The organism is Thalassospira profundimaris, assembly GCF_003326675.1.
GTDB classification, from domain to species: Bacteria; Pseudomonadota; Alphaproteobacteria; order Rhodospirillales; family Thalassospiraceae; genus Thalassospira; species Thalassospira aquimaris.
On sequence record NZ_JPWF01000003.1, the window covers coordinates 115,344 to 173,014 of the forward strand.

47 protein-coding genes and 1 other RNA gene (2 of these 48 cut by a window edge) are annotated in these 57,671 nt (G+C 54.4%); 17 read left to right on the forward strand and 31 right to left on the reverse strand.

Features of this window, described 5'->3' with window-relative positions:
• From TH19_RS05430 to TH19_RS05450, 4 genes are all read left to right on the forward strand, one after another.
• A protein-coding gene (locus tag TH19_RS05430) for an ATP-dependent helicase (RefSeq protein WP_114101329.1) crosses the window boundary here: on the forward strand, positions 1–1,505 show its 3' portion. Its footprint begins 850 nt before the window's first position; only the last 1,505 of its 2,355 coding nucleotides appear in the window; the start codon falls outside the window, past its left edge; the stop codon is at positions 1,503–1,505.
• Between the two features lie 77 nt (positions 1,506–1,582).
• A complete protein-coding gene (locus tag TH19_RS05435) occupies positions 1,583–2,464 on the forward strand; it encodes a 50S ribosomal protein L11 methyltransferase (protein ID WP_114101330.1) in 882 nt (293 codons plus the stop codon).
• 365 nt (positions 2,465–2,829) lie between these two features.
• Positions 2,830–3,915 carry an HD domain-containing phosphohydrolase gene (locus TH19_RS05445; RefSeq protein WP_114101332.1) on the forward strand — a complete coding sequence of 362 codons (1,086 nt, stop codon included), beginning with the start codon at positions 2,830–2,832 and terminating at the stop codon, positions 3,913–3,915.
• A 19-nt stretch (positions 3,916–3,934) separates the two neighbouring features.
• The gene (locus tag TH19_RS05450; protein ID WP_114101333.1) at positions 3,935–7,522 is read left to right on the forward strand and encodes a PAS domain S-box protein; all 3,588 of its coding nucleotides are present in this window, start codon (positions 3,935–3,937) and stop codon (positions 7,520–7,522) included.
• Between the two features lie 9 nt (positions 7,523–7,531).
• Here TH19_RS05450 and TH19_RS05455 read toward each other — a convergent pair whose 3' ends face one another.
• Both TH19_RS05455 and TH19_RS05460 read right to left on the reverse strand, forming a co-directional pair.
• A complete protein-coding gene (locus tag TH19_RS05455) occupies positions 7,532–8,269 on the reverse strand; it encodes an SDR family oxidoreductase (RefSeq protein WP_114101334.1) in 738 nt (245 codons plus the stop codon).
• 194 nt (positions 8,270–8,463) lie between these two features.
• A complete protein-coding gene (locus TH19_RS05460) occupies positions 8,464–8,655 on the reverse strand; it encodes a hypothetical protein (RefSeq protein ID WP_114101335.1) in 192 nt (63 codons plus the stop codon).
• A gap of 248 nt (positions 8,656–8,903) precedes the next feature.
• On the opposite strand from TH19_RS05460, the gene TH19_RS05465 reads away from it, so the two are divergent.
• Both TH19_RS05465 and mgrA read left to right on the forward strand, forming a co-directional pair.
• The gene (locus TH19_RS05465; RefSeq protein WP_114101336.1) at positions 8,904–10,928 is read left to right on the forward strand and encodes an aminopeptidase P family protein; all 2,025 of its coding nucleotides are present in this window, start codon (positions 8,904–8,906) and stop codon (positions 10,926–10,928) included.
• Positions 10,929–11,094: 166 nt separating this feature from the next.
• A complete protein-coding gene (mgrA, locus tag TH19_RS05470) occupies positions 11,095–12,147 on the forward strand; it encodes an L-glyceraldehyde 3-phosphate reductase (RefSeq protein ID WP_114101337.1) in 1,053 nt (350 codons plus the stop codon).
• 75 nt (positions 12,148–12,222) lie between these two features.
• On the opposite strand, the gene TH19_RS05475 is transcribed toward mgrA, so the two are convergent.
• A complete protein-coding gene (locus tag TH19_RS05475) occupies positions 12,223–13,128 on the reverse strand; it encodes a LysR family transcriptional regulator (protein ID WP_114101338.1) in 906 nt (301 codons plus the stop codon).
• Positions 13,129–13,268: 140 nt separating this feature from the next.
• Here TH19_RS05475 and TH19_RS05480 point away from each other — a divergent pair, with 140 nt between their 5' ends.
• Positions 13,269–14,276: a DMT family transporter gene (locus TH19_RS05480; protein WP_258547836.1), complete on the forward strand. Its 1,008-nt coding sequence runs from the start codon at positions 13,269–13,271 to the stop codon at positions 14,274–14,276.
• Between the two features lie 26 nt (positions 14,277–14,302).
• Here the strand turns inward: TH19_RS05480 and TH19_RS05485 are convergent, their stop codons facing one another.
• From TH19_RS05485 to ftsA, 8 genes are all read right to left on the reverse strand, one after another.
• Complete coding sequence (locus tag TH19_RS05485) at positions 14,303–14,854, reverse strand: thermonuclease family protein (protein ID WP_114101339.1); 552 nt, start codon at positions 14,852–14,854, stop codon at positions 14,303–14,305.
• Positions 14,855–14,862: 8 nt separating this feature from the next.
• A complete protein-coding gene (locus TH19_RS05490) occupies positions 14,863–15,255 on the reverse strand; it encodes a hypothetical protein (protein WP_114101340.1) in 393 nt (130 codons plus the stop codon).
• Positions 15,256–15,286: 31 nt separating this feature from the next.
• Positions 15,287–17,386, reverse strand: a complete 2,100-nt coding sequence (gene ligA, locus TH19_RS05495) for an NAD-dependent DNA ligase LigA (RefSeq protein WP_114101341.1) — start codon at positions 17,384–17,386, stop codon at positions 15,287–15,289.
• Between the two features lie 47 nt (positions 17,387–17,433).
• The gene (recN, locus tag TH19_RS05500) at positions 17,434–19,104 is read right to left on the reverse strand and encodes a DNA repair protein RecN (protein ID WP_114101342.1); all 1,671 of its coding nucleotides are present in this window, start codon (positions 19,102–19,104) and stop codon (positions 17,434–17,436) included.
• A 260-nt stretch (positions 19,105–19,364) separates the two neighbouring features.
• The gene (locus TH19_RS05505) at positions 19,365–20,189 is read right to left on the reverse strand and encodes an outer membrane protein assembly factor BamD (protein WP_114101343.1); all 825 of its coding nucleotides are present in this window, start codon (positions 20,187–20,189) and stop codon (positions 19,365–19,367) included.
• Between the two features lie 223 nt (positions 20,190–20,412).
• Positions 20,413–21,381, reverse strand: coding sequence for a UDP-3-O-acyl-N-acetylglucosamine deacetylase (gene lpxC, locus TH19_RS05510; RefSeq protein WP_114101344.1), 969 nt, complete (start codon positions 21,379–21,381; stop codon positions 20,413–20,415).
• A gap of 323 nt (positions 21,382–21,704) precedes the next feature.
• Positions 21,705–23,366, reverse strand: a complete 1,662-nt coding sequence (gene ftsZ / locus TH19_RS05515; protein WP_114101345.1) for a cell division protein FtsZ — start codon at positions 23,364–23,366, stop codon at positions 21,705–21,707.
• Between the two features lie 232 nt (positions 23,367–23,598).
• Positions 23,599–24,849, reverse strand: a complete 1,251-nt coding sequence (ftsA, locus tag TH19_RS05520; RefSeq protein WP_114101346.1) for a cell division protein FtsA — start codon at positions 24,847–24,849, stop codon at positions 23,599–23,601.
• Between the two features lie 301 nt (positions 24,850–25,150).
• Here ftsA and TH19_RS05525 point away from each other — a divergent pair, with 301 nt between their 5' ends.
• The 5 genes from TH19_RS05525 to TH19_RS05545 all read left to right on the forward strand — a co-directional run bounded on the left by TH19_RS05525 (position 25,151) and on the right by TH19_RS05545 (position 30,460).
• On the forward strand, positions 25,151–26,410 hold the full coding sequence (locus tag TH19_RS05525; protein ID WP_114101347.1) for an ABC transporter substrate-binding protein: 1,260 nt from the start codon (positions 25,151–25,153) through the stop codon (positions 26,408–26,410).
• A gap of 71 nt (positions 26,411–26,481) precedes the next feature.
• On the forward strand, positions 26,482–27,375 hold the full coding sequence (locus TH19_RS05530; protein WP_114101348.1) for a carbohydrate ABC transporter permease: 894 nt from the start codon (positions 26,482–26,484) through the stop codon (positions 27,373–27,375).
• Complete coding sequence (locus tag TH19_RS05535) at positions 27,375–28,253, forward strand: carbohydrate ABC transporter permease (RefSeq protein ID WP_114101349.1); 879 nt, start codon at positions 27,375–27,377, stop codon at positions 28,251–28,253. The genes TH19_RS05530 and TH19_RS05535 overlap by 1 nt, the downstream gene beginning before the upstream one ends.
• A 30-nt stretch (positions 28,254–28,283) precedes the next feature.
• A complete protein-coding gene (locus TH19_RS05540; protein WP_114101350.1) occupies positions 28,284–29,381 on the forward strand; it encodes an ABC transporter ATP-binding protein in 1,098 nt (365 codons plus the stop codon).
• A 20-nt stretch (positions 29,382–29,401) separates the two neighbouring features.
• Positions 29,402–30,460: a LacI family transcriptional regulator gene (locus TH19_RS05545; protein ID WP_220151694.1), complete on the forward strand. Its 1,059-nt coding sequence runs from the start codon at positions 29,402–29,404 to the stop codon at positions 30,458–30,460.
• A gap of 22 nt (positions 30,461–30,482) precedes the next feature.
• Here TH19_RS05545 and TH19_RS05550 read toward each other — a convergent pair whose 3' ends face one another.
• From TH19_RS05550 to TH19_RS05620, 15 genes are all read right to left on the reverse strand, one after another.
• The gene (locus tag TH19_RS05550) at positions 30,483–31,364 is read right to left on the reverse strand and encodes a cell division protein FtsQ/DivIB (RefSeq protein ID WP_258547837.1); all 882 of its coding nucleotides are present in this window, start codon (positions 31,362–31,364) and stop codon (positions 30,483–30,485) included.
• Entirely contained in the window at positions 31,352–32,266 is a 915-nt protein-coding gene (locus tag TH19_RS05555) for a D-alanine--D-alanine ligase (RefSeq protein ID WP_114101351.1), read from the reverse strand. Before TH19_RS05555 ends, TH19_RS05550 begins: the two co-directional genes overlap by 13 nt.
• Positions 32,263–33,207: a UDP-N-acetylmuramate dehydrogenase gene (gene murB, locus TH19_RS05560; protein WP_114101352.1), complete on the reverse strand. Its 945-nt coding sequence runs from the start codon at positions 33,205–33,207 to the stop codon at positions 32,263–32,265. The genes TH19_RS05555 and murB overlap by 4 nt, the downstream gene beginning before the upstream one ends.
• An 8-nt stretch (positions 33,208–33,215) precedes the next feature.
• Complete coding sequence (murC, locus tag TH19_RS05565; RefSeq protein WP_114101353.1) at positions 33,216–34,625, reverse strand: UDP-N-acetylmuramate--L-alanine ligase; 1,410 nt, start codon at positions 34,623–34,625, stop codon at positions 33,216–33,218.
• A gap of 11 nt (positions 34,626–34,636) precedes the next feature.
• Entirely contained in the window at positions 34,637–35,833 is a 1,197-nt protein-coding gene (murG, locus tag TH19_RS05570; protein ID WP_114101354.1) for an undecaprenyldiphospho-muramoylpentapeptide beta-N-acetylglucosaminyltransferase, read from the reverse strand.
• Positions 35,834–36,015: 182 nt separating this feature from the next.
• The gene (locus TH19_RS05575; protein WP_114101355.1) at positions 36,016–36,480 is read right to left on the reverse strand and encodes a GNAT family N-acetyltransferase; all 465 of its coding nucleotides are present in this window, start codon (positions 36,478–36,480) and stop codon (positions 36,016–36,018) included.
• Between the two features lie 26 nt (positions 36,481–36,506).
• Positions 36,507–37,646, reverse strand: coding sequence for a putative lipid II flippase FtsW (gene ftsW / locus TH19_RS05580; RefSeq protein WP_114101356.1), 1,140 nt, complete (start codon positions 37,644–37,646; stop codon positions 36,507–36,509).
• Complete coding sequence (gene murD, locus TH19_RS05585; protein WP_114101357.1) at positions 37,643–39,049, reverse strand: UDP-N-acetylmuramoyl-L-alanine--D-glutamate ligase; 1,407 nt, start codon at positions 39,047–39,049, stop codon at positions 37,643–37,645. Before murD ends, ftsW begins: the two co-directional genes overlap by 4 nt.
• 12 nt (positions 39,050–39,061) lie before the next feature.
• Positions 39,062–40,150: a phospho-N-acetylmuramoyl-pentapeptide-transferase gene (gene mraY, locus TH19_RS05590; protein WP_114101358.1), complete on the reverse strand. Its 1,089-nt coding sequence runs from the start codon at positions 40,148–40,150 to the stop codon at positions 39,062–39,064.
• 24 nt (positions 40,151–40,174) lie between these two features.
• A complete protein-coding gene (locus TH19_RS05595) occupies positions 40,175–41,605 on the reverse strand; it encodes a UDP-N-acetylmuramoyl-tripeptide--D-alanyl-D-alanine ligase (protein ID WP_114101547.1) in 1,431 nt (476 codons plus the stop codon).
• A gap of 59 nt (positions 41,606–41,664) precedes the next feature.
• Positions 41,665–43,125, reverse strand: coding sequence for a UDP-N-acetylmuramoyl-L-alanyl-D-glutamate--2,6-diaminopimelate ligase (locus TH19_RS05600; RefSeq protein ID WP_114101359.1), 1,461 nt, complete (start codon positions 43,123–43,125; stop codon positions 41,665–41,667).
• A complete protein-coding gene (locus TH19_RS05605) occupies positions 43,112–44,830 on the reverse strand; it encodes a peptidoglycan D,D-transpeptidase FtsI family protein (RefSeq protein ID WP_114101360.1) in 1,719 nt (572 codons plus the stop codon). The genes TH19_RS05600 and TH19_RS05605 overlap by 14 nt, the downstream gene beginning before the upstream one ends.
• Positions 44,827–45,255: a cell division protein FtsL gene (gene ftsL, locus TH19_RS05610; RefSeq protein WP_114101361.1), complete on the reverse strand. Its 429-nt coding sequence runs from the start codon at positions 45,253–45,255 to the stop codon at positions 44,827–44,829. Before ftsL ends, TH19_RS05605 begins: the two co-directional genes overlap by 4 nt.
• The gene (rsmH, locus tag TH19_RS05615) at positions 45,252–46,238 is read right to left on the reverse strand and encodes a 16S rRNA (cytosine(1402)-N(4))-methyltransferase RsmH (protein WP_114101362.1); all 987 of its coding nucleotides are present in this window, start codon (positions 46,236–46,238) and stop codon (positions 45,252–45,254) included. The genes ftsL and rsmH overlap by 4 nt, the downstream gene beginning before the upstream one ends.
• On the reverse strand, positions 46,235–46,738 hold the full coding sequence (locus TH19_RS05620; RefSeq protein WP_114101363.1) for a division/cell wall cluster transcriptional repressor MraZ: 504 nt from the start codon (positions 46,736–46,738) through the stop codon (positions 46,235–46,237). Before TH19_RS05620 ends, rsmH begins: the two co-directional genes overlap by 4 nt.
• Positions 46,739–47,242: 504 nt before the next feature.
• On the opposite strand from TH19_RS05620, the gene TH19_RS05625 reads away from it, so the two are divergent.
• The 4 genes from TH19_RS05625 to TH19_RS05640 all read left to right on the forward strand — a co-directional run bounded on the left by TH19_RS05625 (position 47,243) and on the right by TH19_RS05640 (position 50,553).
• Complete coding sequence (locus tag TH19_RS05625; RefSeq protein ID WP_258547838.1) at positions 47,243–48,016, forward strand: EF-hand domain-containing protein; 774 nt, start codon at positions 47,243–47,245, stop codon at positions 48,014–48,016.
• Between the two features lie 95 nt (positions 48,017–48,111).
• Complete coding sequence (corA, locus tag TH19_RS05630) at positions 48,112–49,179, forward strand: magnesium/cobalt transporter CorA (protein ID WP_114101365.1); 1,068 nt, start codon at positions 48,112–48,114, stop codon at positions 49,177–49,179.
• Positions 49,180–49,291: 112 nt separating this feature from the next.
• The gene (locus tag TH19_RS05635; RefSeq protein WP_114101366.1) at positions 49,292–49,846 is read left to right on the forward strand and encodes a cysteine hydrolase family protein; all 555 of its coding nucleotides are present in this window, start codon (positions 49,292–49,294) and stop codon (positions 49,844–49,846) included.
• Positions 49,847–49,920: 74 nt separating this feature from the next.
• The gene (locus tag TH19_RS05640; protein ID WP_114101367.1) at positions 49,921–50,553 is read left to right on the forward strand and encodes a pyridoxamine 5'-phosphate oxidase family protein; all 633 of its coding nucleotides are present in this window, start codon (positions 49,921–49,923) and stop codon (positions 50,551–50,553) included.
• A gap of 82 nt (positions 50,554–50,635) precedes the next feature.
• Here the strand turns inward: TH19_RS05640 and rnpB are convergent.
• The 5 genes from rnpB to TH19_RS05665 form a co-directional block, all read right to left on the reverse strand.
• An RNA gene (gene rnpB / locus TH19_RS05645) (RNase P RNA component class A) lies at positions 50,636–51,032 on the reverse strand.
• A gap of 71 nt (positions 51,033–51,103) precedes the next feature.
• Positions 51,104–51,850: an N-acetylmuramoyl-L-alanine amidase gene (locus TH19_RS05650; RefSeq protein ID WP_114101368.1), complete on the reverse strand. Its 747-nt coding sequence runs from the start codon at positions 51,848–51,850 to the stop codon at positions 51,104–51,106.
• Positions 51,851–51,855: 5 nt separating this feature from the next.
• Positions 51,856–52,728 carry a DMT family transporter gene (locus tag TH19_RS05655; RefSeq protein ID WP_114101369.1) on the reverse strand — a complete coding sequence of 291 codons (873 nt, stop codon included), beginning with the start codon at positions 52,726–52,728 and terminating at the stop codon, positions 51,856–51,858.
• Between the two features lie 205 nt (positions 52,729–52,933).
• Positions 52,934–54,769 (reverse strand): ATP-binding cassette domain-containing protein, encoded by a 1,836-nt coding sequence (locus tag TH19_RS05660; RefSeq protein WP_114101370.1) that lies wholly within the window; start codon positions 54,767–54,769, stop codon positions 52,934–52,936.
• Between the two features lie 122 nt (positions 54,770–54,891).
• Entirely contained in the window at positions 54,892–55,632 is a 741-nt protein-coding gene (locus TH19_RS05665) for a TerB family tellurite resistance protein (RefSeq protein WP_114101371.1), read from the reverse strand.
• A 368-nt stretch (positions 55,633–56,000) separates the two neighbouring features.
• Here TH19_RS05665 and TH19_RS05670 point away from each other — a divergent pair, with 368 nt between their 5' ends.
• Positions 56,001–57,671 carry the 5' portion of a methyl-accepting chemotaxis protein gene (locus TH19_RS05670; RefSeq protein ID WP_114101372.1) on the forward strand. It continues 291 nt past the right edge of the window, so 1,671 of the gene's 1,962 nt are visible here — the first part of the coding sequence; it begins with the start codon at positions 56,001–56,003; its stop codon lies off the right edge, out of view.

A 57,671-nucleotide genomic window follows, 5' to 3' on the forward strand; every position in this document is an offset into this window, starting at 1 on the left:
AGGTCGGCAATATCCTGCGTTTTGAATCCGATTTCCCCGGTGCCAAGGTGGTGCGACTTGAACAGAATTATCGTTCAACGCCGCATATTCTGGCCGCCGCGTCAAAACTGATCACTTTTAACGACGGGCGTCTGGGCAAACAGCTTTGGACGGAAATCGACACTGGCGAAAAGGTCTTTGTCAAAGGTGTCTGGGATGGCGAGGCCGAGGCACGGCTGGTCGGCGAAGATATCGAAGCCCTTCAAAGCCGGGGCATTGGCGCGTCCCAAATGGCCATTCTGGTGCGTGCCGGTTTCCAGACCCGTGAATTTGAAGAACGGCTGATCACGCTGGGTATCCCGTACCGGGTTGTCGGTGGTCCACGCTTTTACGAGCGTCAGGAAATCCGTGATGCGCTGGCCTATATCCGTCTGGTCGCGCAGCCCGATGACAGTCTGGCCTTCGAGCGTATCGTCAATGTGCCCAAGCGCGGGGTTGGCAAGGCAACGCTTCAGACCTTGCATCAATATTCCCGTGATCAGGCAATTTCATTGCCATCGGCGGCGCGTGATCTGATTGATACCGAAGAACTGAAACCCAAAATGCGCCAAGCCATCGGCGGATTGCTGGGCGATTTTAAACGCTGGCGCGAGATGCTGGCAGGCAGTTCCCATGTCGAGGTGATTGAAACCGTCCTTGATGAAAGCGGCTATACCGATATGTGGCGCACATCAAAGGAAATCGATGCGCCGGGCCGCCTTGAAAACCTTAAGGAACTTGTTTCCGCCATTGGCGAGTTCGAAAATCTGACCAGCTTCCTTGAACATGTTTCACTGGTCATGGAAAACGAGCAGAATGACGCGCAGGAAAAAGTCACCATCATGACCCTGCACGCGGCCAAGGGGCTCGAATTTGACTATGTCTTCTTGCCCGGTTGGGAGGAAGGTGTTTTCCCCCATCAGCGCGCCATGGATGAAAGCGGGGTCAAGGGCCTCGAAGAAGAACGTCGTCTGGCCTATGTCGGGATTACCCGCGCGCGCAAACGTGCGACGATTTTGTATGCCGCCAACCGGCGCATCTATAATCAGTGGCAATCGGCCCTGCCGTCGCGCTTTGTTGATGAATTGCCCGATGAGCATATCGAACGGATCAGTGATACCGGACTTGGCGGGCATGGGGGCAACCATTCGCCTGGTGCCTGGGGTTCGGACGACTGGATGAAAATGCCAAGCTGGGCCAACGAGGGGTCAAGCAACCGCAATCCGGTTTCCGGTGCATCCGAGCGCAAGTTCGCCTCCAGCGGGTGGCAGGATCGCGTGCGCAAAAACGTGATTGATGTTAAGCCTGATGGTGAAACCAGTTATTCGACCAATTCGAAATCATCGAAATACAAGGTTGGCGATGCTGTACGTCACCGGAAGTTCGGGCCGGGAACGGTGCGTGCAGTCGACGGCAACAAGCTGGAAATTCATTTCGAGGGTGTCGGTACAAAGAAAGTGGTCGACAGCTTCATCTTGCCGGGGTAAGCCCCGATGCAAATATTCACGGAATACCGAACTAACCGGGCGGCGATCGCAAGCGGCCCTGACAAGCGAGAAGCGAAATGACCGAACCCGTTCTTTGCTATAACTTCCAGTTTGAAGTTGATGGCGCATATGCCGAGGCCTTTGCCGAAGCACTTTATGATTATTGCGATGCGCTGTCGCATTTTGAACGTCCCGGTGATCCGACCGCACCTTGGCGGATCGAAGGTTTTGCCGGTGCCTATTTCGACAAGGGTGCAGTTGAAACCGCCGTTTCGATCATGGCGTCTGCGGTCGGGATTGAAAGCCCGGTTGTGACTTTTGGTACTTATGAGCCAAAAGACTGGGTCGGTGAAAACCTGCGCAGCTTCAAGCCGATTTCGGTTGGCCGGTTCTTTGTCCATGGTTCGCACTGGGAAGAAGACCTTCCGGTTGCCAAGCTTGGTCTTCAGGTTGATGCTGGTCTGGCATTCGGTTCCGGTGAACACCAGACCACCAAGGGATGCCTTGCCGCGATTGACTGGGTGGCAAAACGCGGCCCGCGTTACAATGCGCTTGATATGGGTTGTGGGTCGGGCATCCTTGGTATGGCCTGTGCCAAAACCTGGCGCAGCACGGTGATGATGGCCGATATCGATGCTGCATCGGTTCGCGTCGCGCAGGAAAATGCCAAGATCAACCAGATCGCCGATTTGGTAACTGCAATCCACTCCAACGGTTTCCAAGACAAGCGCGTACGTGAAGCCGGTTATTACGACATCATCTGCGCCAATATTCTGGCCCGCCCGCTGCGTGCGATGGCGCATGAACTGACCAGCACGCTTTCCGAAGGCGGTGTTGTCATTCTGTCGGGGCTTTTGTCCCATCAGGAACAGTTCGTTCTGTCAGCTTATCGTGAAGTCGGCCTGTCGCTGATCAAGCGGTTCAAGGTCGAAAACTGGACGACGCTTCTGGTCGGTTGATTATATCCCGACCTGTGATGCAAAGGGCCGCGCAGTTGCGCCTTTTTTGTTGTCCGGTTCCTGATGGTCAATGAACGAATGAAACCTTTGCTATACTTTTGGGTCGGAAATTTTGCCGGATTCGGACCAGATCTGCTGGGTAAAACGGGTGTGATTGGTTGGCTTTGTGAAGCATATCACATTGGCGAAACGGAACCTGAAATTCAAAAAGTAAATAATTTCAGTATCTACGTGGGAGTTAATCCAAAAACCGCAAAATGATCCCTATATATACAAGTATTAGAATGTTGCGTTTACTAATACGTATGTATAGTAACCCGAAGGAGTGAGAGCCACAATGTGTTAAGTCAGTAGGGGAGAGTTCCTTGGCTGAAGCTGAACATCGAATTCTGATAGTTGATGACGAAGCGGTCATCCGTAAATTGCTTGCGCGTATCCTTGATCGCGCCGGATATCAGATTGTGGAGGCCGTTGACGGCCTTGATGCGATCGAAAAACTGCATCAGAACCCCGCATTGCGGCTTGTCGTTTCTGATCTCAGGATGCCCAATTGCGGTGGTCTTGAACTGGTCCGGCGTGCGATCAACGAGTTTCGCCGTGATTTCGAATTCATCCTGTTGACCGGGGATGGTGACAAGTCGGATGCCATCGGCGCACTGCGTTTGGGTGTCCGGGAGTTTCTTGACAAGCCGGTGGACCGTGCTGATTTTGAAACGGCTGTAACGCAGGCGCAGGAACGATTACGTGAACGGGACCTGGAAAGCGAACGTATCCGCAAGCTCGAACTTGATAATGTCAGCCAATCGAAAACCCTTGATGACATCACCCGCAAGCTGGGCGGCGCAGAACAGGAAATGGTCGACCGACTTAGCCTGATTTCCCAGTATCGCGACATTGAAACTGCGGAACATTGTGTGCGTGTCGGTCTTTATTCCCAATTGCTTGCCGAGATGTACGGGCTTGATACCCAGACCCAACGCACCATCAGGCTTGCCGGTATTTTACATGATATCGGCAAGGTTGGCGTGCCCGACGAGGTGTTGCTTAAGGAAGGCCCGCTGACCGATAGCGAGTTCGAGGTGATGAAGCGTCATACCGAAATCGGGTTTGCGATGCTGAATTCATCAAATAATCCCGTGCTGGAGCAGGCGGCAATTATTGCACGCAATCATCATGAAAAATGGGAAGGCACGGGGTATTGCGTTGGCTTGTCCGGCGAAGAAATACCGGTGATTGCCCGCATAGTATCGATTGCGGATGTCTATGACGCCTTGCGCAGTTCGAGGCGATACAAGCCACCATTTAGCCACCTTGAGGCCGTGGACATCATTACCAGAGGCGATGGCCGAACCGCGCCCGGAATGTTTGATCCGACCTTGCTTGGATTGTTTGCAGAACATCACAGCCGCTTTGAAAGCATCTTTGACGGGATGCCCGATCAACTGGTGTAAGACCGGAGACGTTTAGACGATGCGCCAAAACGTAGATGTGATTTTGCAACGGACGCGAAATCGAATTTCTGATTTCATGCTTTTGGTCATGGCGATTGGCGGGTTTCCGGCACTTGTTGCATCGGTGATGCGCGAAGCCAGTCAACAATTCTGGCTGGTGGAGCTAATCCAGATTGCGGTGTTTCTTGCGGTTGTGACCGGTTTGGCATTGCGGCGCGGATTGGAAGTCAAAACAAAGGCCCGTGTCATTATCACCGCAATGACGGCGCTTTCATTACTTTATATCGTGATGTTTTCACCGGCCAGTGGCATGGCACTGATGATCGTGTCTACGGTGACGGTTGCCGTGTTCTACCCGCTTGGTATCACGTTGCGATATGCCGTTTTCTGTTTTGCGACCATTGCAGTGATCGGGGGCATACGCGTTTACGGGCTTGATGATTTCCTGTTTCCCGATGCCGGGACTGTTCCGCATACCCTACCTGTCTGGGTGGCGACCTTGTTTGGGTATGCATGGATGAGTTCGGCCATGGTGGTTGGTGTCATCTGGATGCGACAGGCATTGTTGCAGCTAAGTGTTGATCAACTGCGTTCCCAGAACGAGCTGGTGTCGGGCAACAAGTTTCTGGAACAAATCCGGGTCAGCGCGGGGGAAGTTGCCAGTTATTTCTCCTCCCTTGACCGGATCGAAAATGTTTCCTTCCGGCCAACACTTGAACGCTTTGCCGAACTTCTGAATTGCGAACGTGCCAGCCTTTGGCTGCAAAACGAGGACGGCGATGTTGAGTGCGTGGGTCTTTATGACGCCAACGACGCAAAGGCGACGCATGATGGTCTTGTTTTGAAACGCAAGGACTTGCCACGCTATTTTGCCGCCCTCGAAACCGGACAGGCAATTGATGCCGAAAATGCGATGGAAGACCCGCGTACATCCGAATTTACCGAGCATTATCTGCGCCCACTTAACATCCGGGCAATGCTTGATGTGTCTCTAATGTCGGTTTCCGGACGTATGGGGGTTTTGTGTTTTGAAACGACCGGGCGCACACGCGCATGGCGTCCCGATGAAATCGTTTTTGCCCATATGGCCGGTGGTCTATTGGCTGCTGCTGCCGGGATAAAGTCGGTCATGGAGGTCGACGAAGAACTGAACTTCTCGCGCCGCCGGTTCGAGGCCGTGGCCAATTACACCTATGACTGGGAAAGCTGGATTTCATCGGAAGGAAAACTCGTTTGGGTTAACCCGGCGATTGAACGTGTCCTTGGCTATAGCGTGGCAGAATGCATGGAAGTGGCGGATTATCCATTGCCATTCGTTGCACCGGAAGACCGCGACCGGGTGCGCCATTACCTTGAAGAAGGTCTGACTGGCCTTTCGGGCAATGACCGCGAATTTACCGGTTTGCACAAGAATGGACGACGGGTTGGAATTGCACTGTCCTGGCAGCCGATTGCGGACAGTGACGGGACCAATATGGGGATAAGGGTCAGTTGCCGGGATGTCACCGATCGGATTCGTCAAAGACGCGATCTGGAGTTGGCAAAAAGCGACCTTGAAGCCAATCAACGCCGTCTAAGGGCACATTTCGATAATGGAAAGATCGGGGTGTTCTATTGGAAACCGGATCGAACCATCATCGAGGTGAATGAAACTGCCTGCCAGATGTTTGGTTATACGGCTGGCGAGTTGGTGGGACGGCGTCTTGAAATGCTTGTGCCGCATGACGAACGTCATCGCCTTGGATCGCTGGTCGATCAAATCATGCAAACTAAGAACAGCGTGAATAACCGTTTTACCAATATCGGACGAGATGGCAGCAAGCTTATCTGCGAATGGTATGAAAGCCCGATATTTGATGCGAATGGTGTTCTGGATTGCATTGCGAGTTTCGCACTCGATGTCACCGAACGTGAACGGTATCAGGAAACGCTTGAATCGATTTATCGCGGTGTTCGTCATCAGATCGGCGCAGGGTTCTTTGACAATCTGACCAAGGTTCTGTGCGAGACCCTTGATATGGCCTATTGCCATATTGCTGAAATCTCGGGGGGACGTGTGAAATCGGTCGCCTTTTATGCACCTGATAACAAGGTCAGTGGCCTTGATTTCGAACTGGCAGGTTCCGGTGCAGAACGGGTTATTTCGGAGGGCGTTTTTGTCTGCGAAGATCACTTCGCCGAAGCAATGCCCGGTGTGCCGCCGGTAACGCAAATAGAGGTGTCCGGTTATGTCGGTGCAGCCCTTTATGATAACTCCGGACAGCCAATTGGCGTGATTGTCACGATTTCGGACAAACCGCTAAGAGATCCGGAATTGGCGCGATCCATTGTCGAGGTCTTTGCATCACGCGCCTCGGCCGAGTTGCAGCGCATGTTGTCAGAACGCAAACGCGAAAAGCTTGAACAACAACTTCGTCATTCGCAGCGGATGGAAACCATTGGCGTTCTGGCTGGCGGGATTGCGCATGACTTCAACAATATCCTGCAACCGATCAGCGGGTATGCGGAATTGCTTTATACCGACTTGCCAGAAGATTCGCCGCTTCGTGACGATGTTATGGAAATCCGGCACGGTGCAGACAGGGCGCGGGATCTGGTTCGACAAATCCTGTCATTCTCGCGGAATTCGGAAACTGAACGTTCGCCGATTGATGTTGCATCCATGATCAAGGGGACGGTGCGCTTTGCCCGTGGTTCGTTGCCGTCAAGCGTATCCCTGACGACCAGCATTTCGGCAGAATCCGGGTCTGTCTTGGGGAATGCGACCCAGCTTGATCAGTGTCTGATGAACCTGATTACCAACGCCTATCATGCTGTTGGCGAGGCGGGCGAAATTCGGGTTGAAGCCGGACCGTTCGAGTTGACAGATGACAGTGCCGAAATGCACCCGCTTCTGACGCCGGGTTCCTATATCCGGATTTCGGTGATCGACAACGGCACCGGCATGGATGCCGAAACGGCCAAGAAGATATTTGACCCGTTCTTTACCACCAAGGAGCCGGGCAAGGGGACTGGATTGGGGCTTTCGACGGTTCACGGCATCATTGCCGGACACAAGGGTGAGGTCACGGTCTATAGCCGATTGGGCCAAGGCACGCGCTTTTCGATCCTGTTGCCGGAATTTGAACGCCTTGAAGAAGAATGCAAGCGGGTTGCGCGTGGCGAAATGACACGAGGGGTGGGGCATCTTGCCGTGGTCGATGACGAGGAAAAGAACCTTAAGCTTTGTTCTAGAATGCTCGAACGGATCGGCTATAGCGTTAAGACATTCAATAGTGCTGCCGATGCAATTGCAGCGATTAACGCACCTGATGCCTCATTTGACGGACTTTTGACGGATCAGACCATGCCGGAAATGACAGGTGTCAAACTTGTCGAAACACTGCGCAAAGGTGGCCATGATATTCCGGTGGTGGTCATGACCGGCTATGCCTCGGATGAGGTTATTGCATCATACAAGGCACTTGATGTGCATGCGATCTTGGCAAAGCCGGTTGATGTGGTCGAGTTGCACGATGCGCTGGAAGGTGCCTGCAATCGTACCAAAGCCAACAATGACAGTTCCATTCCTGCACGGGCGATGCCCGATGTCGCGCATGACAGTTAAGAGGAAAGCTTATCGTCCGCCTCCGACATCGAGGATGGCACCCGTTACATAGGATGCGTCGTCTGAAACCAGCCAATAGATGCTTTGTGCAATTTCGTCTGCTTCGCCCGGACGGCCAAGCGGGCAGTTGGGACCAAGTTCGCCAACCCGTTCAGGGCGCCCGGCACTGGCATGGATTTCAGTGTTTATGATGCCCGGACGAACGGCATTCACGCGAATGCCTTTGGGGCCAAGTTCCTTGGAAAGGCCGATGGTAAGGGTATCAATCGCGCCTTTTGATCCAGCGTAATCGACATATTCCCCCGGTGATCCAAGTTTGGCCGCAACCGAGGACACATTCACAATGGCACCACCGGATGGAAGCGCACGGGCGGCTTCGCGCGCGACCAGATAGCCACCCAGAACATTGGTATCAAACACGTTTTTCATGCGTTCGATATCCATGTCTGCAAGGGTACTTTGGGGGGCGACAATGCCGGCATTGTTCACAACACCATCAACCGAGCCAAATCTGTCACGCGTGGCGGCAAAAAAACCAACCACACTGGCTTCGTCGCGGACATCGCATTGATAGGCAAACGCATTGCCTGCGACACCGGCCTGTTCGCACAATGCACAGGTTTCATCTGCACTTTGCCGGTTGCCGACAAAGCTGATGGCAACATTCCAGCCTTTTGCTGCAAACAGCACAGCCGTCGCCCGGCCAATGCCGCGTGATCCACCGGTAATCAGGATAGTTTTGGACATGGTTCACCCGCCTGGATGTTATGTGTTTTCAATACTATGGCGCGGGTGATGGAGGCAGGTCAAAAAGAAACGGCCCTGCTGTGGAGAAGCAGGGCCGTCTCAGAGGGAAAAGACAAAAAAGACCGCAAGGATCATGAACCGTGATCCTGCGCTTCGTCACTGCATGTCTCACCATTCCGGGCGGGACTGATCCTTTAATCCTTGTCCTTGGTGTCTTCAGAACCGGCAGGGGACCGGTCTGTTTCATCGTCTGCCAGATGGGCAGGGCCAATATCAAGACCGAGCGCAGCTTTGCGACCAATGGTCAGGCGCTCAAGGCCATCATAGGCCGTCTGACGACGACGCGATTGTACGACACTCAGGGCAGTAATAGGAAAACGGATCACCGTTCATGGTCTCCTGCAAATTGACGTCCCGACGGGCCATCTTTTTGTCACGGAGATGTAATAAGTTAATCTTTGACTAATGTGCATTGCGAAGCTTGCAACGCATTCATACCTCTGACGCATGTGGGGATATTACCGAGCAGAAGAAATATTTTATAAAATATGCGAAATATCTTTGCGGCTTGCATGTATTAGGTAATAACCCTTACATAGTTCCAACTGCCCCACATATGAAAACGAGGACGTTTATGACCATTTCCGGTGATGCCCAACTCGCGACCCTTCTGGAACGCGATAATGTCGACAAGGATGTTAGCGCTGTCATCTCTTTGATTGATGGTGTGCTTGCGGCCGCCGATGGTGATACGCGGACCGACTGGATTGATCTGGTTTGTGAAGCACCAAGCGAAGAATTGGCCTCGGCCCTGCTTGCGTTGCGCGATGAACGCAAAGGGCTGTTTAAAACAGCAAAGGCCGATTTCGTCGCGTCCGACCGCGTAAGTGCGATGCGTACTTATCTTGCGGCAAAGGATTTGGACGGGTTCATCATTCCGCGTGCGGATGAACATCAGGGTGAAAATGTTCCGGCCCGTGCCGAACGTTTGGCATGGATGACCGGCTTTACCGGGTCGGCCGGTGCGGCGGTGGTTCTGGCCGACAAGGCAGCGGTGTTCGTTGATGGTCGCTATACCATTCAGGTCCGTCAGCAGGTGGACCGTGATCTGTTTGAATATCGGCATCTGGTCGATGAACCGGTGGTCGGCTGGTTGCATGATAATCTTAAGCAGGGGCAGAAGCTGGCCTATGATCCGTGGCTTCATACCGTGCAGCAGGCCAATAATTTGCGTGCGGCTTGCGAAGGTGTCGGGGCGGAACTGGTTGCCATTGATACCAACCCGATTGATGCGCTTTGGCACGATCAACCGGCCATGCCACTTGGCCCGGTACGTCCGCACCCGATGGAATATGCTGGGAAATCCAGTGCCGAAAAACGCAGCCAGATTGCGGGGCTTTTGTCGCGCCTGTCCTGTGATAGTGCCATTTTGTCCGCACCCGACAGTATTGCGTGGCTTTTGAATATTCGTGGTGCAGATGTGCCGCAAACCCCGCTTGCGCTTGGTTATGCGATCATTAATGGGGATGCGTCGGTCGAGCTGTTTATGGATGAACGCAAACTGGCTGGCGAAACTGGTGCCTGGTTGCGCGATGAAGCAACCCTGCGCGCGCCGGGTGAATTGGCCGATGCCCTGAAGGCAATGGGTAATCAGGCAGTGCGTCTTGACGAGGCAACGGCGGGTGACTGGCTGCGTATGCAATTGGACGAGGCGGGTGCAACTGTTCGTGTTGGTCGTGATCCGGTGGCCTTGCCCAAGGCCTGCAAGAACGAGGTCGAACTGGAAGGTTCGCGCAAGGCGCACAAACGAGACGGCGAAAAAATCATCCGCTATTTCAAATGGCTTGATGAAACTGCAATCAATGGCGATATCGATGAACGTGTTGCGGCGGACAAGCTGTTATCGCTGCGTGCCGAAGATCCCCTGTTCCGGGATTCCAGCTTTGAAACCATTCCGGGCAGTGGTCCGAACGGCGCGCTTTGCCATTATCGCAATACCCCTGAAAGCAACCGCAAACTGACAGCGGGTGAAATCTTCCTGATTGATTCGGGGGGGCAATATCTGGATGGCACCACCGACATCACCCGTACCACCATTGTCGGCGAACCAAGTGCTGAACATCGCGATCGCTTTACCCGTGTGCTTAAGGGGCATATCGCGCTGGCGCGTGCGGTTTTCCCGGTTGGCACCACCGGTCAACAGCTTGATACCCTTGCACGTATGCCGCTTTGGGAAGCCGGTCTTGATTTCGATCACGGTACCGGACACGGTGTTGGCAGTTATCTTGGCGTGCATGAAGGTCCGCAACGTATTTCCAAGGCGGCCAATACCATTGCCCTGAAACCGGGCATGGTTCTGTCGAATGAACCGGGTTTCTATAAGGAAGGCGAATACGGCATCCGGATCGAAAACCTGATTGCGGTTTGCGAGATTGATGCACCGGCCGGGGCAGACCGTCAGATGCTTGGTTTTGAAACTCTGACCTTCTCGCCGATTGACCGCAAACTGATTGATCCGCAAATCATGACCGCGGATGAATTGCAGTGGCTTAATGATTACCACGCGCAGGTCTATGCCATGTACGCAGATGATCTGGATGAAGACCATCTGGAATGGCTGCAGATGGCAACAGCGCCAATCAAAAAGAAAGCCGCATGACCAGGGGGGTACATTCCGCCATATGAAAAGCACGGGCCGCTTCGATCATCGAAGCGGCTTTTGCGTTATCGGGAACTGACAAGCGTGATTTTATGCCGTAATAAAGGTGCATTGGATCGATTCAAAAAGGCGGAATACAAACCGCTTCTGATAACTGGAGGAAGACATGGCTGAAGTCGAAGCGCAGTGGATGGCAAACCCCAACCGCTATGACGATGAGACCTGGAACCGCTGTGGAAATAGCGGCCTGATGTTGCCGAAAATCACCTTGGGCCTATGGCAGAACTTTGGTGGCGTTGATGTTTATGAAACCCAGCGTGCGATGATCCGCCGCGCCTTTGATCGTGGTGTGTTTCATTTTGATCTGGCCAACAACTATGGCCCGCCCCCCGGTTCGGCCGAAGAAAACTTTGGCAAGGTTCTGAGCCAGGATCTTGGTAAACATCGTGACGAGCTGATCATTTCGACCAAGGCGGGCTATCGCATGTGGCCGGGCCCGTTTGGCGAATGGGGTTCACGCAAATATCTGATTTCCAGTCTGGACCAAAGCCTTAAGCGGATGGGACTGGATTATGTCGATATCTTCTATTCCCATCGCGTTGATCCCAACACACCGCTTGCCGAAACCATGGGCGCACTTGATCAGATCGTGCGTTCGGGCAAGGCGCTTTATGTCGGTATTTCATCCTATTCGCCGGAAATGACCCGTAAGGCACATGCGATCCTTAAGGACCTTGGCACGCCCTGCGTTATTCATCAGCCATCCTATTCGATGATGAACCGCTGGGTCGAAGGCGGCTTGCTTGATACGCTTTCCGACCTTGGTATGGGCTGCATTGCGTTTTCGCCGCTGGCACAGGGACTTTTGACCAACAAGTATCTCAATGGTGTTCCGGCTGAATCCCGTGCCGCCCTTGAGGGGTCGTTCCAGAAGGGCATGTTGTCGGACGAAAACCTTGATCGCGTTCGTGCGCTGAATGAAATTGCCAAACGCCGTGGTCAGACCCTGGCGCAGATGGCAATCGCTTGGGTGCTGCGTCGTCCGGAAATTACGTCGGCCCTGATCGGTGCGCGTCACGTACAGCAGTTGGATAACAGCCTTGATGCACTTAATAACCTTGAATTCAGTGCAGAAGAGCTGGCCGAGATTGACAAATATGCTGCTGATGGTGGTTTGAACCTTTGGCAGAAGTCATCGGACAGCAACGCGCCAGCCTGATCATCCGTTGACGTTATCTGAATTTCAAAGCCCTGATCGCCGATGCGGTCGGGGCTTTGTTGTATTCGGGGTGCATTACCTTTCTGCCATCGGCATGGTGCCAGCCAGATCGCGCAAGGTATCGACAACGGCCTTTGCCCCGGTGCTGAGCGGACGGTCATGCAACCATGACAGCATGACTTTGCGCGACAGTTCGGGATTTATGATCCGCCGGGCCTTAAGCCGCCCGGTTGACAGTTCCATGACCAGCGAGCTGCGCGGTAATACCGTGTGCCCGACATTGCGATGAACAAGGTCAACAAGAACACGAAGTGCATCGGCCTCGACCACCGGGGTCAGGGGGCGACCGGCGCGAAAGGCGGCTTCCTGCATCTTGGCGCGCAGGCCATGTTTGTTGGTTGGCATGATCAGGGGCAGGGACAGAACATCTTCATAGGCAATCTCGGTTTCCTGTTCACCAACCTGTGACGGGTGCGAGATCAGAAAAAGGTCTTCACGCCAAAGCGGTTCGGCATGCAGGCTGCGCGAAATCATGCCGTCATGTAAAATCCCGATATCCAACCGCCCCGAAAGCAGACCTTCCTGAACGTCCCCGGTCAGGTCTTCGGCAACCGAGATATTCAGATCGGGATAATGATCACGCAGACGTTCGATCAAGGCACCGGTAATCACGATCCCTGCACTGGGCGGCACCCCGACATGAACATGGCCAGTGACCTTGTTGCTGCGGGCTGTCAGGTCGGCCTCGAGCCGGGCAAGATCGGACAGGATAACGCGCGCGCGTTCGGCCAGCATCTGTCCGGCTTCGGTCAGTTTGACCCCGCGGCCGGTCCGTTCAAGCAACTTGGTATCAAGCGTTTCTTCAAGCAGGTTAAGCTGGCGGCTCAAAGCCGGTTGTGACAGGTTCAACCGTTCTGCTGCCCGCGAAAGGCTTCCCAATTCGGCAATATGAACGAAACTTCTAAGCTGCTTGATATCCATGGAAGGCTGTCCTGATTGCGCCAAAGGCAGTGCATATCTCCAAGATATAGCCAAAGCTGATATCTGATAGCAATTAATTCGATTTGTATAATGACAGAGCACGGGTAACACTGAACGCCGAGAGAGGATCGGAGACCCCCATGTCATCACAGCCCCACGCTGATCGCGCGACATCATCTGTCGCGGACCAATCGTCAAATATTGCCGCCAAAAATCCTGAAAAACTGATGGGTTCTGCCCTGACGGTTGTTTTGCTGTCGACCCTTGCCTTTGCCATGAAGGGGTTGCTGGCAAAATTCGTCTATGCCACCGGAATGACCGTTGACGGGTTGTTGTTGCTGCGTTTTCTGTTTGCGATGCCGTTCTTTTGGCTGGGCGTTTATCTGTTTGGCAAAAAGCGTCCCGGCGACCGCAAGATGAAGCCGACGGATTTGTTGTGGGGTGCATTGTTCGGTGGATTGTTTTTTGCCGCAGCCCTGTTTGACTTTACCGCTGTCTCTCTGATTGATGTCACCGTTTCGCGGATTGTCCTGTTTACGTTCCCGGCAATCGTCATGATTCTTGAAATATTGCACAAACGACGCTTGCCACCGATCCGGCAGGTGGTTTGCTTTGTGATGACATATATCGGTTTGATGCTGGTTCTTGCGCCGAACGGGTTTGATATGGTGTCGGGTAATTTGTGGTATGGGGCGGCCTGGGCGTTCGGGTCTGCTTTGATTTATGCCTGCTATCTTTATTTCGGGCAGGGGATGATCAAAACCATCGGGTCGATGCATTTTGCCGCACTCATCAACACCATGGCGGGGCTTTCGATGGTTCTTTATGAACTGGTTGTTCAGAAGCCGTTGAACCTTAATCTCGATGGTGTTTTGTGGACGGCGGGGATTTCGATCTTTTGCACCGTAATCCCGTTCTTCCTGCTTTATGAAGGCATCCGGCGCATCGGGGCGACACAGGCATCTTTGATTTCGTTATCAGGTCCTGCCATGACGTTCTTTGCTGCCTGGCTGTTGCTTGGCGAAATTCTGACAATCCCGCAGTTGGTTGGGTTTGCGGTTGTGATACTTGGTGTCGCGTCCCTGAAAAACAGTTTTAGTCTGGCTGGACTGGGACGGTTATTGGCGCGCCCGTTCGCCAGATCGTAAGGTGATGGAAATCCTTGGCAGCGTGATCAGTTCTCGCGCTGCCAACGGCGGACTTCGGTTTCATGTTCGGGAAGTCGTTCGCCACGTCGCCATTTAAGCGGATCAATAAACTGACCCGCCCACACGCCTGTTCTGCTTTGTTTCGCGCGGCTCTCAACTGTGCCATATTCCGGCATCTGGTCTGTCCGGGCCACGGCCAAACCGCGCGCAATCAGGCTTTGCCCGATATCAACACCATTGGCATTGCGACATACCGCCATATTGCGGTGATAGCGGCTTTTACCGCGGACTTCGCAGGTGATTGGTGTCGCAACCAAAAGGTTGGTGGTGATTTGCCAGGCTTCAGCACCACAGGCCGTGCTTTGACCATTGATCAGACATTTCTGGAAGCGGTTCATGGCATCCGCCCCCCAAAGATCAATGCGTTTGAAGCCGAATTCAAGAGTATCGGCATCAATGGCCCGTGCCGGACCCGAAAGTCTTTCATAATCCGGATCGGCTTTGGCAAGACCCGGCGCGCTTGTCAAAAGCAGTGCCGCACAGATCATCCAGATTGGTCGAGAAAATCGGTAGGCCATCACGGACCTCAATACAGGTCGCTATATCGGATTTCATCAAGTTGGGCGAAAACGATTTTCCATTTCTCATCCTGCTTAAGCAGGGCAAAGGCATAATCGCAATCAAAGATCAGGTTGTTTTCCGAATTGCCAAAGCGGAAGGAAACGATTGCGCGCGCGCCACCCGGAAGGGATGAATGCTGTTCGACAACCATCGACTTTGCCATTGCCAGATCGGCATTCCGCAATTCTTCAAAGAATGACTGATGATATGTGTGCAGATCACCAGATTGACCAATCGCGTGGACACCAGACAGGTCGTTGATCAGACAGGGAAAGTGGAAAAACTCGTCAAGCACGTCTTCTTCAAGCTTGAGATGGGCATCAACATAGCGGCGAAAAAAACTTCCTAGATCTTCCATCGGCACACATTCCCTTGGTCATGTTCCGCACTTATTCGGCGGCAATCAGATCGAGCCAGCCTTGTTCATCAAGAACTGTAACACCTAATTCTTCTGCTTTCTTCAATTTGGAGCCTGCACCCGGTCCTGCAACAAGATAATCGGTTTTGGCCGAAACAGAACCCGCTACTTTAGCCCCAAGGCTTTCGGCTTTGACCTTGGCCTCGTTACGTGAAAACAATTCAAGCTTGCCGGTAAAGACAACCGTCTTGCCGCTGACCGGACTGTCGGACACGCTTGGCGCTTCGACGTCCGTGATGGTCAGGACTTCCTGCAAATCATCAAGAACCGCAAGATTGTGGTCCTCGGCCATGAATTCGATCAGGTCCTTGGCAACACCCGGTCCGATCTGATCGATATTGATCAGTTCACGCAAGGCATCACTATCAGCTTGATTGGCGTTAATTATGGCACTGCGCCATTCGGTTACCGAACCATAATGGCGGGCCAGAAGTTTGGCAGTTGCCTGACCGATCTGACGAATGCCAAGGGCATAGATAAACCGGTCAAGGCCGATGGTTCTGCGTTCGTTTATGCCGTCAAACAGCTTGGTGGCGGATTTGTCGCCCCAACCTTCAAGCTTTCTGATCGCTTCGTTGTGATCGGTTTCAAGCCGGAAGATATCGCCCGGTGATTTGACCCAGCCAAGTTCAAAGAAGGCTTCGATATTTTTCGCACCCATGCCATCGATATCAAAGGCATTGCGTGACACAAAATGTTTAAGTCGCTCAACCGCCTGTGCCGGGCAAATCAGACCGCCGGTGCAGCGCGTGACGGCTTCGCCTTCTTCGCGCATGGCATGGCTGTGGCATTTCGGGCATTCATCTGGGAATTGATATTCCTCGGTGCCTTCGGGGCGTTCATCAAGAATAACCTCGACCACCTGCGGGATCACATCGCCGGCACGCTGGATGACCACCATGTCGCCAACCCGAACACCAAGACGTTCGATCTCGTCGCGGTTATGCAGGGTGGCGTTTGACACAACAACGCCGCCAACCGTGACCGGTTCAAGTCGGGCGACCGGGGTCAGCGCGCCAGTACGGCCAACCTGGATGTCAATGGCATTCAGGCGGGTGCGGGCCTGTTCAGCCGGGAACTTGTGGGCAATGGCCCAGCGTGGCGAACGGCTGACAAAGCCAAGACGCAGCTGAAGTTCAAAGTCATTGACCTTATAGACAATGCCATCAATGTCGTAATCAAGATCCGGGCGCTGGTTACCGAGTTCGTCATAAAACGTCATGATGTCATCAGCATCATTCAAACGCCTGGTCAGCGGGTTAATGACGAAACCCCAACCATCAACCTTTTGCAGGAAATCCCATTGAGTTTGGGCCAGACTTTCGGACAATTCGCCAAAGCTGTAGGCAAAGAAACGAAGCGGGCGTTTCGCACTGATTGACGGGTCAAGCTGGCGCAAGGACCCGGCGGCGGCATTACGCGGATTGGCAAATGTCTTGCCGCCGGTTTCGGCCTGGGTTTCGTTCAGTTTATGGAAGGCGGAACGCGCCATATAAACCTCGCCGCGAATTTCGACCACGTCGGGCGCATCGTCGGGCAGGGTTTTGGGAATGTCATCAATATGGGCGACATTGGCGGTAACGTCTTCACCTTCGGCCCCGTCGCCTCGGGTGGCGGCAGTAACAAGTTTGCGGCCTTCGTAGCGTAGCGACAGCGACAGGCCATCAATCTTTGGTTCGCCAACGACCTCGACCGGGCTATGTGCCGTCAGGTTCAGGAAACGGCGAATACGGGCCAGAAAATCGACGATGTCTTCGCGGGAAAACGCATTGCCAAGCGACAGCATCGGGCGCGCATGTTTGACCTTGGTAAAGCCTTCGGCCGGGGCAGCCCCCACTTCCTGTGTCGGGCTGTTTTTCTTTAGGGTCGGATAGTGCGATTCAAGTTCGATCAGACGGTTGAACAGCGCGTCGTATTCCGCATCAGGTACCAGCGGTTCGTCATTCACATAATAGGCTTCGTTAAAGGAACGAATGCGTTCGGAAATTTCCGCATGCTGTTTGCGTGCCTCGGTGCTTGTCGCAGGCATTTCCGGAAGGCTGGACGTGTTTGACGCATGTTCGGCGTTCATATTCTTTTTGTTCCGTATTCGAAGTTTGGTGGCGTAAACGCCGGATGTTAATTCGGTTGTTCAAGCAGGCTGTCAGCCGCCGCACGGGCCTCGGCCGTGACGGAATGTCCGGCCAGCATACGTGCAATTTCTTCTCGCCGCGCACCATCAACCAGTGGATCGACCCGCGTGACCATGGTGCCGTCTGTTTCGCGTTTGGCAATATAGAAATGCGTGCGTCCGCGTGCCGCAACCTGCGGGCTGTGGGTAATCACCAGAATCTGGCGTTCCTTTGCCAAAAGGTGCAAACGCTGTCCGATGGCGGCTGCAGTAGCACCACCAACGCCGCTGTCAACTTCGTCAAAGACAAGGCTGGGAACGGCTGATACACGCGCCAGAACGACTTTCAGCGCCAGTAGGAAGCGGGAAAGCTCGCCACCTGATGCGATCTTGTTCAGGGCACCGGGAGGACTTCCGGGGTTGGTGGCAACGGTGAATTGCACCCGGTCTATACCGTCAATGCCCCATTCATTTTCCTCGACCTCGGCGATGTCGGTAACAAAACGGGCTTTTTCCATGCGAAGCGGTGGCAGTTCTGCATTGATCGCACCGTCAAGCTTGGCCGCGGCCTCGCGGCGTGCGGCATGCAGTTTCTGACCGGCCTCAATATACGCCTTGCGGTATTCGCTGACGGCGGCGGTCAGTCGCGACAGTTCTTTTTCGCCAAATTCCAGTTGATCGATCTGCGATCTGAAATCCTTCATCATGGCATTCAGGCCATCGACCGGCACATTGTATTTGCGTGCCGCCGCCCGCAGGGCAAAAAGCCGTTCTTCAACGGTTTCCTGGTGGCCAGTATCGACATTCAGATCAGCAAGGGTTGCCGAAATTGCCCGGTTGGCTTCTTCAAGTTCGATGGCAGCGCGATCAAGGGCTTCGATGATCGGTTCAAACCGGCCATCGGCCTTTTCAAGTTCGCGTTCAAGGCAACGTTGCGCACCACGAAGCGCGCTTTCCGCGCCCTTGCCACGTGAAAGCTCATTACCGGCGTCATTCAATGCGGCAACCAGCTTTTCGCCATGCATCAGGAATTGGCGTTCTTCGGCAAGACGTTCTTCCTCGCCTTCTTCCGGGCCCAGTTTTTCCAGTTCGTCAACCGCATGACGCAGCCATTCTTCTTCTTCGCGGGCCTTGTCGATCCGCGCACGTGCCGCGTTCAGTTCCTTTTGGGTTTCTCGCCAGGCGCGCCAATGATCGCGTACGGTCAGTGCCAGATGGCCAAGATTGCCGTGCGCATCAAGGGTGGCGCGATGGGTGGTCGGATCAAGCAGGCCGTGTTGATCAAACTGGCCCTGAATTTCCACGCAGTAATCGCCCACATCACGCAGCAAGCCGACGGAAACCGACTGATCATTGACATAGGCGCGCGACCGGCCATCTGCGGTCACAACACGGCGAACAACCAATTCTTCGCTATCAAGATCGATATCTTGCTCGGATAAGAGCCGGAAGACCGGGTGTCCCTGCGGCAGACTGAAGGTCGCCGTCACACTGCATTTGTCGCAGCCGTGGCGGACAAGGCCGCTATCGGCGCGTGCGCCCAGTGCAAGCCCCAGAGAATCAAGCAGAATGGATTTACCGGCACCGGTTTCACCCGTCAGGACACTAAGCCCGTCGTGGAAATCAAGATCCAGCTTGTCGATAAGGACTACGTTCCGAATGCTGAGGCGTCGAAGCATTTCTGGGTACTGATGTTGTTAACGGGGCAGCAGACAGTTTGGTCAAACATCTTTGCAATTTGCAGAGTGCCCAATACCGACCCGGCTTGCAAGTGTTGCAAGATCCCGCACATCATCAAAAACACGCATTCGGTACGGGCGGGTCAAAAGGGTTTTAAAACAGGACCTAATTACAGTTTGTTCCTGTTGTGTTCTATGGTTGATTGGTCCTGTTAGTCAAGTTAACCTGACAGGGATCACTGGTTGGAATGGCTTGAAAATCAGAACAGGTCGGTGATCGACTTGGTTGCCGAATCCCACCAGCTTTCCTCGGTACGGCTTGTACCGCCTTCGCCAACCAGAAGATCGTAGGATTCGCTGTAATATTCGCTGCCCGGGAAGTTATGGCCAAGCACGGCTGCCGTGCGCTTTGCTTCGCCTTCAAGACCAAGCGCCAAATAGCATTCCGTCAAACGTGCCAGTGCTTCGGGAACATGGGTCGTGGTCTGATATTTTTCGATAACCGATTTGAAACGGTTGATCGCAGCCAGAAATTCCTGGCGATCCTGATAGTAGCGGCCGACATTCATTTCCTTACCGGCAAGGTGATCGACCGTCAGGTCTTTTTTCAGCTTGGCGTCACGGGAATATTTGCTGTCAGGGAAGCGGCGAATGACGTCGTCCAGTGCTTCCATGGCATGCTGGGTCATTTGCTGATCGCGGCCGACGTCGGAAATCTGTTCGTAATAGGACAATGCCTTAAGATAATAGGCATAGGGCACATCCGGGTTCGCCGGATGCAGCGAGATGAAGCGATCAAGTGCGTTGATGGCGTCATCATATTTGTTGTCCTGATAATAGGAATAGGCCGCCATCAGGGTCGCCTTGGTCGCCCAGACCGAATAAGGGTGCTGGCGTTCAACTTCGTCAAAGGCCTCTGCGGCTTTCTGGTATTCCTTGGCATCAAGCAGGTCTTGCGCGCCGTTATACAGTTCGGAAACCGGACGTTCGATATATTCCGGTGCCTCATTGCTGGAGCAGGCAGCAAGCAAAATGGCCATGCCGCATGTTGCAATGATCTGTTTGGCGCGAACGGTACTAAGCACTGTGACCTATCCTTGAATTTTGTGACGCACTCACGGGAAAATCCGCCGGACTATATCATGCGAAGGGCGTGGTTGGGCAAGTAGTTGTGTCGCCAATCCGTGACTTTTATGCGCGACAGGGTTCGCGCCCATTTATCTTCGGTCCCAAACAGCAAAAATGGCGACCCGACGGGCCGCCATTTTCTTTGGGTTTTCTGTCTGCCATCGGCAGGGAAACGCGATCTCAGGCGGTTGCAAGAACCGGTGCCATCGCGCTGTGCAGGGCGGCTTTAGCCATCGGGACAATCTGATAGGCGGTCTCGTCTGCCAGCAGCGCCTGAAGCAGCAGGTTATTGACGTGGTGACCGGATTTATACGCGGTTACCTTGCCCTGAAGCTGCAAGCCGGCGGTATAAAGATCGCCCAGCGCATCAAGGATTTTGTGGCGAACGAATTCGTCTTCGTAACGCAGTCCTTCTTCGTTCATGACTTCATCGCCGGAAAGAACGACCGCATTGTCAAGCGAACCACCACGCGCCAGACCCGCTGCGCGCATGGCTTCAACTTCGTGAAGGAAGCCAAATGTACGTGCACGCGAGATGTCCGAAACGAAAACGCCGTCGTCGAACTTTACGCTCATACGCTGATTGGCGATGGCCTTGCTGGCAAAGTCGATTTCAAAATCAATTTCAAAACCGTGGCCCGGCTCAACGCGTGCGGTGCAGCCGTTATATTCAACTTCAACCGGTTTCAGGACTTCGATGACCTGACGCGGAGCACTCTGTTCTTCGATGCCAACGCAATCAATCAGGAAGTTGAACGGCGCGGAACTGCCATCCATAACCGGGACTTCATCGGCATCGATGTCGATCAGGACGTTATCAATGCGCGATCCGGCCAAGGCCGCCATCAGATGTTCGATGGTGCCGATCTTGATGCCCTTGGACGCATCGCCAAGGCAGGTGCACAAACGGGTATCGATCACAGCGTCATAACGTGCCGGAAACAGCGGCTGGTCTTCCAGATCCGTGCGGCGAAATACGATGCCATGATTAACCGGGGCAGGGTGCAGTGTGATGCGGATTTTGTGACCGGAATGCAGTCCGACGCCTGCACAGCCGATGGACGCTTTCAAAGTGCGTTGACGCACATAATGGTCACCGGCAACGCCTGTCTGCGCGATCGCAGCACTAAGGTCGGCAATGTTGTTCACAGGAACCCCCAAATCAGGTCAGTCAGGTTGTAATCAATCTTCGTCGAAGTCATTGGCAGGGTAATCACCCTTACTTCGTTAGCTTCAGACACTACAGAGGTTGTGACAATCACTCAAATCACTCTTTGTTACGCTTTGTAAATCATCGGAGGCGTAAATAAATATATTTAAAACAATATGTTAATCGGAGTTTTGATTTCTGTGAAACGGATGCGTGAAACATTTCTGTTCACATTTCCTGTTCCCGCACGTCATGTGTTTTGGTCCGGCTATAAAAAAAGGGAAGGCCCCAAGCCTTCCCTTTCTTCGCGCGGAGATCGTCGTCAGTTTGCCTGACGACGAAGGAAGGCCGGAATTTCAAGAAGGTCGTCAGACGCGCCCTGCGCCTTGCCCCGGGAAGCGGGCTCCTTCTTCATGACAGATGCACTGTCTTCGCCAAGCGACATTTCAGTCTGACGCGGTGCCGGTGCCTGCGGTTGCGAGACTTTCGGTTCTACGTGCTGATGCGGTTCCTTGACGGTCTTGTTCTTGCCAAACAGGCTGCTCAGAACCGAACGTGGCGAAGTCGCATTCTGGGCATCGGCCGCTTCGAAAACGTCCGGGCTGTGATTGACCTGTTCTGCTTCGGCAGGCGAAACCGCGCGCGGCGGAATGAATGCCATGTCGCCGTTGCTGTTGGCTTTTTCCATCGGCTGGGTCGCACGCAGAACCGGTTTCGGCTTCAGAACGGTCTGGCCGATTTCTATGGAACCGGTTTCCTGTGCTTCTGCACCGTGGCTCAGTTCCGGCTGCTGTGCACTGCCAGTTGCAGCAAAGCGTTCTGCCGGAATGTGATCGATCGATGCACCACCGTTATAGTCGCCTGCGGCTGCCGGGCTTGCCTGTTCTGCAACGCTGGCGGCTGCGTTCGCGGCACCGTGCTGACCAAAGGACGGCATGGCCGGCTTTTCCATCGGCTGGGCTGCTTTGGGCTGGGCAACCGAAACGGTGGTCGGCTGCGGACGACGCATTTCTTCGGCGTCGATGCCCGTGGCAACAACAGAAACGCGCAGCGCGCCCTCGATGGTCGGATCGAAGGTCGAACCAAAGATGATGTTGGCTTCGGAAGCAACTTCTTCGCGAATACGGTTCGCGGCTTCGTCAACTTCATAGAGTGCCATATCCATGCCGCCGGTGATGTTGATCAGGACAGCACGTGCGCCCTTCATCGAAGCATCTTCCAGAAGCGGATTTGCAATGGCGGCCTCGGCAGCTTCAAGCGCACGTTTCTCGCCGGTTGCTTCGCCGGTACCCATCATGGCTTTGCCCATCTCGCTCATGACGGTGCGGATATCGGCAAAGTCGAGGTTAACCAGGCCCGGAACCATCATAAGGTCGGTAATCGAACGCACACCGTTGCGCAGAACATCGTCAGCCATCTGGAAGGCATCTGCAAAGGTGGTTTTTTCGTTCGCGACCCGGAACAGATTCTGGTTCGGGATGATGATCAGGGTGTCAACATACTGCTGAAGCTGTTCAATACCCTGTTCGGCAGTACGCATACGGCGCGTACCTTCGAAATGGAACGGCTTGGTAACAACACCAACGGTCAGAATGCCAGCCTCTTTGGCGGCACGTGCGATGACCGGGGCGGCACCGGTACCCGTACCACCGCCCATACCGGCGGTGATGAATACCATGTGGCTGCCTTCAAGCTGTGCCTGAATATCTTCAATCGATTCTTCGGCGGCGGCACTACCAGCATCTGGACGTGCACCTGCACCAAGACCCTGGGTGATCTTGCGGCCAAGCTGCATTTTGCGCGTGGCTTTGCTTTGGGTCAGGGCCTGAGAATCGGTATTTGCGACGACAAAATCACATCCTTCAAGTTCGGATGCGATCATATTGTTAACGGCGTTGCCGCCGGCGCCGCCGACACCGATAACGGTGATCTTCGGCTTAAGGTTTTCTTCCGTTTCAGGAACGGAAAAATTAATAGTGCTCATTGTTTGCTCTTCCTCTCCGCGCTTTAGAGCTTAAAGATCACACAAGCCTTCCCTTTGCCTGTGCGTGCCAGACATGCTTCGGGCACAAAGACCTCCGAGTCCGTTTTAGCGGGCAAAGAGTTATTGGCTTGTTAATGCGCGTAGAAGTTTTCGAAAAAAGACGGAAAAAAATGCATGAATTTTTCGAAGTCGCAGATTCCCGCCCGTCCTGGCATGGTTTCCGGCAAGGAAACTAGAAGTTTTCCTTAAACCACGCCCCAAGACGACCCCAACGACCACCTGATTGGTGAATCGATGCCATGGCTTCGCTAAGGGGATCATTCTGTTGTTCGACTGCACGCAACAGCAACCCTGCACAGGCCGAGAATGCCGGGCCGGCGGTGGCTTCGGCAAGGCCTGTGACCCCGTGTGGCTGGGCGATGGTAGCCGGGCGCTCAAACATCTGATTGGCCAGATCGGCGATCGCGTTAAGCTGGCTGGCACCGCCGGTCAGAACGATGCTGCGTCCGCCAATCTGGGTCAGGCCATGTTCTTCGAGCTGGTCGCGAATCAACTCAAAGGTTTCCTCCAGACGTGGCTTGATGATGTTGATCAGCATCGAACGCGGCACATGGTTGAAGTTGTTTTCGTCCTCGTCTCCGATGATCGGAACCGCAAGGATTTCCTGATCGTCCGAGGGCGAAGTCAGCGCACTGCCATGCAGGGTTTTCATGCGTTCGGCATGATTAAGCGACGTGTTCAGCCCATAGGCAATGTCGCGGGTCACATGTGCACCACCGACGGGAATCGACGCGGTATAGATCACTTGGCCACCGTTGAAGACGGCAACACTGGTTGTCCCGGCACCCATGTCAATCACAGTCGCACCAAGATCGCGCTGATCCGGGGTCAGGGCCGAAAGGCCCGACGCCAGCGGGGTGACAACGGTTTCTTCAATCGCAAGATGGCAGCGGCCAAGCAACGTATCAAGGTTACGCAGCGGCGCTGTCTGGGTGCGCACGAAATGCAGATCAAGACCGAGGGTTGATCCATACATGCCGCGCGGGTCATTCATCGAGCTGGCACCATCAAGGCGGAAGCCAAGCGGCACCGTATGGATCAGCTCATCACCCGCCTGACGCAGCAGGGCTTCTTTCTGATCGTTAAGCTTGCGGATTTCGAGATTGCCGATCGGGCGCGACCCCAGTGGCAATTCGACCGTATGGGTTTCCGATTCCGGACGTCCGCCAGACAGGTTGACGATAACCGATTCAATCGTGTGTCCTGCCATCTTTTCCGCAGCATTCACCGCGGCGAGCACAACTTCCTGTGCCGCATCAAGATTTGCAATCGATCCGCTTTGCAGCCCTTTGGACATGTTGTGTCCGATGCCGATAATTTTCGGCGGCTGGTCCTTTTCGCGTCGCGCAATGAAACAGCAGACCTTGGACGTTCCAATGTCCAAAGCCGCAATCAATCCTGATCTGGTTTTGCCGCGTGCCACTTGGTTGCTCTAATTATTCTAAAGTTATTGGAGGGAGGCGTACCTTCCCTACCTTATTAAGCCCGTTTTCCACCAAAAGCGGTTGCAATTTGGTTAAGGCAGGACCGAGTCTTCTGCATGACGGGGTTCTTTTACCTGAAATTGCTGTTTTTGCGATGCGATATTGTCAATTGCTCAACCAAAGGTTTTTCCTGCGCTAATCCTTTTGCTGTACTGCAACGTTACAGGTCCAGCTTGACACTCAACTGTAACGTTGCAGTAATCAAGCGCCGAAACAATAACCGTACAGGGAGGAAGCAAAATGTTTCTTGGCAAAATGACACGTGCCGGGCTTGGCATGATCGCGGCACTTGGTCTTTCCACCAGCATCGCATCCGCGCAGGAAAGTGTTGAAGTTCTGCATTGGTGGACCGCCGGTGGCGAGGCAAAGGCGCTTCAGGTTCTTAAAAAGGATCTCGAAGGGCAGGGCGTTTCTTGGAATGACATGCCGGTCGCGGGCGGTGGCGGCGAACAGGCTATGACTGTTCTGCGTGCCCGTGTAACGTCGGGCAACGCCCCGACGGCTGTTCAGATGCTTGGTTTCGATATCAAGGATTGGGCGGGTGAAGGCGTTCTTGGCAACCTTGATGAACTTGCCGCCAAGGAAGGTTGGGACGCGGTTGTTCCTGATGCGCTTAAAGGTTTTTCGAAATATGACGGCCACTGGATTGCTGCACCGGTTAACGTGCACTCGACCAACTGGGTCTGGGCCAACAAGGCAATCTTTGACGAGCTTGGCCTGAAACAGCCGGGCAGCTGGGATGAACTGATTGCAGCCCTCGACAAGATCAAGGCGGCTGGCTACACCGCTGTTGCCCATGGTGGTCAGGCCTGGCAGGACGCGACCATCTTTGATGCCGTTGTAATGGCAACCGGTGGTCCGGACTTCTATCAGGCATCAATGATCGATACCGACCCGGATGCACTTGGTTCGGATACCATGAAAACCGTGTTTGAACGTATGGCCACATTGCGCGGCTATGTGGATGACAATTTCTCTGGTCGTGACTGGAACCTTGCAACCGCGATGGTGATCAACAAGGAAGCCGGTGTGCAGTTCATGGGCGACTGGGCGAAGGGTGAATTCCTGAATGCAGGCAAGGTGCCCGATCAGGACTTCCTGTGCTTCCGCTTCCCGGGAACGCAGGATGCGGTGACGTTTAACTCTGACCAGTTCGTCATGTTCAAGGTCGGTGAAGACCGTCAGGACGCACAGATGAAACTGGCATCGGCTGTCATGTCGCCAAGCTTCCAGTCGGCGTTCAACGTGGTCAAGGGGTCCGTTCCTGCACGTACCGACGTTCCCAATGATGCCTTTGATGCCTGTGGTAAAAAGGGCATGGCCGAACTGGCTGCTGCTAACAAAAAAGGCACCCTGTTTGGATCAATGGCCCATGGTCACGCGGTTCCAGCCGGTGTCAAAAACGCCATGTATGACGTGATCACTGCCCACTTCAATGGCGAGTACGATGCCGCAACCGCGGTCGAAGAGCTCGTCAATGCAGTTGAATCTGCGCAGTAAAAACAAAAATGATCTTCGGCGGTCGGGGTTCCGGCCGCCGAACCGAATTGCGGAAGTGCGGAGCATCGTCAATGCAACACTCACTGCCCGGTAAGGCAGAAGCCACCCTGCGGGAAATTCTTCCGCGGCTGGTGCTGAGCCCCAGTCTGTTTTTAATCCTGTTATTTGTTTACGGTTTCATCCTTTACACCGGTTATCTGTCCCTGACCGACAGCCGGATGTTGCCATCCTATGATTTGCAGGGGCTTGAGAATTATGCCCGCCTGTGGGGGCAGCGAAACTGGATCACAGCCCTTCAGAACCTTGCGATTTTTGGCATTCTTTACATTCTGATTTGTTCGTTGCTTGGACTTGTCCTTGCAATTTTCCTTGATCAGAAAATTCGGGGAGAGGGCATTTTACGCCCGATCTATCTCTATCCGATGGCGCTGTCCTTCATCGTGACCGGAACAGCCTGGAAGTGGTTCCTCGATCCGGGTCTTGGTCTTGAAAACACCATGCATCTTTGGGGATGGGAAAGCTTCAGCTTTGACTGGATCAAGGATCGCAATATGGCGATCTATACCGTGGTGATTGCCGCGGTTTGGCAGTCATCGGGCTTTGTAATGGCCATGTTTCTTGCCGGTTTGCGCGGGATTGATAGTGAAATCCTTAAAGCCGCGCAGATGGACGGGGCCGGTCGATGGAGCCTTTATACAAGGATCATGATTCCGCAATTGCGTCCGGTATTTCTGTCGGCCTTTGTCGTGTTGGCCCACCTTGCGATCAAGGCCTATGACCTTGTCATTGCCCTGACCAATGGCGGGCCGGGGCGGGCGACCGAGCTTCCCGCGACGTTCATGTATTCCTATACCTTTACCCGCAACCAGATGGGGGTTGGTGCATCGTCCGCGGTCATCATGCTGGCGATGATCGCATCGATTATCGTGCCGTACCTTTATGCTGAACTCAGGGAGCGCCGGTAATGTCCCATTCTTCGCAACCTGCGTTTTCAAGTGGCCGATTGTTGCGTGCCTGCCTTTATGCCGTGCTGATCCTGTTTGCGGTTTACTATTTGTTGCCGCTGTTTGTGATGTTAGTGAATTCCGTCAAAACGCTTGATGAAATTCGCGGCGGCAACATGATGTCGTTACCCAAGAATTTCACGTTTGAACCTTGGCTGACCGCCTGGTCGAGTGCCCAGATCGGGGTCGAACCGACGGGGTTAAGTCCCTATTTCATCAACAGCATTCTGATGGTCGTGCCGGCGGTAACAATTTCGACCTTCCTTGGGGCATTGAATGGCTATGTGCTGACCAAATGGCGTTTTCCGGGCGACAAGGTTGTGTTCGGATTGATGTTGTTTGCCTGCTTTATCCCGTTCCAGATTGTTTTGATCCCGATGGCGCGTGTGTTGGGCGCCATTGGCCTTGCCGGTACAACAAGCGGACTGGTTCTGGTGCATGTGGTTTACGGGCTTGGCTTTACCACGCTGTTTTTCCGCAACTATTACGCGGCCTTTCCGGACGAGTTGATCAAGGCTGCCAAAATGGACGGTGCCGGGTTCTGGCGAACCTTTACCCGCATTCTGTTGCCAAGTTCTGGGCCGATCATCGTCGTGACTGTGATCTGGCAGTTCACCAATATCTGGAATGACTTCCTGTTTGGTGCGTCCTTTGCCGACTTTGATTCCATGCCGATGACCGTTGCGCTGAACAACCTTGTGTCATCATCGACCGGGGTCAAGGAATACAACGTTCACTTTGCCGGTGCGGTACTTGCCGCCTTGCCGACCCTGATCGTCTATGTCGTTTCGGGCCGCTATTTCGTACGCGGACTGATGGCAGGCGCGGTCAAGGGTTAGGCCAAAAACAGAAAATTCAGGGGAATATCCATGTCATTTCTTCAGATCGACAAGGTATGCAAAAGCTTCGGCCCGATAAATGTCCTGCGCGACATTTCAATCGATGTTGAGGAAGGCGGATTTCTGGTGCTGGTGGGCCCGTCGGGCTGTGGCAAGTCGACCTTGCTTAATACCATCGCGGGACTGGAAAAGCTGACCACCGGGGAAATCCGTATCGAAGGCAATGTGATTGATGATCTGGCACCCGCAGATCGTAACATCGCCATGGTGTTTCAAAGCTATGCGCTTTATCCGAATATGAATGTCGGACAGAACATCTCCTTTGGGCTTGAAATGCGCGGCATGCCAAAGGAAGAACGCGACGCCAAGGTCGCCGAAGTCGCCAAGACGCTTCAGATCGAACATCTTCTGGATCGCAAACCCGGTCAGCTTTCCGGCGGGCAGCGCCAGCGCGTAGCCATGGGGCGCGCCCTGGTGCGTAATCCGAAACTGTTCCTGTTTGACGAGCCGCTATCAAACCTTGATGCCAAATTGCGCGTGGATATGCGGACCGAGATCAAGCGTATGCATCAGACTTTTGGCAGCACCATTGTCTATGTCACTCATGACCAGATCGAGGCCATGACACTGGGCACGCGCATTGCGGTTCTAAAGGATGGCATCGTCCAGCAATATGGAACGCCTGCGGAAATCTATAACGATCCCAGCAACATGTTCGTTGCAGATTTCATGGGCAGTCCGGCCATGAACCTGATCCCGGCAACGGTTAATGGCAATAGGGTTGAAATGACGCGGGCCGATGGTGCCCCCTTGGTGCTGTCCTTTGATAAGCTGCCTGCAACGGTTAGTGCGCGTAATGGCAAAGAGGTCATGGTGGGTATCCGGCCTGAGGCCATCACGGATGCCGCCGGACGCGGTGGGGATAAATGCATTCAGGCAGCATGCCGCATTGATGTGGTCGAACCGGCCGGGGCGGACATTTATGCGATTACGGTTCTGGGCGGTAAGGAAGTGGTGACCCGTCTGCATCAGGATTGGCCGGGCATGGCAAACCAGTCTGCCGAATTGCTTTTCAATCTTGAAAAGATTGTGTTTTTTGATCCACAAAGTGGCGAACGGTTGCGTTAACCGTCTGACAAGCCCGGAGGTTGGGAAAACTGTCTGATCCATATCTGACCGGCAAGGGGGCGATGTCATCCCCGCGGTCACGGCCCACATTAAAAACCATTGCCGAGATGACGGGACTTGGCGTTACGACCGTGTCGCGCGCGTTAAAAGACGCGCCTGATATCGGTGCGAAAACCAAGGAACGTGTGCGCAAGGTCGCCGACGCCATCGGATATCATCCCGACCGCGCAGGTGTACGTTTGCGCACGGGCAAGACCAATGTGATCAGTCTTATTCTTGATCAAACCGACAAGGTGCCGGAATTTGCCCGGCGCATGATTGTCGGCATTTCCGAGGCGATCCGTGGAACGCCGTATCACCTAGTGGTGACACCGCAATCGCGTCTGGATGATCCGATGGACCCGGTGCGCTATATCCTTGAAACCCGGGCCGCCGATGGCGTGATCCTGACCCATATCCGGCCTGATGATGAACGGGTGCATGCGCTGCGTCAAAGCGGATTGCCCTTTGTCACGCACGGGCGATGTCAGACCATCCTTGATCATGCCTATCATGATTTTGATAACCGTGCCTTTAGCCGGGTCGCGACCGAGCGCATGATCAAACGCGGGCGCAAACGTCTGGCGCTTTTGGCGCCGCCGTCGGAGTTTTCATATTATCAGGAAACGTTGGCGGGCCTTGCCGAGGTTGCCGAATCGGCAGGCATTCCGTTCAAGGTTCTGCCCGGTGTGGATCTTGATAGCAGCATAGAAGTTTTGCGGCAGGCCGGAATGGCAATGCGCCATCAAGAATACATGCCCGACGGCATCATTTGCGGAAGCGAGCTTTGCGCGATGGCCCTGATTGACGGCATGACCCAGTCGGGTCTGGAAGTCGGCAAGGATGTCGATGTGATTGCCAAGGAAACGTCGGATCTGCTTGACCTGACCAGACCGCGCGTCGACAGTCTGCGCGAAGATCTGATCGTCGCCGGGCAGCAATTGGCATCGCATCTTCTTGATGTGATCAATGGTGCCGCACCCGATACGCTTCAGACCCTAAGCGATCCGATCCCGGTATGGCGTATCAATCAGTCGTGATTGGTGATTGAGGGCGGTCGATCTAGACCGCTCCCTCCTTCTTTGGGGGATTGCGGCGCTTTTCCGCCGCCCCCGGTGTCAGACGCACAAAAGTACGATCAGGCAAACGCAAATCGACAATCAGAACATCACGATCCAGAAGGTCATGTTCGGCAACAAGGGTTTCAAGCCGTTGCCAAGCCTTCGCCATGTCATGTTCGGGCAGACGGACAAACATGCCATTTGAAAGCTGAATGTTCCAGCGGCGATGGCCGATCCGCTGTGCGCCGGTGACCTTGGCATAAAGATCGGGAATGCTTTGAAGGGTTTGAAGCATCTCGGCTGCATTCTGCGGGGCGTCGGTTCCGACCAGAACCGGAAGATCAAGATAATCACCGAGTTCATAGTTCTGAAGCTGTTCGCCATCGCCATCAATCAGGACGTGACCGCGATCTTCGGTCTGCCACAGGGCAAGCGGTTTGCGTTCGACAACCGAGACAATCAGTGTATCGGGCAATTGCCGTTCGACCGTTGCCGTTCGCACCCACGACAATTGTTCGATGCGTTCACGTGCGGCATCCACATCAAAGGTAATGATCGGCGTGCCGGGCTTTTGACCAATTGCCGCCAGCAGGGCATTGGTGTCGGTTTTTTCGCGACCCGATACTTCGATGTTTTTGACTGTCATACCAAGTTCGGCGGACAGACGAATGCTTTCGGTTTCGGCGATTGCAAGCCACTTGTCAGCTTTGCCGGTATACCAAAGAGCCGTCGGAACAATGGTGACGGCACCAACAAAACCGAGCCACCACATGACACGGGCAACCTTTTTCAGGTTGGGGACAAAGCCGTGCTTTTTATCAAGCTTCTCGCGGCGTTCGCGCGCCTGTTCTTCAAGCGTGCCAATGGTGCCTAGCGTTCGCATGAAGCGTCCTCCACCATCCAGGCGACGATATCTGCAAAGCTTAGTCCATCATGACGGGCTGCATCCGGGACAAGCGATGTCGGCGTCATGCCCGGCTGGGTATTGATTTCAAGGATGGCGAGGCGATCCTGTTCCGGGTCATAGCGGAAATCGGCCCGCGCAACACCCCGGCAACCAAGCGCACGATAGGCTTCTTCGGCGTAGCGTTGCAGGCTGTCACGCAGGTCGCTGTGAATGTCGGCCGGAACGATATGTTCGGAACCGCCTTGCGCGTATTTCGACTCAAAATCATAGAAGGCATGATTGCCGGTCAGAATTTCGATGACTTCCATTGCCTTGCCATCCTTGACGGCAACCGTCATTTCGCGACCGGCAATGAATTCTTCCTGCATGACACCGTCACCATGTACCCAGTCACGGGCCAGCATGTTCTGTTCTTCCTCGGCTGTCAGGATGATTTCAACGCCAACAGAAGACCCTTCGTTATTGGGCTTCAGAACATAGGGCGGGGGCATGGCTTTGCCATTGGCGATATCGCCACGTGTCACCCAGGTGTGGCGGGCACACGGAATTTCATATTCGGCAAACATCGCCTTGGCGGACATTTTATCCATGGCAATGGCCGATGCCCGCACACCGGAATGGGTATAGGGGATATTCATGATTTCAAGCAGCCCCTGAACCGCGCCGTCTTCGCCCCAACGCCCGTGCAGGGCATTGAAAATCACGTCGGGTTTGGGGTCCATCGAGGCAAGCTGATGGGCAAGATCACGGGTGGCATCGACCTCGGTGACTTGATAGCCCTTTTCACGTAGGGCCTTTGCACATTCGCGCCCGGATGAAAGGGATACTTCGCGTTCTGCTGACCAACCGCCAAGAATGACAGCGACATGTTTGCTCATGCGTCTTTTCCTATGATCGAGTGGCCAAGACGTTCGCCAATACGCCGGATTTCCCAGCGCAGCTCAACGCCGCTATGTGCTTTAACCCGTTTGCGGACTTCATCGCCCAACTCTTCAAGATCAAGTGCGGTGGCATCACCGGTGTTGATCATGAAATTGCAATGCTGTTCGGACATCTGCGCGCCACCGATGGTAAGTCCGCGGCATCCGGCCGCATCAATGACTTCCCATGCGCGTTGTGGCACCGGATTGGCAAAGGTCGACCCGCCGGTGCGCGATTTGATTGGTTGCGATCCGGCGCGGGCCTGTTGAATTTCGTCCATGCGCTTGGCGATGTCTGCCGGATCACCGGGCGTACCGCGCAAGATGGCCGATGTGAAAATCCAGTCTTCGGGCAAATCGCAATGACGATATGACATGCCCATTTGATCGGGCGTCACAATGTGCAAATCACCTTTGCCATCAAGTGCGGTGGCCGAAATCAGGACATCCTTGATTTCGCTGCCATAGGCGCCGGCATTCATACGAAGTGCGCCGCCGATGGTTCCGGGAATCCCGGACAGGAATTCAAGGCCTGCTATGCCAGCTTGCTGTGCGACCTGCGCGACATTCAGATCAAGCGCACCTGCACCAACATGAAGATCGCCATCCTTGATCGCCGCATCGGTAAAGGGACGTCCTAACCGGACAACAACGCCACGAATGCCACCATCCCGAACCAAAAGGTTGGAGCCGACGCCAATCACCGTGACCGGCATGTCGTCGGGTTTGCCTTTCAGAAAACCGGCAAGATCGGCTTCATCGGCCGGGCGGAACATCACATCGGCCGGGCCGCCAACCTGAAACCAGGTGACCTTTGCCAGTTGCGCGCCTTCACGCAGCTTGCCCCGTACCTTGGGCAGGCGGTCGATCAGCGGTGTATGGTGTCCCGGCGTGCTCATAGGGTGTCTCAGTTCTTCAGGGCTTCGAGTTGTGCGGGCAGGGCGTTTGCCCATGCACTGATGGAACCGGCGCCAAGACAGACAACAAGGTCGCCCGGCTTGGCTTCGTTTGCGATGGTTTCGGCCAGTTTGTCCGGCCCTTCAAGGGCGCTGACATGGCGGTGACCACGATTGCGCAACCCTTCGACAAGGGCGTCACGCGATGCGCCTTCAATCGGGCTTTCACCGGCTTCGTAAACATCGGCGACAATCACGCTGTCGGCATCGTTAAAGCAGGTACAGAAATCTTCAAACAGGTCATGCAGGCGCGAATAGCGGTGCGGCTGAACCACGGCAATGACATTGTTCTGCGTCGCTTGACGGGCGGCTTTGAGAACCGCTTTGATTTCGACCGGGTGATGGCCGTAATCGTCAATGATGGTCACGCCATCAACTTCGCCGGTTTTGGTAAAGCGGCGCTTGACCCCGGTAAAGCCGTCAAAGGCGGATACGATTTTCTCGTCGGGAATGCCAAGTTCAAGTGCAACCGTGATCGCAGCCAGCGAGTTCGATACGTTGTGATCACCCACCATCGGCAGACGGACATCCTTGATCACACGTTCTTCGCTATCAACGCGTTCGCGAATGACAACGTCAAAGATGCTTTCGCCAATATTGGTGCGCACATTGACCGCACGGACATCGGCCTGCGGCGAGAAGCCAAAGGTAAAAATACGGCGATCCGTCACCTTGCCAATCAGGGCCTGAACTTCGGGATGGTCAATGCACAGAACGGCAAAGCCATAGAACGGGATGTTCTGAACGAAGTTTTTGAATGCTTCGCGCAGTTGATCGAAATCTTTCCAGTGATCAAGATGTTCGGGATCGATATTGGTGACAACCGAAATCGTGGACGGAACTTTGACGAATGTGCCATCCGACTCATCGGCTTCGACGACCATCCAGTCGCCTTCGCCAAGGCGGGCATTGGTGCCGTATGAATTGATGATGCCGCCATTGATCACGGTCGGATCAAGCCCGGCCGCATCAAGCATGGTTGCCACCAGCGATGTGGTGGTGGTTTTGCCATGCGTGCCACCAATCGCAATTGCTGCCTTAAGGCGCATCAGTTCGGCCAGCATTTCTGCACGGCGGACAACCGGGATCATTTCCGCACGCGCGGCAACGACTTCGGGGTTGTTCGGTTTGACCGCGGTGGAAATCACAACCACCTTGGCCTCTTCAACATTCGACCCCTGATGGCCGATAAAGACCTTGATGCCAAGACCGCGCAGACGCTGCACATTGGCATTGTCAGAAATATCCGATCCCTGAACCGAATAACCAAGGTTATGCAGAATTTCGGCAATACCGGACATGCCGATGCCACCAATACCGACAAAGTGGATGGTGCCGATGTTGAGCGGCAAGGTGTTCATTGCATGTCTCCTCATACCTTCTGGGCGTCTTTCTGCATGTTCTGGTTGTTCGGGCTTCCGGCCGGGTTCAGGCCCAGCATATCAAGCACCATATCTGCCAGCCGTTCGGCGGCATTGGCGCGACCGCTGCTTTTGGCGGCCTTTGCCGCGCGCGTCAAGGCCGCCGGATTGGTTAAAAGTTTGGTCAGGCGCTCAGACACCAGTTCACTGGTAAAGCGATCCTGTGGCAGCAACCATGCCCCGCCAGAATCTTCGACCTGCTGGGCGTTAAAACGTTGATGATCATCAATGGCATGGGGCAGGGGAACCAGAAAACCCGGACGACCTGCCGCCGTCAGTTCGGCAACTGTCGATGCCCCGGATCGTGCAATCACCAAATGGCAATCACGCAATTTTTCGGGAATATCGTTGATGAAAGATGCAAGCGTGACATCAATCAATGTTCCCTCATAGGTCGCGCGCACAGCATCAATATCTTCGTCCCGGGCCTGCTGGGTTACATGAAGGCGTTTGCGAATATCTTCGGGCAGGCTGACAAGCGCATTTGGCAGGACCTCGGACAGAATGCGCGCACCTTGCGATCCGCCGGTGATCAAAAGACGGATCGGGCCGTCTTCGGTCGGGGCGACATAGTCGCTGGCGGCAAGGGCCGCGACCTCGGCGCGGACCGGGTTGCCCGTCCAGATGACTTTCGCCTCGTCACCTGGCGCGATCATCGTGACTTTGGAAAAGGATGTGGCAATGCGTTCGGCGTTGCTGGCGACCAGCCGGTTTGCCCGGCCCAGAACCGCGTTCTGTTCGTGAATGGCATAGGGAATGCCAAGCCACTTCGCCGACATGGTGGCCGGGATCGATGCATATCCGCCAAAGCCGATCACAGCGGCCGGTTTGGCCTTTTTGATCAGGGATCGCGCCTTTAACGTGCCAAGGCTCAGTCGAAGTGCGCCGGTCAGGCGACCCTTGATGCCTTTTCCGGCAATGCCACCAGCGGGCAGGATGACGGTTTCAACACCTTCAACGCCGTCGGTATAGCGTGCCGCACGGGCATCTGTGAAAAACAGAACCTTGGCACCGCGTCGGACCAGTGATTTGGACAAGGCAACGGCGGGGAACATATGGCCGCCGGTTCCGCCCGATGTTACGGCGATCACTTGTCCGGCAAGCGGTGTGTCCGTGGCGGAAGTATCGAGATTTGCGAAGTCAGTCATCTTGTCCACACGTTAAACGACGCAGTACCGGGAAGGTCCCGGACAGTTACCCCACATCAGAACCCGGTAAAGGTTAATATCCCTTCAAGCGCGGGTGTTTATCGGGGAAGATTTTGTCGTTTTTTGGGGCAGACTGTGAATTTCGATGCCATGGCGTCTCGAAAGTCGTGCTCATCGATTTTCTAGATCGTGTCGATCTTGTAGAGGACTGAATCGTCGCGTTTTGCAATCCGGTCATAAAGCTTCTGGGCGCCAAGGTTATCCTTGGCTGTCAGCCAGTAAAGACGAACCCAGTTGCTCTTTCTTGCGTGATCTTGAAGGGCTGTCATCATCAACCCACCGATACCACGGCCTCGTTGATCAGGTTCCACCCAGAAATCTTCAAGATACGCGACATTGCGCAATGTGAAGGTGTGGGGATGGACAATCAGATGGGCAAACCCGACGACGGTCTGATCGCCCGTTTCGGTGTGGCAATCAATTGCAAGCCAAGCCTGCATTGGATGGTCAAGGTCAAGGATACGGGACCACAGACCGTCAATTACATCGTCTGACATGTCGGGCGCGCCAAACTGAACAATGTTCTTGCGCCAAAGATGTTCCCATCCAGCGCGATGTTCTGGCTTGGCTTGTCCGACTTCAATCATGATGCTGACTTTAAAATTATCCGAAGTTACTCGCCCGGCCGTTTGCGGGTCAGGGCAAGGACAAAGCCCATGCCAATCGCAATGCCAATGGTTGCCGAGCCGCCATAGGAAACGAACGGCAAGGTCATGCCCTTTGGCGGGACAAGTTGCAGGGTCGATGCCATGTTAATGACCGCCTGCAAGCCGAACTGAACCAGAATACCGGTCACAGCCAGAACCACAAACAGGTTGCGTTCCCCCATCAGACGCGAAAGGCCGCGCATGATGATAAAGGTAAAGACACCGACCACCAGCACGCAGAACAGCAAGCCGAATTCTTCACCGGCGACGGCAAAGATAAAGTCGGAATGCGCATCGGGGATGGAATTCTTGACCCAGCCTTCACCGGGGCCGCGGCCCATGATGCCGCCGCTCATGAAGGCTTCCATCGATCGTTCGATCTGATAGTTGTCACCAGATGCCGGATCAAGGAAACGGTCCACGCGTGACTGAACGTGCGGCAGGATCAGATAGGCGCTGACTGCAAGGCCAACCGCGCCCAAACCAAGGCAGAACACCAGAATGATCGGAAGCCCGGCCAGGAAAATCTGAACCGACCAGATGGATGTGACAACAACGGTCTGGCCAAAATCCGGCTGGATCATCAAAAGGAAAATACAGACTGCCAGCATCAGGCAGCTGACGATATAGCCGGGGAAATTCGGGTTAAGCCGACCTTCGGCAAACATCCATGCCACAACGACCGCAAAGGCCGGTTTCAGGAATTCCGAGGGTTGCAGGTTGATACCCGCAACATTGATCCAGCGCACCGCACCCTTGATGTCCGATCCGATAAAGGGTGTGATGATCAAAAGGAAAATCACCCCCAAAAACATGATGGATGCCAGTCGCCGGACCCATTTCACCGGCAAAAGTGAAATGCCAAACATGCACGCGACTGCCATGCCAAGGAAGATGAACTGACGGGTCACGAAGTGGAAGCTGTCGACATTGATGCGGTCGGCCACGGGCGGACTGGCCGACATGACCAAAAGGGCACCAATGCCCATCAACAAAATGATAGCGGCCAGCAACCAGCGATCAACCGTCCACCACCAGATACCCAGAACGGACGTATCGGCACGTGAAAAGGCGATGTTGCTGTTATTGCCAAAAATCGACTTCATGCGCCTACCTTCCCGGCTGTATTGGCATCGGCCAGTTGGGAATACAGATCGCGGAAAGCATCGCCGCGTGCTTCAAAGCTTTTGAACTGATCAAAGGATGCGCAGGCCGGGGTGAGCATGACAACAGCCGTTTCTTCGCCACCGGAAAGGGCATCCTTCAAGGCGGCCTTTGTCGCGACATCAAGGGTTTTGCATTTTTCCCAGGGCAGGTCGTTACCAAGGGTCAGGGCAAAGGCATCTTCTGCCTCGCCGATCAGGTAGGCCTTCTTGATGTTGGGATAAAATTCTTCAAGTCCGGCGATGCCGCCTTCCTTGGGTTTGCCGCCAACGATCCAGTGAATGTTCTGATAGGCCGAAAGCGCCTTTGCCGATGCTTCGGCATTGGTGGCCTTGCTGTCATTGACAAAAATGACGTTACCAATGCTGCCCAACCGTTCCTGACGATGGGCAAGACCCGGAAATGTCATGATCCCGTCAATGATGCGGGTGGCATCAACGCCGCGTGCCCGGCACAGGCCATAGGCAAAGGCAATGTTCTGCCAGTTATGTTTGCCCGGCATGTGGGTAACGGTCGCAAGATCAAGGATCTGCGTTTTGGCACCCGTAAGGTCATCAATCAGCCAGCCGTTTTCATCGACAAAGATGCCGTGATCGACCGTGGATTTGACGGATACTTCGATGATGTGACGTCCGCCTTCACGGGCAAGTTCAACCGCCATCTTGGCGCAAGGTTCATCATCCACGGAAATGATCGCCCATTTCGGGCCCTTGTTGCGGGCAAAGATTTGGCGCTTCGCCCCGATATATCCATCCATCCCGCCATGACGGTCCAGATGATCCGGGGTGATGTTCAAAAGGGCACAGGCATCAAAGGCCGCATGTTCAAGAAGATCAAGCTGATAAGATGACAATTCAAGAACAAGGCAATCGTCGACCGTGGATGGTTCAAGCCCAAGGGCCGCATTGCCAAGATTGCCACCCGCCTGGGTTTTGATCCCGGCCTGCGCAATGATGTGGGCAGTCAGAGCGGTGGTTGTCGATTTGCCATTGGTGCCGGTGATTGCCAATGTCGGAACATCGGGCTGTGCGGTGCACAGCAGTTCGACATCACAAATGATCGGTTTTCCTGCGCGGCGTGCCTTTTCAGCCGCCGGATGCGGGGTCGGGAAGGTGGACGGAATGCCCGGGCTGATGACCAGCATATCGGGTTCCGTCCAGTCACATTCCGCAAGATTGATCGGGGCAAGGCCCAGTGGTTCGATCTGTTCGCGACCGGCGGGATTATCATCCCACGCCCAGACTATGGCACCGGAATTGATCAATGCCTTTACGCTGGCAAGGCCCGATTTTCCGAGGCCCAGGACCGCAATGGTTTTGCCGCGCAGATGCGAAAGATCAATCACGATGGGGCGTCCTTACCGAAGTTTCAGAGTGGCAAGACCAACAAGGGCCAGAATAACCGCGATGATCCAGAACCGGATCACGATGGTCGGTTCCTGCCAGCCTTTTTTCTCGAAATGGTGATGAAGCGGGGCCATGCGGAACACGCGCTTGCCGGTCAGTTTGAACGACCCGACCTGAATGATCACAGACAGGGTTTCCAGAACAAACAGACCGCCGATAATCGCCAGAACAAGTTCATGCTTGGTCACAACCGAAACCGCGCCCAAGGCACCACCAAGGGCAAGTGATCCGGTGTCGCCCATAAACACCATCGCAGGCGGGGCGTTGTACCACAAGAATCCAAGACCAGCCCCGACAAGGGCCCCAAGGAAGATGGTAAGCTCGCCCGATCCGGCGACATAATGGACCTGAAGATATTCGGCAAACTGAACGTTACCGATCAGATACGTGATCAGTGCAAAACTTGCAGCCGCAATCATCACCGGGACAATCGCAAGACCATCAAGACCATCCGTCAGGTTGACCGAATTTGATGCGCCAACCATGACAAACATGGCAAACGGAACAAAGAACCACCCCAGATCCAGCAGGAAATTCTTGAAGAACGGGAAGGCAAGTGCGGTCGAAAGCGGATCGGCGGTATTATAAGAAATCCACCATGCAGCAAGGGCGGCAATCGAAAATTGCCCCAACAGTTTGAGCTTGCCCGGGAGGCCCTTGGTGTTTTTCTTTGAAACTTTAAGATAGTCGTCAAGGAAGCCCAGGAAGCCATATCCGATGGTGACCAGCAAAACCGCCCAGACATAGGCGTTGGTCAAATCGGCCCACAGAAGAGTGGCAATCGTCGTGGACAGCAACAGCAAAAGGCCGCCCATGGTCGGCGTGCCTTTTTTGGTCAAAAGGTGGCTTTCAGGGCCATCTTCGCGGATCGGTTGTCCTTCGCTTTGCTTGGAACGCAACCAGTTGATCAGGGACGGACCCAGCACAAAGGCAAGGACCAGCGATGTGATGATCGCGCCGCCGGTTCGGAAGGTAATGTACCGAAACAGGTTCAATACCGGCATCTGATCAGACAGTTGATAAAGCAGATTATAGAGCATTGCTCTGGTCGTTCCTTCTGCGACTTAATGCTGTACGGTTGTGGATTGATCCACCACGCCACAGGATTTTAGGGCCGATACAATTTTCGAAACGTAAATGCCAAGCGATCCTTTGATCAAAACCACGTCACCGGCACGCAAATCGGCCTTGATCGGCTCAATCGCGTCTTCGGCGGTGGTAAAGTGACCTGCATTGCGCTCGGCTGGCAGGGTCTTGTCCAGTTCGGCCATCAGGGGCCCGACACAGTAAACCCGGTCAATTTCCATCGCGGTCAGCGGATGATGAAGATCGGCATGCAGGCGAACGGCATCGTCGCCCAGTTCGCGCATGTCACCGACAACGGCAATCTTGCGGCCACCTTCGGCCGGTTTGCTTTGCGCCAGAACCTTGATCCCGGCCATCATTGATGTCGGGTTGGCGTTATAGGCATCATCAATCAGGGTAAATGTACCATCACCAGACGGAACCTTGATGGTCAGGATTTCACCGCGACCGGCGGGCGGGGTCACATCGGCAAGGTCCTGTGCCGCGCGAACCAGATCGGCGCCAATCGCGTCAACACATCCCAGAACCGCAAGCGAATTCAAAACCCAGTGTTCACCCGGGCAACCAATGAAATATTCAAGATCACGACCACCGACACGGGCGCGCACAGCACTGCCATCGGTAACAATGTTGGCTTCGAACAGGCGGTAATTGGCCATCGCATCGGTGCCAAAGCACTTGATATTGTTCAGTCCGAGTTCCTTGGCACGACGCGCAAGCGCAAAGTAATGCATGTTGTCGCGGTTCAGGACCACAACGCCGTCACTTTCAAGCCCGTCAAAAATCTCGGCCTTGGCCATGGCAATTTCGGCTTCGTCCTTGAAGAATTCGGTATGGGCGCCAACCACGGTGGTGATCAGGGCAACCGACGGCTTGACCATTTTGACAAGCGGGCTGATTTCGCCCGGATGGTTCATGCCGATTTCAAAAACGCCATATTCCGCATCGACCGGCAGGGTTGCCAGGCTGATCGGCACCCCCCAGTGATTGTTGAAGCTGGCCGGGCTGGCATGGGTTTTGCCCTGTTGGGACAGAACGTATTTAAGGGCTTCCTTGGTGCCGGTTTTGCCGACACTGCCGGTAATGGCAACGATTTTCGCCTTGCTGCGCGCACGTCCGGCAAGACCAAGACGCACCAGCGCATCAAGGGTGTCATCAACCAGAAGAACCTTATCGGTGTCGGTGATGCCAGTGGTATCGGAAACCATAACGGCATTTGCCCCGGCATCAAGAGACGCCTGCGCAAATTTATGACCGTCAAAATTCGGTCCCTTAAGGGCGATGAAAAGATCGCCTTTGCTGACTTTTCGGCTGTCAATCGAGATACCGGTTACCGACCAGTCACCTGTCGTTTTGCCACCGGTTGCGGTTTCGGCATCCTTTGCCGTCCATAAAACAGCCTTCGTCATAACGTCACTTTCATTTCGCATAGCCCGTCACGGCCAGCGTGCCGTAACGGAAATTCTGGTCAGTTGCCACCAGCAAGGATGCTGCGGGCAACAGCTGCATCATCAAACGGAAGGACCGTATCACCGATAATTTGGCCTCTTTCATGGCCTTTTCCGGCGATAATAAGGACATCGTTGCGTTGCAGGATGCCAATGCCGCGTTTGATGGCTTCTGCGCGGTCGCCGATCTCGACAGCACCCTCGCACTTTGCCTTGATCGCAGCACGAATAAGGGCCGGATCTTCGCTGCGCGGGTTGTCATCGGTGATGATGGCGATATCTGCAAACTGATCGACCACTTCGCCCATCAGCGGGCGTTTGCCGGTGTCGCGGTCGCCGCCAGCACCAAATACACAAACGATGCGGCCTTTGCAATGCGGGCGAACGGCCTTGATGACGGTTTCAAGGGCGTCCGGCGTGTGGGCGTAATCGACAAATACGGGTGCGCCAAAGCTGGTCTTGCCAACCATCTCAAGACGGCCGCGTACACCTTCAAGTTTTTCAAGGCCAAGAACCGCCTGATCAAGATCGGCACCCGAGGCGACAACGATGGCCAGTGCGGCAAGCGCGTTCATCACCTGGAAGCTGCCCATAAGGGGCAGGTGAACACTGTATTCGCCTTTGTTGGCCAGAAGGGTGATCTTGGTGCCGGTGCTATCCGGTGTGGCTTTAACAAGTTTGATGTCGTCGGCGTTCTGACCATAGGAAAGAACATTCACGCCGCGCTTTTCACACATCTTTTTAAGATATGCGAACTGTTCGACATCGGCGTTCAACACCGCAGTACCATCGGCGACCAGAAGTTCGGAGAACAGGCGCGCCTTGGCGGCGAAGTATTTTTCAACAGTGCCGTGATAATCAAGGTGATCACGCGACAGGTTGGTAAAGGCGGCAACCGTTACCTTGACCCCGTCCAGGCGATACTGATCAAGCCCGTGCGAGCTTGCCTCCATCGCGACGTGGGTAACACCGATGCCACACATTTCATCAAGGCTTTGATGCAGGGCGACCGGGTCCGGCGTGGTCAGTGATCCGGGAATTTTTGCGCCAGCGGCCCGAATGCCAAGGGTGCCGATCGAACCTGACATATTGCCAAGGATCGTCCAAAGCTGTTCGGTGAAGATCGCGGTCGATGTCTTGCCGTTGGTCCCGGTAATCGCAGCAATGTTTGCAGGCTGCTGGCCGTAAAAACGGGCGGCAAGCTGCGCATAGCGTTTGCGCGGATTTTCAACCGGGATCAGGGGAACTGTTGCGGCCGTCGGTTTGGGGGTGCCATCCTTTGCAAGGATTGCAGCCGCGCCAAGCTTGATCGCATCAGCAATGTATTTGGAACCATCGTCGCGCGCACCGGACAGGGCGGCAAACATATAGCCATCCTTTACAGTGCGTGAGTCTGCTGTCAGGCCCGTAATGTTCGGGTCCTGTCCTTCGGCATGTTTCAATGCCGCTTGATCACCTGCCATGAGCTCAGAAAGACGCAAGTTTGCGTTCCCCCTTGCGAAGATCTATATGCAGCGCTTGCTCGATCTCCGGCGCCTTCGCATTCGCCGGTTCAATGCCCAAAAGGGGAGCAATACGTGTCACAACCTTGCCAACCGCAGGGGCGGACACCCAGCCTGCTGTGGCAAATCCATACGTTTCTTTGGTGCCTTTGGGCTCGTCTAGCGTCACCAGAACCACATATTTCGGGTCCTGCATCGGGAAGGCGGCGACAAAGGTCGACATGCGGGCGTTCTTGACATAGCGCCCGTTCACAAGTTTTTCCGAAGTGCCGGTCTTCCCGCCAAGGAAGTAGCCTGCAACTTCGGCTTTTTTGCCCGAACCTTCGGTTACAACCAGTCGCATCAGGCGACGGAGTTGATCCGAAGTCTTCTGGGAAAACACACGTTCACCCGCCGGTGCACCATCCTGTTTAAGGATCGTGGACGGACGGCGAATACCGCCATTTACGACGGTGGAAATTCCATTGACGACCTGAAGCGGGGTCACAGCCAAACCATGCCCGAACGAAATCGTCATGGTGTTGATCTCGCGCCAGGGGCTTGGGACAAGCGGGCCGCCAACTTCGGGAAGCTCGATCTCGGGTTTGTCGAGCATGCCAAGCTTTCTGAGGTAGCGTTGCTGTGTCTCGCCGCCAAAGGCCATTGCCATGCGCGCAGAACCGATATTGGAGCTGTGCACGATAATTTCCGGCACGGTCAGCCAGCGGTTCTCGCCGCGATAATCACGAATGGCAAAGCGCGCAACGCGAAGCGGTTCCGTCGCGTCATAAACCGAATTCATGGTCGAGGTGCCGGTTTCAAGCGCAATGGCTGTGTTAAACAGCTTGAACACCGATCCCATTTCATAAACGCCAAGGGTCGAACGGTTAAACCGCGCATCTGCCGGTGCCTGACCGGGGCGGTGCGGATCAAAGTTCGGAAGCGACGTCATGCCCAGCACTTCGCCAGTATAAACATCCATGACAAGGCCGGTCGCACCGACTGCGTCATAGGTTTCCATGGCCTTTTCGACTTCTTCTTCAAGTGCGAACTGGACACGGGTATCAAGCGAGAGCTGAAGCGGGCCGTTATTGATGCGAAGTTCGTTATCGAATTCGCGTTCGGCGCCAGCAATGCCGTTATTGTCGATGTCGGTAAAGCCAAGCACATGCGAGAACAAACGCCCGTGTGGATAAACACGGCGTTCTTCGCGCTGGAAATTCAGACCCGGAATGCCAAGCGAGTTGACTTCATATTGCTGTTCCGGCGTCAGGTTGCGGCGCAGCCAGACAAATGCCTTTTGCGAGCTCAGATGCCGGATCAGGGTATCGCGATCCAGATCGGGCAGGACGGTCAAAAGCTGATCGGCTGACTCAACCGGATCCTTGACCACGCGGGCATCGGCATACAGCGAATTGGTCGGAAGATCGGTCGCCAGCAACATGCCATTGCGGTCAATGATATCTGCGCGTTCTGTTTTAAGTTCGCGCGTATCGGTGCCCGATGCCAATGCCGGTTCCGCACCTTGACGCAGGATCGATGCATCAACCAGACCATAGGTGATCCAGCAAAAGCCGATGATGAACATTGCACCGGTGATGAAAATACGGTTGCGCGCGGTTTCAAGTGCCAGACGTTCACGCTGATCCGGGCCCAGTTCCGGGCGATCACCGCGCAGCCAGTAGGAAAACCGTGTCAGGCTCATTGCACACCCCCGGTCTCTGCGACGGATGGCGCGTCAATGATCATGCTTTCTGCCGCTTCGGCATAGGCACGTTCACCCGGACGGGCGCGCGGGGTCGGCATGAAGGCAACTGCTTCGCCAAACTTGTTGATGCGATACTGGTGCATGTCAGAGTCTGAAGGCAGATCGTCGATGCTTGCCATCTGAAGCACTTCGATCTGCGCAAGGCTCAGATATTCCTTGGACAGCCGTTCAATCCGTTCCGGATTGTTCAGATAGCTCCATTCCGCTTCAAGCACGTGAATGCTTTCCTGTTCGGCCAGAATGTCCGACTGGATTTCGCCGTAACGTTTTTCAAGACGTTCGACCTCGTGGCTGACCCAATAGGTGCCTGCACCAATCAGAATGGTCATAAGCAGACCGATAATGGTAACAGCCCGGGTCATGCGCGGCCTCCCTGCTTGTTGGCAGGTTGGTCATTGCGGGCAACAGCACGCAGCTTGGCCGAACGCGCACGCGGGTTGGCGCGAATTTCGTCTTTCTGTCCGGTTACCGCCTTGCGGGTAAGCGTCGTAAAAGTCGGGGTTGCGACCTCCGGCTCGCCGGGCAGGCGGCGCGACATTTTCTTGGGATCGCCCGAACGCGCCTTCATGAATGTTTTGACCAGGCGATCTTCGAGCGAGTGGAAGGTAACAACCACCAAACGTCCGCCCGGCTTTAACAGCGTTTCGGCGGCATCCATCGCACGTTCAAGTTCGCCAAGCTCGTCATTCACATAAATGCGCAATGCCTGGAATGTCCGGGTGGCCGGGTCGATACCGTCCTTGGATTTGCGCACGACCGAGCGCACAGCACGGGCAAGCTGTGATGTTGTCGTAAACGGTTCTTCTGCACGCATTTCGATGATCTTGCGGGCAACCTTGCGCGATGCACGTTCCTCGCCATAGCGATAGATGACATTGGCAATGTCTTCTTCTTCGGCGGTATTGACGAAATCGGCCGCGGTGGGACCTGACATCGACATGCGCATATCAAGCGGGCCATCCTCGCGGAATGAAAAACCGCGATCAGCCTGATCAAGCTGCATAGACGAGACACCGATATCCAGAACGATACCATCGACCTGATCGGGGCCCGCTGCGGGGATCAAACGACCCATATCGCCAAAGCATCCTTCGACCATATGGAAACGGCCGTCATATTCGGCTTCAAGTTTCTGGCCGGTTGCAACCGCACTCGGGTCGCGGTCGATGCCATAAAGCTCGCATTTCGCTGAATCAAGAATGGCGCGGGAATAACCGCCTGCGCCAAATGTGCCATCGACCATGATTTCCCCGTCTTGCGGTGCAAGGGCTTCAAGCACCTCGCGAAGCAGGACCGGTTTGTGTGGACGGTCTTCGGTGGCGAAACTGATGTCCTTGTCGCTCATGATGCGTCCTCCTCGTTCATGGTGCCGGGACGTGCACCTTTGGGGAGTTCCGTCATCGGTTTGAGCTTGAGCGTCGCACCACGGTTAAGCGTGCGGGTCCGGCTGGCTTCTTGCAGGGGCTTGAAGATGTCCGGGTTCCACAGGCGGAAGGTGCGACCACGGCCGACAAAGGCGACCTGATCTTCGATACGGGCAAATTCGATCAATTCAGCGGGCAGAATGATACGACCTTCGCCGTCATAAGGAAGCATATGCGAGGAGCCAAGGATGGTATCTGCAAGGTCATCGGCCTCGTCAGAGAACATATCAAGTTCGTCCAGCGATGCGGCGATGCGTTCCATGTGGCTGTGGCTACAGCCTTCAAGCGCAGATTCCTTGTGGGATTGATAGAGGTAGATACCGGCGAATTCTTCCAGTTCAAGGGCCGCACGGAACCGCTTGGGGACGGATACGCGCCCCTTCCGGTCCAGCTTGTGAATGTGCGTCCCTGTGAACAGCACTTCGCCATTCCCCTGATCAAAAATTCCGATTTCAAAACACCGTCAATCGCGATCGGCTGGATGGCTGGCTGATGTTTGAAATGGATATGCCCCGCATGGCACAGAAAATATGCCTGCTTATGGGGTACCATGGGAAATGATGGGGGTCAATGGGATTTGATGGGGCAAAATGTGACGATTTGGTGTGTTTCTGCGGATTCTGCGCTACATACGACAAGTCTGAAATTACTCAAAAACACGTGGAATCACGGCTTTATCCGGCTTCTGCCCATAAAATCCCAATTCGGTTCCATGGGAACCCATGGGCAGACCATTTTGACACCCGGTTTTGGGTTTTCATGGTCTGTTGCGAAATATGGAATGTGATGGGCACAAGAAGACAATTTGCGATTTGGCTCCCAATCGGGTTTGATGCGCGGGCAAACTCCTGCAAAATGTCGTCACGACATTGTCGGTGGGGATGTCTGGCGCACGGCTGCGTCAGCAAGACGAAGGATGTGATTGTTGCGGATAAAAGCTGCCATTCTGTTAATGGGTTATGTGATTGTGGCTGATGTTGCTGTTCCCGGTTTCAGTTTTTCCGGGAACGGGTATGCGCATGCGCAAGGACTGACCCTTGATAAGGCGGGCGGGACGTCAAACTCGCCCGAGGTCTCATCGCCGCAGATGCGCGAACTTTTGCCCCTGATCATGCAGCAGCTTCAAAATAATCCGGAATTGATGTCGCAATTCGGGCTGGGCGGGTTGTCTGGTCTTGGCGGGCTTGATGGTGCCGCCGGGGTGGCGGGGAATGCAGGAAACGGGACGACCAGCGTTCCCGGACTGAACGAAGCCATTGCCAAGGCCCTTGCCGAAAAAAATGCAAATGCCAATGGTGGGGCGGGGGCTGTGCCGTCGGGTGTTCCCGAACAGGTCAAACTGTATCGTGATCAATATCACCCGGTCGATATCAATCAGGATGGCCGAATCAGCGCGGATGAAGCCGCATCCTATTCAAGCTGGATGTTCCGCCGGCGTGACATCAATGGTGACGGTGTTCTGGTGATCCGCGAATTTTCTGCGGTCGAGCTGTTACCGGGCAACGCAGATGCCAATCGGCAACGTCTGCGAACCGAAAGCCGTCGTCTGGAATTGTTGTTCCCCACATATGATACCAACAAGGACCAGATGATCAGCAAGGACGAGTTTCTCGAACAGGTTCGTTTGGCTTTTGACGAAAAACGCGGAACCAATCCCGACATTGATCCGTTTTCATTCCAGACAGTTCTGCCATTCTGACTGGCAACGGCATTGCCGTTGAAACATCATATGACAGCAAAGCAATAATCTGGCATCCGTATCAAACGGCAAGCCCGCGAGGATAGAGAGGTTCTATGGATACCAACGAGTTTTTTGCCCCGCTTCGGGCAAGTGCAGATGATGGGGCGGCAGCCGAGAACGCCGCAACAGACAAGGTTGGTGTACAGGATACGGAACCCTCTGATGCCGTTGCCGAGGCAGGCAATCCTGTGCCTGTGGTCGTAAAAGCAGAACCGCAAAAGCCCGCGCGTGTTCCGGTCTGGATTGACTTGCTGTCACCGACGGCGGATGAAATTCACGACATTGAAAAACGCTTCGGGATCGAAGTGCCGACGCGTGAAGAAATGCAGGAAATCGAACTGTCATCGCGTTTGTATGACGAGGACGGTGCGCTTTTCATGACGGTATCTGTCCTGACCCGGGCGACAACCGACGTGCCGCAAACGACCGCCGTAACCTTTATTCTGGTCAAGAAAACCCTGATCACTTTGCGTTATGCCGATCCGGTGCCGTTCAAGACATTTATCCGCCGCGTCAAGAAAAGCCCGTCGCTGGCAAACACTGCCGAAGCTGTGATGTTTGGGCTGCTTGAACAGATTGTTGATCGCCTTGCCGACTTGATGGAGCAAACGGCAACCGATCTTGAAAACCTGTCCAATCAGGTCTTCGCAAGCCCCGAAGGGCCGGGATCGGATCAGGATCACCGCGAAACCCTGCGTCAGATTGGCCGCACCGGAAACCTGTCGGGCAAGGCCAAGGACAGCTTGTTGAACCTGCATCGTCTTGGATTGTTCCTGTCGACCCAGACGCGGCTTAAAAAGGATGCCAAGGCACGGCTTAAGGTGATTTCACGCGATATCGTGTCGATTACCGAACATGCAAACTTCATCGCCAACAAGGTCACCTTCCTGCTGGATGCGACCCTTGGCATGATCAGTCTTGAACAGAACAATATCATCAAGATTTTCTCTGTGGCGGCCGCGGCCTTCCTGCCGCCGACCCTTATCGCCAGTATCTATGGCATGAACTTCGAATTCATGCCCGAACTGGGATGGGAGTTCGGTTATCCGGTGGCTATCGGCTTGATGATCCTTTCGGCTGTTTTGCCGCTTTGGTACTTCAAACGCAAAGGCTGGCTCTGATCATTTGGCGAAATCGGTGGGCTGTTTGTCATTTTAGCCAGGCAGAATTTTGGTAAATTGGCGCGCATCGAAACCAAATGCCTGACACCCCAAATTCAACGGAGCCCCACCCATGACCCGCACCGCCCTGATCCTGATTGACTGGCAACAAGGATTTGATGATCTCGACTATTGGGGGAACCGCAATAACCCCGATGCCGAGGTCAATGGTGAACGGCTTTTGAAACATTGGCGGGCAATTGGTCAGCCGGTTTTTCATGTCAAACACAACTCGACCGAACCACAATCGCGATTGCATCCCGATCATCCGGGGAATGCCTTTAAGCCTGCGCTTGCGCCGATTGAGGGTGAGGTGGTCTACGGCAAGAATGTCAATTCGGGCTTTATCGGCACCAGTCTGGAAGCCGATCTGCGCGCACAGGGCATTGCCCGTCTTGTTTTGTGCGGGATCACAACCGATCATTGCGTGAATACCACTACGCGTATGGCTGGTAATCTGGGATTTGATGCGACGATTGCCGCAGATGCCTGTGCGACCTTTGATCGCAACCTTCCCGATGGGCGTGTTTTTGCGGCCGAGCTTGTTCATGATGTCGCCCTTGCCAGCCTGAATGGCGAGTTCGCGACGGTCAAAACCGTTGATCAGATCATTGGATCAGCATCTTAACGGCGATCAGCGATTGACTTGCGTTCTCAAGTGACGCACCTTCGGCCCGTGATTCCCGCATAAGGTGCCTGCCAATGACGTCTTCCGATACCAAAATCGATACCCAGGAAAAGCTTCGTGCCGTTTACGGGGAGCCGATGGGCCTTGCCGTTGACAAATGCCTGTCGCGACTGGACCCGCATTGCAAGCATTTCATTGAACTGGCGCCTTTTGCGGTCATTTCATCGGCGGATGCCAATGGGGATGCCGATGTCAGCCCGCGCGGCGACGGGCCGGGTTTCATCAAGGTTGTTGATGACAAAACCATCGTCATGCCGGATCGTCCGGGCAATAACCGTGTCGATACGTTGTCGAACATCGTTGATAACCCCAAGGTCGGGATGCTGTTCTTTGTGCCAGGCGTGAACGAGACCCTGCGCCTTAATGGTCATGCAGAAATCAGTACCGACCCGGCTTTGCTTGATCTGTTTGCCGATACCGGCAAGGCACCCATTACCGCGATCAAGATCACGGTCGAGGAAGCCTTCCTGCATTGTGCAAAATCGCTGATGCGCTCCAAACTTTGGGATCCGAGCATCCAGATTGAACGCAAAACACTTCCGACCCTTGGCAAGATGATCAAGGATCAGACTTCGGCTGATTTCGATGTTGGGACCCAGGAAGAAGCGGACAAATATTTCACGCAATCCATTGCGGAAAAGGGCTGAGTAGCAGCCAATCTGCACTGATTTGTAAGATGGTCCAAAGGCGGTGACAGCACAATGTCATCGCCTTTTCTATTTGGAAAATAAGACCAGATGGCCTGTAAGCCGGGTTCTGTCCATGCGGCAAGCCGCACTGGATGGCCATTCATCTGGGACGCCCGTCGCCGAACGCCTCCTGCAACCAACCCGAATGATGGTGCGAAAACACACCTGCCGACAATGCCGAAGCACCCGGCCGACCATTCCTATTAGGTTTTGCTCCCGGTGGGGTTTACCATGCGTCCCGCATTGCTGAAGGACCGGTGCGCTCTTACCGCACCCTTTCACCCTTTCCGACAGGCTTACGCTGTGTCGGTGGTTTGCTTTCTGTGGCACTTTCCCTAGGGTCGCCCCCGCCAGACGTTATCTGGCACCGTGTCTCCGTGGAGCCCGGACTTTCCTCCCCCGTTGCAAGCAACAAGGGCGGCCATCCGGCCATCTGGTGGTGCGGATGTAGGTTACATCGATCAGAACGTCAAGAAAAAGCGAAGGGGCATTCTGTGACTTCAGGCAACTAGCCGCCAATCACCTTGGCAAGGGCAGCGGCAATCGCCATGCATTGCCCATCAATGACACCTGAAATGTCTTTCGAGCGCCAGCGTCGCTGAAAGGCGATCACGCGTTTCGTGCGATAGTCTTCATGACCTGTGTCGTCACTGTTCTCGGCCGGCCAGCCATAGCCGATTTGATCCAGCAATTCATCAAAGCGGTTCGGATCAACTGCAAGATCCTCCCCCGCATCAGGCCAGATTCCAATCCCGTTCTGCGCAAGATATTGCCAGGGGAACAGTTCGCCCGGATCTTCCTTGCGATCCGGGGCCATATCGGAATGGGCGATGATCCGGTTGGCCGGGATATCGTGGCGGGCAAGGATATCCTGACAAAGTGCGACAACCGATGCGATTTGCGCATCGGGAAAGGCGCGATAACCAAATTCATGGCCGGGATTAACAATTTCAATCCCGATGGAGCGGGAATTGATATCCGTGCAATCCTGCCAACATCCGCGCCCGGCATGCCATGCGCGTTTGTCCTCGTCGACCAGTTTGAAAATGCGTCCGTCTTCCTCGATCAGATAATGACTGGAAACCGAACTTTGCGGATCGCACAGTCGATCAAGGGCGGCTTGGCCGGTTGGCATTCCTGTATAATGCAGGACAAGGATATCAACCGGGCAGCCATCCGGGCGTGGCCCGAAATTGGGGGAAGGGTGCGAAAGGATATTGATCGGCATGTCGATGTTGGTTTTCGCACCGGCCATCTGGCTTAGTCCATCCCTTGGGTTTTGCGCTGAACGGGTTTGCGCAGCATGATCACAGTGACACCGCACAGAACCACAATACCGCCAATGATCTTAAGCATCGAAAACGCTTCGTCAAAGACGACAAACGATCCCAGAACACTGATCACCGGGGCAAGCAGGGACCAGGGCACAACCGAATTGACGTCCTGTGTCTTAAGCAGGTGATACCAGAAGCCATAAGCCACGATAGAGGACATCAAGACCGTAAAGGTCAGGTTTGCCCATGCAACCCAGCTGGCATCAATGACTGCCTGAAAAGAACCCGGTTCAAGAATGATCGACAAAAGCAACAGTTGCGGGGTCGCAAACAACGCCATCCAGCCATTCAGCTGGAATGTGCCAATATCGCCAAGTTTCTTGATCATGACATTGGCAACCGCCCACATGAAGGCCGCAAACACCACAAGTAACAGCGGCAATTGCAGGTCCGTCATGGTCGGGTCCCAGAACATGATGGTCACGCCGACAAAGGCAAGTGACATCCCCGAAAGCCGTTTCCACCCAAGACGATCATTAAAGAAATATGTGGCAAGCATCGATGAAAACGGCACGCCCAGCAGCACGATAATCGCCACCGGCCCGGCATCGATCATTGAAAGTGCAAAGAACAGAACCCCGAAATGCAGGCTGCCAAACGTAACGGAAATGATGGCAAGCCGTCCCATGCGTCCGCGCGGCATGCGGGTGAACGGGATCAGCAGAATGGCAACCGCGCCAAAGCGGATGGCGGTAAGCATAAAGGGCGGGATTTCAGAAACCGCACCTTTCACCGTCAGCATGTTGATGCCCCAGATGATGGCAACAGACAGGGCCATAAGCATTGCATTCAGGGGCATGGGTTGGGCTTTCAATAAGAGTAAAACATAATCGTGTGCGTTGAAGGTATTGCCCTTTGTTATCTGTTTACGGGCAAACGACAATTGAGTTCTTCTCAATCCAGACCACAACAGTTTGCAGGCAAGTGTGACCCAACGCGCCTTATTGGTAAAGCGACGGGTTTGGAATGATGTGTGGTTTGATCCGGTGAAGTGCGGTCAGGCGTTACGCCTGACCGAGTTCCTCGCGCAGCATTTCAAGTTCAAGCCAGCGTTCTTCGGATGCTTCAAGCTCGCTTCGGGCGTCATCAAGGCGGTCGACCTTTTTCTGGAAGCCGGTCGGGTCCTTGGTGAACAGACTGCTGTCTGAAAGGGCGACTTCAAGCGTCTTGATCTCGTCTTCCAGCTTGGCCATCGCAGTTGGCAGATTGTCGTATTCGCGCTGATCCTTATAGCTCAGCTTCGAAGATGCCTTTGGTTTTGCCGGTGCGCTTGGTGTTGCAGCTGTGGCCGGTTTCTTGGCCTGTTTTGCGGCGGACTTGTCTTCCTTGCCGGTATCAGCGCGCGAAAGTTTGCGCTGGGCAATGTAATCGGAATAACCGCCCGCATATTCAACGGCCGTTCCATCGCCTTCCATAACAATAGAAGACGTCACAACGCGATCAAGGAAGTCACGATCGTGGCTGACCAGAAGAAGGGTGCCTTCATAGTCGTCCAGCATTTCCTGCAAAAGGTCGAGCGTATCCATATCCAGATCGTTGGTCGGTTCGTCCATGATCAGAAGGTTGGTCGGCTTTGCCAGCATTTTCGCCAATAGCAAACGGTTGCGTTCACCACCCGAAAGGGCACCAACGGGGCTTCTGGCCTGTTTTTCGTCAAACAGGAAGTCGCGCAAATAGCTGACCACATGGCGCGGGTTGCCGCGAACCATTACCTGGTCACCGCCAACATCACACAGGGTATCCCAAAGCGTTTTGTCATCATCAAGCGCGATACGCTTCTGATCAAAATAGCTGGGATTAAGGTTGGTGCCGATCTTGATCGTGCCGCTGTCGGGGTTAAGTTGCCCGGTCAGCATTTTAAGCAGAGTGGTTTTACCCGCGCCGTTCGGGCCGATGATGCCAACCTTGTCGCCACGCAGGATGCGGGTCGAGAAATCGGCAATGATCTGGCGATCCCCGAACGACTTGGCGATCTCGGTGGCCTCGATCACGACCTTGCCCGATGTTTCGCCTGCCTCTGCGGCAAGTGATACATTGCCGATCCGGTCAACCTGATTGGAACGCTGTTCGCGCATGTCATACAGACGGCGCAGACGGCCCTGGTTACGTTTGCGGCGGGCGGAAATGCCCTGCACGGACCAAACGGTTTCCTGTGCAATCAGCTTATCAAGTTTGGCGCGTTCCTCTGCTTCCTTGCGATAGATTTCCTCGGACCATTCTTCGAACTTGGCAAAGTTGATTGCACCCTGATGCATGACACCGCGATCAAGCCAAAGAACCCCATTCGAAACTGCATTCAAGAATGCACGGTCGTGCGAAATCACCACGACAGCGCCGCGGAAATTCTTGATCTCGCCTTCAAGCCATTCAATGGTCGGAAGATCAAGATGGTTGGTCGGCTCGTCCAGCAACAGCACCTGCGGGTCGGCAATCAATGCGCGGGCGATTGCTGCACGACGGCCTTCGCCGCCCGAAAGCTGTTTGGGATCGGCTTTGGGGTCAATATCAACCGATGCCAGAAGCATATCGGAACGATAGGCATATTCCTGTTCATGCTCATCCAAGGCGGCAAGTACGAAATCCTCGACCGTGTCATAGCCGTCAAATTTCGGTTCCTGATTAAGGTAAGCCACCTTGCAGCCGGGCTGAACAAACCGTTCGCCGCCGTCGGCTTCGATTTCGCCGGTGATGATTTTCAGAAGGGTGGATTTCCCGCCGCCGTTACGGCCGACCAGACACAGACGGTCACGTTCGGCAATGGCAAATGACACATCGGAAAACAGATCATTGCCGCCAAATGTCAGGCGAATGTCATTAATATTGATCAGCGGTGGCGCCATGGGAAAACCGATAAGCTTGAGTTCAGAAAATTGGTCACTGTGACAGGTTCCCTGCAAACAGCAATTTGGATGCCGTTGCAAGGGAAATCATCTGTCTGTCATTGCGTTCCGCCGTTTTGCGATCAGCGGATACCGCGTTCCTTGCGGATTTGATCCCAGGCGGCATTGATCCGGGCCATTTTGTCATTGGCCTGTTCGATAAATTCAGGCGGCATGCCTTTGGCCATCAAAGTATCGGGATGGTTTTCGCGTGACAATTTGCGATGTGCGGATTTCAGTTCGTCATCACTTGCATCGCGACTTGCACCAAGCTGTTCATACGGGTCGGGTCCATTGGACGCCGTATAGGCATGATGAACGCGGTCAAAGTCGACATCGGCAAAGCCAAAGATATGGGCGACCTTTTTCAGGAAATCCTTTTCGGCCGGATGCAATTCACCATCGGCAAGCGCGATTTGGTAAAGGGCTTCGAGAATGCCTTCAAGCAGTGCGCGCTCGCCACGGAACATCGTGGCAATCTGACGGGCATAGATTTCAAACCCGTCCGAAGATGACCGCGCCATATCAAAGATACGCCCGACATTCTTTTCCTCGCCCGGCGGGATATGAAATACGCGCTTGAAGGCATTGATTTCATCGCGACTGACATGGCCATCAACCTTGGCCATCTTTGCTGCAAGGACAATCACCCCGGTGGCAAAGGCAACCTGCCGCGGATCATGCCCGCCCAGTTGCGGGCCACCATTTGCAGCACTTTTGATCTTGTCAACGACATGGCCGGCGGTCGCGCCGAGAATTGCGCCAAGCGGTCCGCCCAAGGCAAAACCTGCGGCTCCGCCAATAATTTTGCCCCAGATACTCATGCGATGCCCATGGGTGATGTTCGTCCTGTTTTGTCTGCCGAATGCGTGACGGGCGTTAACGACAAGCCGTAACAGCCTTCACGAACCACCAACATAGTTCGCCAGCCGCAGAAAGAAACAGGCAAAACGCACATTACCCGATCAAACCTGCATGGAGATGTATGCGGTGTGCAAAATGGTACGGTCTCGAATGCGTAATTTTAATATGTCATAAAATTGTAACATAAGTGACATGATGAAATTTCATCCACAGACCCAACCTATATCGAATTGGGGAAATCCGTTCCCAATCGGACTAGGAAGATGAAATTCTATACCTAAGATCATATATGATACAAAGGTATAGTTTTCGAAGATTGGGGGGTGTTATGAATTTCCTTTCCCGGATGAGGCTTCTTTATCAAATCTCGTTAATCGGCGCAGTCGCGCTTGTGATCTTTGCTGTGGTCGGTGTGGTCCAGTTTGTCGCAGACCAGCAACGGCAATCGGCCCAGATGGCCGCGCAGGAGGCAATGGATGACCGCCTGATCGCAGATGCAGTATCGCGTGACTTTCTTCATGCCCGCCGTCGGGAAAAGGATTTCCTGCTCAGGCTTGATGAGAAATACGTTACTCAGCATGCCGAAGTCGTCATACGGGTGAATGAGGGACTGCAAGAACTCGAAGATGATCCCGAACTTGGGGCCTTTGATGATCAGCTTGCCGCAATCAAGGCGGCCTTTGCAAACTATGCTGCCGAGTTTGGCGCGATCGTCGCACTTCAACGGGAAATCGGACTGAACGAAGAAAACGGCCTTCTGGGCAGATTGCGCGGATCGGTTCACAACGTTGAACAGGCACTTGATAAATACAAGGCTGACAACCTGACTGTGATCATGTTGATGATGCGCAGGCATGAAAAAGATTTCCTTGCCCGCGAAGATGCCAAATATGTTGACCGGATTGATCAGCGTCTTGCCGAATTTGGTCCTGCATTGGCGGCATCTTCTATTCCTGCTGCCGAACAGCAGAATATCAGCAAACTGATGCAATCCTATGTCAGTGACTTCAAGGCGCTGGCCGATAACATCCTGAAACGGAACGCCGAACTAGGCTTGCTGTCTGATTATTATGCCGAGGCAGAGCCGGTCCTTGATGCGCTAAGCACATCGATTGCCGATCTTGCCGCGGCAGAAAAGCAAAAAGCCGATCAAATCGCCAAAACAAGCCTGACGGTAACGGTTTCGATCTTTGTGATCGGTATCATCGCCTTGCTTGGCTTGTCCTTTGTTCTGTCGCGCGCAATTGTTCGTGCAATTGGCGGTTTGACGTCGAAAATGACCCGCCTTGCGGATAACGACTTTGATGTTGATATCAACGAAGTTAACCGTGCCGACGAAATCGGGGAAATGGGGCGTGCGGTTCTTGTCTTCCGTGAAAACGGGATCGAACGCGTCAAGCTTGAAGCTGCCCAAAAGGCCGAAGATGCCAAGCGTCGCAAGCGTATGGAAACCCAGGAACAATATATCCAGGAATTTGACCGGGCGGTTGTTGCTGTGATGGCCGATGTCGCCACAGCGGTCAAACAACTTCATCAGGTGTCGGGTATATTGCGCGCCAGTGCGGATACTGCCGCGGATCAATCCATGGCTGTTTCGTCCGGGGCAGAAGAAGCATCATCGAATGTGCAGCTTGTTGCAACGGCGGCAACCGAACTGGCCGCGTCGATCAACGAGATTTCCGGACAGGTCAGTGAAACCTCGTCAATGGCGCAATCGGCGACCGAGCGCGCGCGATCAACCAATAGCAACATTCAGGGTCTGAATGACTCTGCCATCAAGATCGGTGAAGTGATCGGCCTGATCAGTGATATCGCCGGTCAGACCAACCTGTTGGCGTTGAATGCGACCATCGAGGCGGCCCGTGCCGGTGACGCAGGCAAGGGTTTTGCCGTGGTGGCAAGCGAGGTCAAAAATCTTGCCAATCAAACCGCCAAGGCAACCGAGGACATTACAGTTCAGATCAACGATATTCAGCAGGCAACCGGGCTTGCCGTCAGT

Coding starts and splice junctions, on each gene's coding strand:
- TH19_RS05435 (WP_114101330.1), top strand. CDS start 1,583: ATGACCGAACCCGTTCTTTGCTATAACTTCCAGTTTGAAGTTGATGGC.
- TH19_RS05450 (WP_114101333.1), top strand. CDS start 3,935: ATGCGCCAAAACGTAGATGTGATTTTGCAACGGACGCGAAATCGAATT.
- TH19_RS05455 (WP_114101334.1), bottom strand. CDS start 8,269: ATGTCCAAAACTATCCTGATTACCGGTGGATCACGCGGCATTGGCCGG.
- TH19_RS05465 (WP_114101336.1), top strand. CDS start 8,904: ATGACCATTTCCGGTGATGCCCAACTCGCGACCCTTCTGGAACGCGAT.
- mgrA (WP_114101337.1), top strand. CDS start 11,095: ATGGCTGAAGTCGAAGCGCAGTGGATGGCAAACCCCAACCGCTATGAC.
- TH19_RS05475 (WP_114101338.1), bottom strand. CDS start 13,128: ATGGATATCAAGCAGCTTAGAAGTTTCGTTCATATTGCCGAATTGGGA.
- TH19_RS05480 (WP_258547836.1), top strand. CDS start 13,269: ATGTCATCACAGCCCCACGCTGATCGCGCGACATCATCTGTCGCGGAC.
- TH19_RS05485 (WP_114101339.1), bottom strand. CDS start 14,854: ATGGCCTACCGATTTTCTCGACCAATCTGGATGATCTGTGCGGCACTG.
- TH19_RS05490 (WP_114101340.1), bottom strand. CDS start 15,255: ATGGAAGATCTAGGAAGTTTTTTTCGCCGCTATGTTGATGCCCATCTC.
- ligA (WP_114101341.1), bottom strand. CDS start 17,386: ATGAACGCCGAACATGCGTCAAACACGTCCAGCCTTCCGGAAATGCCT.
- recN (WP_114101342.1), bottom strand. CDS start 19,104: ATGCTTCGACGCCTCAGCATTCGGAACGTAGTCCTTATCGACAAGCTG.
- ftsZ (WP_114101345.1), bottom strand. CDS start 23,366: ATGAGCACTATTAATTTTTCCGTTCCTGAAACGGAAGAAAACCTTAAG.
- TH19_RS05525 (WP_114101347.1), top strand. CDS start 25,151: ATGTTTCTTGGCAAAATGACACGTGCCGGGCTTGGCATGATCGCGGCA.
- TH19_RS05530 (WP_114101348.1), top strand. CDS start 26,482: ATGCAACACTCACTGCCCGGTAAGGCAGAAGCCACCCTGCGGGAAATT.
- TH19_RS05535 (WP_114101349.1), top strand. CDS start 27,375: ATGTCCCATTCTTCGCAACCTGCGTTTTCAAGTGGCCGATTGTTGCGT.
- TH19_RS05540 (WP_114101350.1), top strand. CDS start 28,284: ATGTCATTTCTTCAGATCGACAAGGTATGCAAAAGCTTCGGCCCGATA.
- TH19_RS05550 (WP_258547837.1), bottom strand. CDS start 31,364: ATGCGAACGCTAGGCACCATTGGCACGCTTGAAGAACAGGCGCGCGAA.
- TH19_RS05555 (WP_114101351.1), bottom strand. CDS start 32,266: ATGAGCAAACATGTCGCTGTCATTCTTGGCGGTTGGTCAGCAGAACGC.
- murB (WP_114101352.1), bottom strand. CDS start 33,207: ATGAGCACGCCGGGACACCATACACCGCTGATCGACCGCCTGCCCAAG.
- murC (WP_114101353.1), bottom strand. CDS start 34,625: ATGAACACCTTGCCGCTCAACATCGGCACCATCCACTTTGTCGGTATT.
- murG (WP_114101354.1), bottom strand. CDS start 35,833: ATGACTGACTTCGCAAATCTCGATACTTCCGCCACGGACACACCGCTT.
- TH19_RS05575 (WP_114101355.1), bottom strand. CDS start 36,480: ATGATTGAAGTCGGACAAGCCAAGCCAGAACATCGCGCTGGATGGGAA.
- ftsW (WP_114101356.1), bottom strand. CDS start 37,646: ATGAAGTCGATTTTTGGCAATAACAGCAACATCGCCTTTTCACGTGCC.
- mraY (WP_114101358.1), bottom strand. CDS start 40,150: ATGCTCTATAATCTGCTTTATCAACTGTCTGATCAGATGCCGGTATTG.
- TH19_RS05595 (WP_114101547.1), bottom strand. CDS start 41,605: ATGACGAAGGCTGTTTTATGGACGGCAAAGGATGCCGAAACCGCAACC.
- TH19_RS05605 (WP_114101360.1), bottom strand. CDS start 44,830: ATGAGCCTGACACGGTTTTCCTACTGGCTGCGCGGTGATCGCCCGGAA.
- ftsL (WP_114101361.1), bottom strand. CDS start 45,255: ATGACCCGGGCTGTTACCATTATCGGTCTGCTTATGACCATTCTGATT.
- rsmH (WP_114101362.1), bottom strand. CDS start 46,238: ATGAGCGACAAGGACATCAGTTTCGCCACCGAAGACCGTCCACACAAA.
- corA (WP_114101365.1), top strand. CDS start 48,112: ATGGATACCAACGAGTTTTTTGCCCCGCTTCGGGCAAGTGCAGATGAT.
- TH19_RS05635 (WP_114101366.1), top strand. CDS start 49,292: ATGACCCGCACCGCCCTGATCCTGATTGACTGGCAACAAGGATTTGAT.
- TH19_RS05640 (WP_114101367.1), top strand. CDS start 49,921: ATGACGTCTTCCGATACCAAAATCGATACCCAGGAAAAGCTTCGTGCC.
- TH19_RS05650 (WP_114101368.1), bottom strand. CDS start 51,850: ATGGCCGGTGCGAAAACCAACATCGACATGCCGATCAATATCCTTTCG.
- TH19_RS05655 (WP_114101369.1), bottom strand. CDS start 52,728: ATGCCCCTGAATGCAATGCTTATGGCCCTGTCTGTTGCCATCATCTGG.
- TH19_RS05660 (WP_114101370.1), bottom strand. CDS start 54,769: ATGGCGCCACCGCTGATCAATATTAATGACATTCGCCTGACATTTGGC.
- TH19_RS05665 (WP_114101371.1), bottom strand. CDS start 55,632: ATGAGTATCTGGGGCAAAATTATTGGCGGAGCCGCAGGTTTTGCCTTG.